The sequence below is a fragment of the Lentzea miocenica genome, from assembly GCF_033949945.1.
GTDB lineage: Bacteria > Actinomycetota > Actinomycetes > Mycobacteriales > Pseudonocardiaceae > Lentzea > Lentzea miocenica.
Genome location: NZ_JAXAVW010000035.1, coordinates 1 through 57340, shown reverse-complemented (window position 1 = coordinate 57340; position 57340 = coordinate 1). Strand labels below are relative to the sequence as shown.

General features: G+C 68.7%; 51 protein-coding genes and 2 pseudogenes (1 of these 53 cut by a window edge). 25 read left to right on the top strand and 28 right to left on the bottom strand.

Going from position 1 to position 57340, the window contains the following annotated elements:
* Both SK803_RS35095 and SK803_RS35090 read right to left on the bottom strand, forming a co-directional pair.
* Positions 1-191: pseudogene (locus SK803_RS35095) on the bottom strand (amidase family protein) (it extends 547 nt beyond the left edge of the window).
* Between the two features lie 129 nt (positions 192-320).
* Positions 321-2453, bottom strand: a complete 2133-nt coding sequence (locus SK803_RS35090) for an RICIN domain-containing protein (RefSeq protein ID WP_406601628.1) — start codon at positions 2451-2453, stop codon at positions 321-323.
* A 105-nt stretch (positions 2454-2558) separates the two neighbouring features.
* Here SK803_RS35090 and SK803_RS35085 point away from each other — a divergent pair, with 105 nt between their 5' ends.
* Genes SK803_RS35085 through SK803_RS35070 form a run of 4 tightly spaced genes read left to right on the top strand, consistent with a single transcriptional unit; the run spans position 2559 to position 6586 of the window.
* The gene (locus SK803_RS35085) at positions 2559-3068 is read left to right on the top strand and encodes an ArsR/SmtB family transcription factor (RefSeq protein WP_319970489.1); all 510 of its coding nucleotides are present in this window, start codon (positions 2559-2561) and stop codon (positions 3066-3068) included.
* Positions 3049-3627: an SRPBCC family protein gene (locus tag SK803_RS35080; RefSeq protein ID WP_319970488.1), complete on the top strand. Its 579-nt coding sequence runs from the start codon at positions 3049-3051 to the stop codon at positions 3625-3627. The genes SK803_RS35085 and SK803_RS35080 overlap by 20 nt, the downstream gene beginning before the upstream one ends.
* Positions 3628-3657: 30 nt before the next feature.
* Positions 3658-4254, top strand: coding sequence for a toll/interleukin-1 receptor domain-containing protein (locus SK803_RS35075; RefSeq protein WP_319970487.1), 597 nt, complete (start codon positions 3658-3660; stop codon positions 4252-4254).
* A gap of 7 nt (positions 4255-4261) precedes the next feature.
* Complete coding sequence (locus SK803_RS35070; protein ID WP_319970486.1) at positions 4262-6586, top strand: KGGVGR-motif variant AAA ATPase; 2325 nt, start codon at positions 4262-4264, stop codon at positions 6584-6586.
* On the opposite strand, the gene SK803_RS35065 is transcribed toward SK803_RS35070, so the two are convergent.
* Positions 6559-7761: a D-arabinono-1,4-lactone oxidase gene (locus SK803_RS35065; protein WP_319970485.1), complete on the bottom strand. Its 1203-nt coding sequence runs from the start codon at positions 7759-7761 to the stop codon at positions 6559-6561. The genes SK803_RS35070 and SK803_RS35065 overlap by 28 nt on opposite strands.
* A gap of 96 nt (positions 7762-7857) precedes the next feature.
* Here SK803_RS35065 and SK803_RS35060 point away from each other — a divergent pair, with 96 nt between their 5' ends.
* Together SK803_RS35060 and SK803_RS35055 are read left to right on the top strand one after the other, a co-directional pair.
* Positions 7858-9294, top strand: coding sequence for a methyltransferase (locus SK803_RS35060; RefSeq protein ID WP_319970484.1), 1437 nt, complete (start codon positions 7858-7860; stop codon positions 9292-9294).
* A 36-nt stretch (positions 9295-9330) separates the two neighbouring features.
* The gene (locus SK803_RS35055) at positions 9331-10665 is read left to right on the top strand and encodes a glycosyl hydrolase family protein (protein WP_319970483.1); all 1335 of its coding nucleotides are present in this window, start codon (positions 9331-9333) and stop codon (positions 10663-10665) included.
* Here the strand turns inward: SK803_RS35055 and SK803_RS35050 are convergent.
* On the bottom strand, positions 10655-11437 hold the full coding sequence (locus SK803_RS35050; RefSeq protein ID WP_319970482.1) for a siderophore-interacting protein: 783 nt from the start codon (positions 11435-11437) through the stop codon (positions 10655-10657). The two genes, SK803_RS35055 and SK803_RS35050, sit on opposite strands and share 11 nt — an antisense overlap.
* The gene (locus SK803_RS35045) at positions 11434-13704 is read right to left on the bottom strand and encodes an excinuclease ABC subunit UvrA (protein ID WP_319970481.1); all 2271 of its coding nucleotides are present in this window, start codon (positions 13702-13704) and stop codon (positions 11434-11436) included. Before SK803_RS35045 ends, SK803_RS35050 begins: the two co-directional genes overlap by 4 nt.
* Before the next feature lie 81 nt (positions 13705-13785).
* On the opposite strand from SK803_RS35045, the gene SK803_RS35040 reads away from it, so the two are divergent.
* A complete protein-coding gene (locus tag SK803_RS35040; protein WP_319970480.1) occupies positions 13786-14559 on the top strand; it encodes a TetR/AcrR family transcriptional regulator C-terminal domain-containing protein in 774 nt (257 codons plus the stop codon).
* A gap of 46 nt (positions 14560-14605) precedes the next feature.
* Positions 14606-15004: a hypothetical protein gene (locus tag SK803_RS35035; protein ID WP_319970479.1), complete on the top strand. Its 399-nt coding sequence runs from the start codon at positions 14606-14608 to the stop codon at positions 15002-15004.
* Positions 15005-15148: 144 nt separating this feature from the next.
* On the opposite strand, the gene SK803_RS35030 is transcribed toward SK803_RS35035, so the two are convergent.
* The gene (locus tag SK803_RS35030; protein ID WP_319970478.1) at positions 15149-15325 is read right to left on the bottom strand and encodes a hypothetical protein; all 177 of its coding nucleotides are present in this window, start codon (positions 15323-15325) and stop codon (positions 15149-15151) included.
* Between the two features lie 89 nt (positions 15326-15414).
* On the opposite strand from SK803_RS35030, the gene SK803_RS35025 reads away from it, so the two are divergent.
* On the top strand, positions 15415-16962 hold the full coding sequence (locus SK803_RS35025; RefSeq protein ID WP_319970477.1) for an outer membrane protein assembly factor BamB family protein: 1548 nt from the start codon (positions 15415-15417) through the stop codon (positions 16960-16962).
* Here the strand turns inward: SK803_RS35025 and SK803_RS35020 are convergent.
* Entirely contained in the window at positions 16942-19548 is a 2607-nt protein-coding gene (locus SK803_RS35020) for an AfsR/SARP family transcriptional regulator (RefSeq protein ID WP_319970476.1), read from the bottom strand. The genes SK803_RS35025 and SK803_RS35020 overlap by 21 nt on opposite strands.
* Positions 19549-19690: 142 nt before the next feature.
* Between SK803_RS35020 and SK803_RS35015 the strand changes: the two genes are divergently transcribed.
* Positions 19691-20902 carry an RNA-guided endonuclease InsQ/TnpB family protein gene (locus tag SK803_RS35015; RefSeq protein WP_319970475.1) on the top strand — a complete coding sequence of 404 codons (1212 nt, stop codon included), beginning with the start codon at positions 19691-19693 and terminating at the stop codon, positions 20900-20902.
* A gap of 53 nt (positions 20903-20955) precedes the next feature.
* Here the strand turns inward: SK803_RS35015 and SK803_RS35010 are convergent, their stop codons facing one another.
* Positions 20956-22032, bottom strand: a complete 1077-nt coding sequence (locus tag SK803_RS35010; RefSeq protein ID WP_319970474.1) for an epoxide hydrolase family protein — start codon at positions 22030-22032, stop codon at positions 20956-20958.
* A 43-nt stretch (positions 22033-22075) separates the two neighbouring features.
* On the opposite strand from SK803_RS35010, the gene SK803_RS35005 reads away from it, so the two are divergent.
* Both SK803_RS35005 and SK803_RS35000 read left to right on the top strand, forming a co-directional pair.
* On the top strand, positions 22076-23014 hold the full coding sequence (locus SK803_RS35005; RefSeq protein WP_319970473.1) for a helix-turn-helix transcriptional regulator: 939 nt from the start codon (positions 22076-22078) through the stop codon (positions 23012-23014).
* A 69-nt stretch (positions 23015-23083) separates the two neighbouring features.
* The gene (locus tag SK803_RS35000; RefSeq protein ID WP_319970472.1) at positions 23084-23731 is read left to right on the top strand and encodes a PP2C family protein-serine/threonine phosphatase; all 648 of its coding nucleotides are present in this window, start codon (positions 23084-23086) and stop codon (positions 23729-23731) included.
* A 10-nt stretch (positions 23732-23741) separates the two neighbouring features.
* On the opposite strand, the gene ku is transcribed toward SK803_RS35000, so the two are convergent.
* Positions 23742-24551 carry a non-homologous end joining protein Ku gene (ku, locus tag SK803_RS34995; protein ID WP_406601627.1) on the bottom strand — a complete coding sequence of 270 codons (810 nt, stop codon included), beginning with the start codon at positions 24549-24551 and terminating at the stop codon, positions 23742-23744.
* A gap of 5 nt (positions 24552-24556) precedes the next feature.
* Entirely contained in the window at positions 24557-26092 is a 1536-nt protein-coding gene (locus SK803_RS34990; RefSeq protein ID WP_319970471.1) for a PKD domain-containing protein, read from the bottom strand.
* 106 nt (positions 26093-26198) lie between these two features.
* Here SK803_RS34990 and SK803_RS34985 point away from each other — a divergent pair, with 106 nt between their 5' ends.
* Together SK803_RS34985 and SK803_RS34980 are read left to right on the top strand one after the other, a co-directional pair.
* A complete protein-coding gene (locus SK803_RS34985; protein WP_319970470.1) occupies positions 26199-26552 on the top strand; it encodes an SH3 domain-containing protein in 354 nt (117 codons plus the stop codon).
* 67 nt (positions 26553-26619) lie between these two features.
* Positions 26620-27141 (top strand): metallophosphoesterase family protein, encoded by a 522-nt coding sequence (locus SK803_RS34980; protein WP_319970469.1) that lies wholly within the window; start codon positions 26620-26622, stop codon positions 27139-27141.
* On the opposite strand, the gene SK803_RS34975 is transcribed toward SK803_RS34980, so the two are convergent.
* Genes SK803_RS34975 through SK803_RS34965 form a run of 3 tightly spaced genes read right to left on the bottom strand, consistent with a single transcriptional unit; the run spans position 27033 to position 33287 of the window.
* On the bottom strand, positions 27033-27827 hold the full coding sequence (locus SK803_RS34975; protein WP_319970468.1) for an esterase/lipase family protein: 795 nt from the start codon (positions 27825-27827) through the stop codon (positions 27033-27035). The two genes, SK803_RS34980 and SK803_RS34975, sit on opposite strands and share 109 nt — an antisense overlap.
* A gap of 43 nt (positions 27828-27870) precedes the next feature.
* On the bottom strand, positions 27871-30744 hold the full coding sequence (locus tag SK803_RS34970; RefSeq protein WP_319970467.1) for a discoidin domain-containing protein: 2874 nt from the start codon (positions 30742-30744) through the stop codon (positions 27871-27873).
* A complete protein-coding gene (locus SK803_RS34965) occupies positions 30738-33287 on the bottom strand; it encodes a glycoside hydrolase family 97 catalytic domain-containing protein (protein WP_319970466.1) in 2550 nt (849 codons plus the stop codon). The genes SK803_RS34970 and SK803_RS34965 overlap by 7 nt, the downstream gene beginning before the upstream one ends.
* A gap of 119 nt (positions 33288-33406) precedes the next feature.
* On the opposite strand from SK803_RS34965, the gene SK803_RS34960 reads away from it, so the two are divergent.
* The 5 genes from SK803_RS34960 to SK803_RS34940 all read left to right on the top strand — a co-directional run bounded on the left by SK803_RS34960 (position 33407) and on the right by SK803_RS34940 (position 38304).
* Positions 33407-33679, top strand: coding sequence for a hypothetical protein (locus SK803_RS34960; RefSeq protein ID WP_319970465.1), 273 nt, complete (start codon positions 33407-33409; stop codon positions 33677-33679).
* 1 nt (position 33680) lies between these two features.
* Positions 33681-34997, top strand: coding sequence for a sensor histidine kinase (locus SK803_RS34955; RefSeq protein ID WP_319970464.1), 1317 nt, complete (start codon positions 33681-33683; stop codon positions 34995-34997).
* On the top strand, positions 34994-35647 hold the full coding sequence (locus tag SK803_RS34950; RefSeq protein ID WP_319970463.1) for a response regulator transcription factor: 654 nt from the start codon (positions 34994-34996) through the stop codon (positions 35645-35647). The genes SK803_RS34955 and SK803_RS34950 overlap by 4 nt, the downstream gene beginning before the upstream one ends.
* A 263-nt stretch (positions 35648-35910) precedes the next feature.
* Positions 35911-37161, top strand: coding sequence for an SLC13 family permease (locus SK803_RS34945; RefSeq protein ID WP_319970462.1), 1251 nt, complete (start codon positions 35911-35913; stop codon positions 37159-37161).
* Between the two features lie 12 nt (positions 37162-37173).
* Positions 37174-38304 (top strand): glycerate kinase family protein, encoded by a 1131-nt coding sequence (locus tag SK803_RS34940; protein WP_319970461.1) that lies wholly within the window; start codon positions 37174-37176, stop codon positions 38302-38304.
* Here the strand turns inward: SK803_RS34940 and SK803_RS34935 are convergent.
* A complete protein-coding gene (locus SK803_RS34935; protein ID WP_319970460.1) occupies positions 38297-38911 on the bottom strand; it encodes a hypothetical protein in 615 nt (204 codons plus the stop codon). The two genes, SK803_RS34940 and SK803_RS34935, sit on opposite strands and share 8 nt — an antisense overlap.
* Before the next feature lie 19 nt (positions 38912-38930).
* On the opposite strand from SK803_RS34935, the gene SK803_RS34930 reads away from it, so the two are divergent.
* Positions 38931-39095, top strand: coding sequence for a hypothetical protein (locus tag SK803_RS34930; RefSeq protein ID WP_319970459.1), 165 nt, complete (start codon positions 38931-38933; stop codon positions 39093-39095).
* Here the strand turns inward: SK803_RS34930 and SK803_RS34925 are convergent.
* The 6 genes from SK803_RS34925 to SK803_RS34900 form a co-directional block, all read right to left on the bottom strand.
* Positions 39040-40023, bottom strand: coding sequence for an MFS transporter (locus SK803_RS34925; RefSeq protein WP_319970458.1), 984 nt, complete (start codon positions 40021-40023; stop codon positions 39040-39042). The two genes, SK803_RS34930 and SK803_RS34925, sit on opposite strands and share 56 nt — an antisense overlap.
* 327 nt (positions 40024-40350) lie before the next feature.
* Complete coding sequence (locus SK803_RS34920) at positions 40351-40815, bottom strand: peroxiredoxin (RefSeq protein WP_319970457.1); 465 nt, start codon at positions 40813-40815, stop codon at positions 40351-40353.
* Positions 40816-40875: 60 nt separating this feature from the next.
* Entirely contained in the window at positions 40876-41199 is a 324-nt protein-coding gene (locus SK803_RS34915) for a hypothetical protein (RefSeq protein ID WP_319970456.1), read from the bottom strand.
* A gap of 8 nt (positions 41200-41207) precedes the next feature.
* Complete coding sequence (locus tag SK803_RS34910) at positions 41208-42566, bottom strand: urease accessory protein UreH domain-containing protein (RefSeq protein ID WP_319970455.1); 1359 nt, start codon at positions 42564-42566, stop codon at positions 41208-41210.
* Positions 42563-43858 (bottom strand): tetratricopeptide repeat protein, encoded by a 1296-nt coding sequence (locus SK803_RS34905; RefSeq protein WP_319970454.1) that lies wholly within the window; start codon positions 43856-43858, stop codon positions 42563-42565. Before SK803_RS34905 ends, SK803_RS34910 begins: the two co-directional genes overlap by 4 nt.
* 82 nt (positions 43859-43940) lie before the next feature.
* Entirely contained in the window at positions 43941-45464 is a 1524-nt protein-coding gene (locus tag SK803_RS34900; RefSeq protein ID WP_319970453.1) for a DUF4331 domain-containing protein, read from the bottom strand.
* Between the two features lie 323 nt (positions 45465-45787).
* On the opposite strand from SK803_RS34900, the gene SK803_RS34895 reads away from it, so the two are divergent.
* Entirely contained in the window at positions 45788-46435 is a 648-nt protein-coding gene (locus tag SK803_RS34895; RefSeq protein ID WP_319970452.1) for a fasciclin domain-containing protein, read from the top strand.
* Positions 46436-46488: 53 nt separating this feature from the next.
* Here the strand turns inward: SK803_RS34895 and SK803_RS34890 are convergent, their stop codons facing one another.
* A complete protein-coding gene (locus SK803_RS34890) occupies positions 46489-46926 on the bottom strand; it encodes an NAD-binding protein (RefSeq protein ID WP_319970451.1) in 438 nt (145 codons plus the stop codon).
* A 16-nt stretch (positions 46927-46942) separates the two neighbouring features.
* Positions 46943-47494 carry a sigma-70 family RNA polymerase sigma factor gene (locus SK803_RS34885; RefSeq protein ID WP_319970450.1) on the bottom strand — a complete coding sequence of 184 codons (552 nt, stop codon included), beginning with the start codon at positions 47492-47494 and terminating at the stop codon, positions 46943-46945.
* Positions 47495-47631: 137 nt separating this feature from the next.
* On the opposite strand from SK803_RS34885, the gene SK803_RS34880 reads away from it, so the two are divergent.
* Positions 47632-48483, top strand: coding sequence for a DUF4394 domain-containing protein (locus SK803_RS34880; protein WP_319970449.1), 852 nt, complete (start codon positions 47632-47634; stop codon positions 48481-48483).
* Here the strand turns inward: SK803_RS34880 and SK803_RS34875 are convergent.
* Together SK803_RS34875 and SK803_RS34870 are read right to left on the bottom strand one after the other, a co-directional pair.
* Positions 48473-48764: pseudogene (locus SK803_RS34875) on the bottom strand (DDE-type integrase/transposase/recombinase); the annotation flags it as partial. The gene SK803_RS34880 and the pseudogene SK803_RS34875 overlap by 11 nt on opposite strands.
* A gap of 226 nt (positions 48765-48990) precedes the next feature.
* Complete coding sequence (locus tag SK803_RS34870; protein ID WP_319970448.1) at positions 48991-49776, bottom strand: IniB N-terminal domain-containing protein; 786 nt, start codon at positions 49774-49776, stop codon at positions 48991-48993.
* Between the two features lie 219 nt (positions 49777-49995).
* On the opposite strand from SK803_RS34870, the gene SK803_RS34865 reads away from it, so the two are divergent.
* Positions 49996-52317, top strand: a complete 2322-nt coding sequence (locus SK803_RS34865; protein WP_319970447.1) for a helix-turn-helix transcriptional regulator — start codon at positions 49996-49998, stop codon at positions 52315-52317.
* Positions 52318-52376: 59 nt separating this feature from the next.
* On the opposite strand, the gene SK803_RS34860 is transcribed toward SK803_RS34865, so the two are convergent.
* Positions 52377-52598 carry a hypothetical protein gene (locus SK803_RS34860; RefSeq protein WP_319970446.1) on the bottom strand — a complete coding sequence of 74 codons (222 nt, stop codon included), beginning with the start codon at positions 52596-52598 and terminating at the stop codon, positions 52377-52379.
* A gap of 332 nt (positions 52599-52930) precedes the next feature.
* Between SK803_RS34860 and SK803_RS34855 the strand changes: the two genes are divergently transcribed.
* On the top strand, positions 52931-53182 hold the full coding sequence (locus SK803_RS34855; protein WP_319970445.1) for an anti-sigma factor: 252 nt from the start codon (positions 52931-52933) through the stop codon (positions 53180-53182).
* A gap of 64 nt (positions 53183-53246) precedes the next feature.
* Here SK803_RS34855 and trxA read toward each other — a convergent pair whose 3' ends face one another.
* Complete coding sequence (trxA, locus tag SK803_RS34850; RefSeq protein ID WP_319970444.1) at positions 53247-53585, bottom strand: thioredoxin; 339 nt, start codon at positions 53583-53585, stop codon at positions 53247-53249.
* Positions 53582-55315 carry a cytochrome c biogenesis protein DipZ gene (locus SK803_RS34845; protein WP_319970443.1) on the bottom strand — a complete coding sequence of 578 codons (1734 nt, stop codon included), beginning with the start codon at positions 55313-55315 and terminating at the stop codon, positions 53582-53584. Before SK803_RS34845 ends, trxA begins: the two co-directional genes overlap by 4 nt.
* 229 nt (positions 55316-55544) lie before the next feature.
* On the opposite strand from SK803_RS34845, the gene SK803_RS34840 reads away from it, so the two are divergent.
* A complete protein-coding gene (locus SK803_RS34840; protein ID WP_319970442.1) occupies positions 55545-56195 on the top strand; it encodes a fasciclin domain-containing protein in 651 nt (216 codons plus the stop codon).
* An 89-nt stretch (positions 56196-56284) separates the two neighbouring features.
* Here SK803_RS34840 and SK803_RS34835 read toward each other — a convergent pair whose 3' ends face one another.
* Positions 56285-57031, bottom strand: a complete 747-nt coding sequence (locus SK803_RS34835) for an anti-sigma factor (RefSeq protein ID WP_319970441.1) — start codon at positions 57029-57031, stop codon at positions 56285-56287.
* Positions 57032-57340: the final 309 nt, after the last annotated feature.

Sequence of the window (57340 nt, the reverse complement as noted above, 5' to 3'; positions counted from 1 at the left end):
TTCGCGTGCCCGATCGGTGTCGCTCCCGCCGCCCGCAGCCGTGCGACGATCGGCGCGTCGGACGACTTCACGTTGCCGGTCAACGACTTCAGACCGTGCGTGGTGGCGGCACCCACGACGTCGATGTTGGCCTTGACCGAGAACGTGATCCCGGAGAGCGGACCGACAGGCTCGTCCTGGATGTCGAACACGGTGGTCAGCGCGTTGTAGACCGGATTCAGGGCCTCGATGACCCGCAACTGCTCAGAAAGAATCCCCGTGCTCCAGTCTATGCGGACTGGAGCACGGGGATGCGTGGTTGAAATCCGCTCAGCGGACCGTTACGGGTAATTGGCCAGGTAGGCCTCGGTAGAACCGGCGGTCACCCGTCCGCCGGAGTTGTTGATGATTCGCTCGATGGTTCCCTTGCCGCCCAACGAGATCGTCACCATGCTGTGGAACTTCACCCCCGGCGTGTTGGGCACCTCGAACGCCCGGTCGGCCACCACGCTCGGGTTGGCGTTGGCGAAGATGTAGCTGCCCAGGCCCCACGCCTCGTGCGTCGTGACGTTGTTGGAGACCTTGTACGCCGCGTAGCCGCGCGTGGAGCCGTTCATCCACGCCGCCTGGTTCGGCACTTCGTACGGCATCTCGTTCTGGTAGAAGTACGTCCGCCCGCCTTGGCCGTTCCAGATGGTCTGGTACTTCTGGTAGTGCTCGACGAACAGGCCGTACATCGTCACGTTGTTGCCGTTGACGATCAGGCCGGTGTCCGCCCGGTTCACGTCCCAGCCGACACCGATGGAGTGGTCACCGCGCCACAGCCACAGGTGGTCGCCGATCACGTTGTGGCTGTTGACCACCAACGAGGTCGTGGCGCGGCCGATGGCCGAACCGCCGATGCGCACGTACAGGTCGTGCACCGACGTCGGGTTGGCCGAGTGGTTGGCGTTGCTGCCCGGCGCGCCGATCTGCGCCAGCAGCGGCGAGTTGGTCGGGGCCGCGTCGAGGAGCAGGCCGGCGATCTTCACACCGTCCACATCGGCCACGTCCATCGCCATGTTCCCGTTGGTGGGCATGACGGTCGCGAGACCGAGGCCCATCACCACGGTGTCGGGACGCGTGACGCGGATCGGCTCGCTCACCTGGTGGATGCCCGGCGTGAGCAGCAGGTGCTTGCCGGCCGCGAGCTGGGCGTTCATGGTCGCCGCCGAAGTGCCCGGCTTGGCCACGAAGAAGTTCGACAGCGGGATGTTGGTGCCCTGCTGGTTGCCGCTCGCCCACGTGGTGCCGCTGGTGTTGCTGCGCAGCGCGGGGACGAACACGTTGTACTTGCCGGCGCCGTCGATGTTCAGGAACGGCTTCTCACGCACGACAGGGGTCTGCGCGACCGTCGTGTACGGCGGTTCGGGGAACGTGTTCTGCGGGGCGTTGCGAGCGCCGACGAAGACCATGTTCCAGTTCTCGCCGGTCCACGAGCCCCACTCGGTGTTGCGCGACAGCCATTGCTGCTGCGAACCGGAGCGGACCTGGCCGGTGACCACGGAGTCGGCGAGGAAACCACCGCTCGACCAGCCGTTGTCGTCGAGCTGCATGTTGCCGTAGACCTTCGTGCGGCGCATCGCGGACGCCTGCGAGACGGCCCACGTGTTGGTGCCGCTCGGCGGCCTGACCGCGAGGTTCTCCGCGCCACGCCAGAAGTTGTGCGTCGCGTTGCCCTCGAACCAGTCGGCCTCGACGTGCACCTGACCGTTGATCGTCACGCCGTCCGGCAGCAGGCCCAGGCCGATCACCTGGGTGAAGAAGCCGATGTTGACGTCGACGTTGTAGTTGCCGGGCTTGAACATGATCGCGAACCGGCGCGCGTCGTACTGACCCTCCTCCTGCTGCCGGAAGACGTCGTTGAGCCGCGCCTGGATGGTGCTGGCGGACATCGACGGGTCGAAGATCAGCACGTTCGGGCCGAAGTCAGGAGCCTCGGGGTCCGGCGGGGTGGAGGTGCCGAGCCGGAACGTCTGGGCGTTCGTGCCGTTGCAGGTGTACTGGACCAGCTGGACGTCACCGGTGGAGGCGCCGGGCACGTCGAGGCACTTGGCGCTGTTGCGGTTGACGAACCGGTAGGTGTCCGTGCCGACCGGTTCTGGACGCCATTGCTGGTTGTTCGCGCTGAAGTTCTGCCACATGTGGACCGCCGCGTTGTCCGCGGTGGACACGTTCGAGACGTCCCAGACCGAGCCTTCGCCGACGGTGAAGTAGCCGTCGCTCGTGGGTGTGAACTTCCAGGTCTGCCCAGAGCAGGCCTGTTGGCGGAGCTGTGCGCCGTTCGCCGATCCCTGCGACTCCACGCACTTTCCGCTGCCGACGTTCGTCACTTGATAAGCGGTTCCGGGCACTACGTCGGCCTGCGCCGCGACCGTCCACACGGGAACGACCGCTGCTGCCGCCAACGCTGCCACCAGCAGGGGGATTCTCACGGTCACAGGGTGGGGGCGATTTGTTGCAACCGTCAACGAACTTGCCTGTTTCCGGTCGGGTTCCGGTATTGACGAATGATTTTGTCAAATGAGACTGTGCTAGGCGTGGAGCTGTCGCCGTTGCGCAGATCGCTGCTGGAGCTGCTGAAGTCGCCCGCGTCGGCGACCCAGCTCGCTGCGGCCCTCGACCTGCCGCGGCAACGGGTCAACTACCACGTGCGAGCCCTGGAACAGGCAGGCCTCGTCGAACTGGTCGAGGAACGGCAGCGCCGCGGCTGCGTCGAACGCGTCCTGCGCGCCCGGCCCGGCCGCGAGATCGCCGCGGACGTCCAGGACCAGTTCGCCGCAACGCATCTGGTGTCGGTCGCGGAGGACACCGCTCGCGAGGTCGAGCGGATGTCCGGCGCCGCGGCGGACGCGGGAAAGCGCTTGCTCACGTTCACCGTGGAGACGACGGTCCGCTTCGGCGCGCCCGGCGACGTCCACGGGTTCACCAGCGACCTGGCCGAAGCGGTGCGGCAGATCGCGCTGAAGTACGACACCGAGTCAGGCCGCCCGTACCGGGTGGTCGCCATGGGCCATCCGGGAGTTGCAGATGATCAGCGGCAGCAGTGACGAAGGCGTCCGGATCGAGATCACCGTCGCCGCGCCGGTCGACGAGGTGTGGCGGTCGTTCCGGGAGAAGGAGAAGATCCGGCACTGGCACGGCTGGGACCTCCCCGAGCTGGACGCCGAGATCGACCACATCTACTTCGAGCACGCCGAGGAGGGTGACGGCCACGTGCTGCTCATCCAGGGCCACGACACCTTCACCCTCACGCCGGTCCCCGAGGGCACACGCGTCGTGCTGACCCGCGCGCCCAAGGGCACCTCGCCCGAGTGGGACGACTACTACGACGACATCACCGAGGGCTGGATCACCTTCATGCACCAGCTGAAGTTCGCCCACGAGTTCCACCCCGGTGCCGCCCGCCGCACCGTGTTCTGGGGGCGCGAGGTGCCGTTGGACGTGTCGGGCAAGCCCTTCTTCGAGTCCGCGAACCAGCGCGGCCAGGTCGTCGAAGAGTGGGGCCCCGGCCTGTTGATCACCTGCCCGAAGATGACCATCGCGACGACCTACGGGTTCTCCGACGACGAACTGGAGGCGTTGCGCCAGAAGGGTGAAGCCTCGTAATGGCGCGGGCGATGATCACGATGTGCTGGCGTGGGCTATGAGTACGACGTCTTCCTGAGCTACACGCGCCGCGGTGGTGGTGACGTGTGGGTGCGGGACCACTTCTACCGGGCGTTGCGCGAATGGCTCGGCAACGAGATGGCCGACGAACCCCGGATCTTCGTGGACTGGAGCCAGAAGACCGGGGTCTCGTGGCCGGACAACCTCGAGACCGCGTTGCTGCGGTCGAAGGTGATGGTCGCCGTGCTGTCCCCGCCGTACTTCCGGTCGGAATGGTGCCTGGCCGAATGGGAGAGCATGCTCGAACGTCATCGCACGCTCGGCTACACCACCCTCGACCACCCGCAGGGACTCGTGCTGCCCGTTCGCTACGCCGACGGAGTGCACTATCCAGCGGAAGCGCAGGCCGCGCTGCAACGTGACTTCACGCCGTGGAACAAGCCGCTGCCGTACGAGACCTACAGCCGATCGGCGAACTACGAGCACTTCTACACCGCGGTGCAACAGCTCGCGGGGGAGGTGGCGGAACGGATCGAGGACGCGCCGCCCTGGGATCCGGCGTGGAAGGTGGTGCGACCCCAGCTGACGGCGGGTTCGCTGCCGCCCGGCCCGTTGCCGAGGCTGTGAGGCTGCCGTGATCGTCACCTTTTACTCCTACAAGGGCGGCGTCGGCCGTTCCTTCTGCCTGGCCAACGTCGCCGTGCAGCTCGCGCGCTGGGGCAACCGCGTGCTGTGCGTCGACTTCGACCTGGACGCGCCCGGCCTGCACGAGTACTTCAAGCCGTACCTCGGCGGCAGGCAGGTCGAAGCGGGACTGGTCGAGGTGGTCAGCGGTGAGACCCACTGGACCAGGGCGGCCATCGATGTCGATGTGCCGGAGGCCGAGTTCCTGACGCTTCTCGCCGCGGGCCGCATGAACGCCGGCTACGCCGATCGCGCCCAGACGTTGTCCTGGCCGGACCTCTTCGCCAACCAGGATCTCGGCTGGCGGTTCGAGAAGATCCGCGCGGAGTGGGAAGAGAACTTCGACTACGTCCTGATCGACAGTCGTACCGGCATCACCGACATCGGCGGCATCTGCACAGCTCAGCTGCCGGACGTGCTGGTGTTGTGCGTCGCGCCGAACCTGCAGAACCTGGCCGGCGCGTTGGAGGTCGCCGAGAGGGCGGCGCAGGCCCGCGACAGGCTGCCCTACGACCGGTCGGGCCTGCTGTACCTGCCGGTGGTGTCGCGCTTCGACGGCAAGGAGGAGTACGAACGGGCGCGGTCCTGGCGGACCAAGCTGGCGGAGGAGTTCGCACCCCTCTACGTGAGCTGGCTGCCGTCCGATCAGGGCGACGACCAGGCCGAGCTGGGCCTGGTCGAGCGCACCACGGTGCCGTACCTGCCGTACTGGAGTTTCGGCGAGGAGATCGCGGTCGTCGACGAACGCAGCGGCAGCCCCGACTCGGTCTCCTACTACATGGACAACATCGCGGCGTTGCTCGCACATCGGCTTTCGGACGCTGACGTGCTCGTGAGCAACCGTGACACCTATGTCTCGGCCGCCCGGGAACGCGGCCGCCGCGAGACCGGTCAGGGTTTCAGCTACGACGTCCTGGTGCACGGCACGTCCGAAGAGGCTGTGGAGCTGACCACCGAGCTGATCGAGTTCGGTGTGCGGGCGGTGCGGGGGCGGTTGGCGGAGCTGTCGATGGTGCGGCACTTCGTGATCGTCGACCCGCCCGCACGGGCGTCGGCGGGGATCCAGGAGATTCTCGACCAGGTGCAGCTCGATCCCGGCCGGCTGGTGATGGTCGTGGGCGACGCGCCGAAGCAGCTCTCGTCGGCGCACCCGATCGCCGGTTCCGCTGTCGACGTGGTGACCGCGGTGCCGGCTCAGGACATGGGGCCGCACTGGGAAGGGGTGCTCGTCTTCACCGCCCACGTGCTCAAGTCCCGTGGCGACCTGATCGCGGCCCACGCGCTGGCCGGACGTGCGCTGGAGGCCGCGCAAACGCCGATCCGCGCCACGCTGCTGCGCGCTGAACTGGCCAAGGATCTGGGGCGGGTGGAGGAGGCCGAGACCGACCTGAACCGCGTGCTGAGTCTTTCGGTGTCGAACTCGTTCGAGGCGCAGCGTGCCCACCGCCTGCTCGGCGAGATCTACCGCGACGGAGACGACCTCGCGTCGGCCGTCGACCACTTCCGCGCGGCGCTGCAGGCCGGCGGCAGTGATCGGGAGCAGGCGCTGGTGCACCGGGAACTCGCCCGCATGGAGCTGCGGGAGGGGAACACCGAGCGGGCAGTGGATCATCTGGGTACCGCGCGGGGACATGCTGCCGGTGACATCGTGCTGGAGGCGCAGCTCGCGTTCGAACTGGGTTCGATGCTGCTCGACCAGGGCGACTTCGACGCGGCGGGCCGGCAGTTGGTCGACGCGGTCGAGTGGAACACGTTGTCGCTCGACGACCAGGTCACCGCGTTGCGCCAGCTCGCCTACCTGGAGAGCGTCGCCGGTCGGCAGCACGGGGCAGAGGACTACCTGCGGCGTGCGCACGACCTGGCGGTGCGACCGGTGGACAAGATCGACATCGTCATCGAGCTGGGACGGCTGCAGCGCGACGCCTTCGGTGTGGACCAGGCGATCCGCGAGCTCTCGTCCGTCCGCATGACGCTCGACCCCGGCAACCTCATCGGCGAGGCGAGGCTGGCCGAGACCTTGGGCAACCTTCATTTCGACAACGATGATCCAGAGTCGGCACGGTCGGCGTTCGTGGAAGCGCTGGAGATCTTCCGCCGCCTCGGCGATCGAGCGGGGGAGGTGCGGGCGTTGATCGGCCTCGTCTCGGTCTTCCGCGTCACCGATCCGATCCAGGCTGCTCAGGCCTCGGGCGATGCCCGGCGGTTGCTGACGAGGTTGCGGGGGCCCGAGGCGGACCTGTTGCGGCGTCAGCTGGACGCGGTCAAGCCGAAGTAGCGGGTCAGGAAGTCGTTGCGGAACACGCCTTTCGGGTCGTGCTCGTTGACCAGCGAGCGGAAGGCGTCCCACTGCGGGTACCGGGCGGCCAGCAGCATCGGCGGCACGGTGAAGAGCTTGCCCCAGTGCGGCCGCGGCGCGATGGCCTCTTCGAGGCGGGGCAGGAGGGCGAGCACGGCCTCGGTGTTCGGCATCCAGGTGAAGTGGATCGCGAGGCTGTCGCGGTCGTACGCGGGGCTGAGCCACTGCGGTTCGGCTGACACCGTGCGGATCTCGCAGGCCTGCACGAGTGGCGAGATGACCGTGGACATCTCGGCCAGGGCCCGCAGCGCCGTGACGGCACGGGTGCGCGGCACGAAGTACTCGGTCTGCAGCTCCTGGCCGACCGACGGCGTGAACTCGGCCCGGAAGTGCGGCAGCCGTTCGTGCCACGGCCCAGGCACGCCGCCCTGCTCGGTGCAGCGCGAAGGCGGCTGTCCGACCACCGGGTGGCGCGGCCCGTCGGCTTCCTTGCCGGGGAACGCGACCGGCTCGTCGCCCACGCGGTGCTTCACCCACAGCGTCGCGCCGCCCCTCCAGTCGACGAACGCGCTCACGCTGTAGGCGCCGTCGAGGATCTGTTCGAAGTTCGTCAGCAGCGTCGTCCACGCGACGTGCTCGTACACCGTCTGCGCGATCTCGAAGGACGGCACCACGTCCAGCGTCACCGTCGTGAAGATTCCCAGGCCGCCCAGTGACACCGCGGCGCCCTGCGACGTCAGTTCGACCGTCGAGCCGTCGGCCCGCATGACCTCGACGGACCTGACCGCCCCCGCCAGCGACCGCGCGCCCGACCCGTGCGTGGCCGTGGAGATCGCGCCGGCGACGGTGATGTGCGGCAACGACGGCAAGGTGTGCAGCGCCAGCCCCGCCGCTTCGAGCCGCGGTGCGAGGGCGGCGAGCGTCATGCCGGCGCCGACCCGGACGGTGTGCCCCGACACCTCGAACACCTCGGGCATGGCCGCCAGCGACACCAGCGTGCCCGAGGTGTCCGCGATCGGGCTGAACGAATGGCCCGACCCGACGACGTGCACCGCAGACGAACCGCGGACAAGCGCGCGCAGGTCGTCGGCCGACACCGGCTCGACGGCCTGGGCCGCGGTGAACGTGACGTTGCCCGCCCAGTTGGTGCTCATGGACACACGGTAGGCGCAATGGGTTTCGGTGTCGTATTCCCTATTGCTTCAGTGTGAACAGAAATTGGATTGCCCGCGGTGGCAGGGTGGACCCACGTGGGAAACGACACCGACGTACAAGCGCTCCGACAGATGTCCGGCCTGGTCACGCCGATGGCGCTGAGGGTCGCGGTGACCCTGGGCCTGCCCGATCGCCTGCGGGCCGATTGCGGTCAAGCCGCCGCCTTCGGCCCTGGTGGCGCCGCCACCGATCCCGCCACCGGCCCTGCCACCGGCCCTGCCACCGGCCCGGCCGCCGACTCCGCCGGCGCCGACTCCGCAGCCCAAGCCGCCGCCCCGCCCGCCTCTGCCGTCGCCTCGGCCGCCGCCACCCAAGCTGCAGCCCCGGCCGCCACCGCCGACTCCGTCTCCCAAGCCGTCGCCCCGCCTGCCGCCACCGCCGTCCCGGCCGCCGTCGCCCAAACCGCCGTCACTGCCGACGCCACCGCTGCCGCTTCCGACTCCGTGGCCCAAGCCGCCGCACCTGCCGCCACCGCTGCCACCATCACCACAGCCGCGGGACCCACTGCCACCCAAGCAGCCGCCACCATCACCACAGCCGCGGGAGCCACTGCCACCCAAGGTGCCGCCACCGACCTCGCAGCCGCGGAACTGAGCGCCGCCGTCGACCTCCTCGCCGCCGAACTCGGCGTCGACCCGACGGCCCTCGAACTGCTGCTCGGCCACCTCACCACCCTCGGCGTCGTCGAACGCACCGCCGCCGGCTACCGCACCACCGAGTTCGGCGCGCTGCTGTGCGAGGACGCCGGCAACGGGCTGCACAACCTCCTCCACCACGACACCGCCGCCGGGCGCGCCGATCTGGCGTTCGTCGACCTCGCTCACAGCGTCCGGACCGGCGAGCCCGCCTACCCGCTGCGGTACGGCCAGGACTTCTGGGCGGATCTGTCCGAGCGGCCTCGCCTGCGGGACGCGTTCGACCGGCAGATGACGTGGCGGATCCAGGAGCGGATCCCGCGGTTCGTGGCGGCGGTCGACTGGTCGCGGTTCGGCACGATCGTCGACGTCGGCGGTGGGCCCGGTGACCTGCTCGCCGCCGTGCTGGCGGCGAATCCTGAGGTGCGTGGTCATGTCGTCGACCTCGAAGTCGGGCCGGCGCGGCAGAACCTCGCCCGGTTCGAAGGTCGTGCGAAGGCGACGGAAGGCAGCTTCTTCGAGCCGCTGCCCACGGGAGGCGGCGCGTACGTGTTGTTCGACGTCCTGCACGACTGGGACGACGAGCAGGCGGGGCGCGTCCTGGCGCGCGTCGTCGAGGCCATGCCGGCGGACAGCAGGCTGATTGTCGTCGAATCCATCCGAGGTATGGGTGCCAGCACTGAGATGGATCTGGTCATGCTGGTGCACTTCGGCGGGCGTGAGCGCAGCGTCGAAGAGCTTGAAAGGCTGGCGGAATCGCACGGGTTGGTGCTGGATTCGGTCACCGAAGTGGCGGACGCGCGTTGTGTGCTCGAATTCCGGAAACATCCGATCTAAGGTGGGAGGGCCGCCGCACGGACGAAGGGACTTCTGATGCTTCGTGCAGCGGTCGTGGCGGCCCTGTTGATCGTGGCCGGTGCTTCACCGGCGCAGGCCGCGCCTGCCGTCGGCGTGCGGGTGGATCCGGTCGGCAGCGGTCAGGTCGGCAGGGACTTCGCCGGGTTCAGCTACGAGAAGGACCGGGTCGGCGCGCGGATGTTCAACGCCCGCAACGCCGATCTGGTCCGGCTCTTCCGGTTGCTCGGGCCGAGTCTGCTGCGGATCGGCGGCAACCTCGTGGACATGACCACGTGGAACCCGGCGGGCGCCGGTGGCGTTGCCAGTGAGGTCACGCCGGCTGACATCCGTGAGCTGGGCATCTTCGCCAAGGCGACCGGGTGGAAGGTCGTCTACGGCATCAACCTCAAGACCAACACGCCGGAGAAGGCCGCCGAGGAGGCCGAGGTCGCGGCGAGGACGCTGGGCAAGGATCTGGTGGCGTTCGAGGTCGGCAACGAGCCGAACGTGTACGTGAAGACGTGGCCCGAGTACGAGGCGCTGTTCACGAAGTTCGCCGACGCGATCAGGGCGAAGGTGCCCGGCGCGAGGTTCGACGGGCCCGGCGAGGCCAACAAGACGGCGTGGGCGATGGACTTCGGGCGCACGCAGAAGGAGCGCGGCGCGACGATTCTCTCGACGCACCAGTACATCGCGCGCAACACCGAGGCGTCGATCCCCGGCATGCTCGCGTCGAACAAGTCCGGGCGGCTGCCGACCGCGAGTGCCGCGATGCGGAAGGCCAAGGAGGCCAACGGGATCGCGCAGTGGCGGGTCACCGAGGCGAACAACTACTACCACGGTGGCGCGGCCGGGGTGAGTGATGTGCAGGCGGCGGCGTTGTGGTCGTTGGACTACATGTCCGGTGTCGCGGCACAGCAGGGCAGTGGCATCAACTTCCACGGCGGCACGAGTGTCCAGTTCCCGCTGCACTACTCGCCGATCAAGTACGACGGGCTCAACCCCGTTGGGGTGCAGGGTGTCTACTACGGCGAGCTGTTGTGGAAGCTGGCCGGTTCCGGCGAGTACCACGCGGCGGCCGTCACCGGGGCCGAGGAGGTCACGGCGTGGGGGATCGGCAACAACGCGTTCGTCAACAACAAGAACACGGCCAGCGTCACGGCGACGATCACGTTGCCCAGGAAGGCGCGGCACGCCAGCGTTTACGTGTTGACGGCGCCTGCGCTCGACTCCACGGCGATCACCATCGCGGGCTCGAAGGTCGAGAAGAACGCGAAGTTCACGCCCCGGCCGAAGAACGTGAAGGTGACCGGCACGACGACCACGGTCGACGTGCCGGCCAACAGTGCTGTCCTGGTGGTCACTCGCTGAGCGCGGCGATCCGTTCCTCGGCCTCGGCCAGGTCGTCGGTGGTGGGGGCGTCGTCCTGGGTCAGGGCGCGCCGCCAGTAGCCGGCGAACTCGATGTCCTTTTTGGACACGACGAGGCCGACGAAGTGCCTGCGCAGCGCACGGACCGCGGAGGCCTCGCCGCCGAGCCACACCCACGCCGACGACGGAACCTCGACCTCCGTCACCGCCGAGACCAGGTCCTCTCCGGCGCTGCGGTGCACCCATCGCACGCCGGGGAGGGGCTGTTCCTCCGCCGGATCCGCGACTTCGACGAACGCCAGCCACTTCTGCGAGGCCTGCAGCAGTTCCAGCAGCGAACCGATCGCGGGCAACGCGGTTTCGTCGCCCGCGAACACCAGCAGGTCCGCGGTGCCGAGCGGGCGGGCGTAGTCGCGGGACGGCCCGAACCGCCCGATGACGTCGCCCGGCCGAGCCCTTGCGGCCCAACGAGAAGCGGGTCCGTTGTCGCCGTGCAGCACGAAGTCCACGGTCAGCACGCCGTCGACCAACGAGCGCACGGTGAAGCTGCGCATCCACGGCCGTTCGGGCTCGGGCATCGCGAGGTAGGCCTGGTACCACACGCTCACATCGGGAGACTCCGACACCAGCGCGGACCCGCCCGGCTTGGGGAACAACAGCTTCAGCTGCTGGTCCGGCCAGCTCCCGATGTCCGAGAGCCCGTCGCCGGTGAACGTCATCCGCACCATGCGCGGCGTCAAGGACAGCACCGATGTCACGGTCAGCAGGCTCACGCCAGGTACTCCTTCAGGTGCTGTGCGGTGAGCGTGCCGGACGTGCCGACCAACTCGCCGGGCGTGCCGGTGAAGACCACCTGACCGCCGTCGTGACCGGCACCGGGCCCCATGTCGACGATCCAGTCCGCGTGCGCCATCACGGCCAGGTGGTGCTCGATCACGATGACCGTGTTGCCGGCGTCGATCAGCTGGTCGAGCAGCCCGAGCAACTGGTCGACGTCCGCGAGGTGCAGGCCGGACGTCGGTTCGTCCAGCACGTACGTGGAAGCCTTCTCCGCCATGCGGATCGCGAGCTTCAGCCGCTGCCGCTCGCCGCCGGACAGCGTGGTCAGCGGCTGGCCCAGCGAGAGGTAGGACAGGCCGACGTCGTGCAGGCGTCCCAGCACCGCGTGCGCCTGGCCGGACGGGAAGAACGCGTGCGCCTCGGCCACGGACATGCCGAGCACCTCGCTGATGTTCTTGCCCCGCAACGTGTAGCGCAGCACCTCCGGCGTGAACCGCTTGCCCTCGCACTTCTCGCACACCGTCGCGACGCCGGCCATCATCGCCAGGTCGGTGTAGACGAGTCCGATGCCTTTGCAGTGCGTGCACGCGCCTTCGGAGTTCGCGCTGAACAACGCCGCCTTCACGCCGTTGGCCTTGGCGAACGCGGTCCGCACCGAGTCGAGCAGTCCTGTGTAGGTGGCGGGGTTCGACCGGCGTGACCCGCGGATCGGTGACTGGTCCACCGTCACCACGTCCGGCCGTTTGCGCAACGAACCGTGGATCAGCGACGACTTGCCCGAGCCCGCGACGCCGGTGACCACGGTCAGCACGCCGAGCGGAATGTCGACCGAGACGTCCTTCAGGTTGTTCGTCCGCGCGCCGCTGATCGTCAGGAAACCCTTGGGGGAACGGAACTCTGGCCGCAGCTTGGCCCGATGGCCGAGGTGCCTGCCGGTCAACGTGCCGGAGGTCCGCAGCCCGGCCACGTCGCCGGAGTAGCAGAGGTGCCCGCCGTTGACGCCCGCGCCGGGCCCGAGGTCGACGACGTGGTCGGCGATCTCGATGGTCTCCGGCTTGTGCTCGACGACCAGGACGGTGTTCCCCTTGTCCCGCAACCGGAGCAGCAGGTTGTTCATCCGCTGGATGTCGTGCGGGTGCAGGCCGACGGTGGGTTCGTCGAACACGTAGGTGATGTCGGTGAGCGAGGATCCCAGGTGCCGCACCATCTTCACGCGCTGCGACTCGCCGCCGGACAGCGTGGCCGACTCGCGGTCGAGCGACAGGTAGCCGAGGCCGATCTCGACCAGCGAGTCCAGCGTGTTGCGCAACGTCGCCAGCAGCGGCGCGACGGACGGGTCGTCGATCGAGTGCACGAACTTCGCGAGGTCGCTGATCTGCATCGCGCAGCAGTCGGCGATGTTCACCCCGCGGATCTTCGAGGCGAGCGCGGCCTCGTTGAGCCGTGCGCCGCCGCAGTCGCCACAGGTCGCGAACGTGACGGCGCGGTCGACGAACGCCCGGACGTGCGGCTGCATCGACTCGCGGTCCTTCGACAGGATCGTGCGTTGCAGCTTCGGGATCAGGCCGTCGTAGGTGACGTTGGTGCCGCCGACGTTCAGCTTCGTGGTCGGTTTGTAGAGGAAGTCCTGCAGTTCCTGCTCGGTGAACTGCGCGATCGGCTTGTCGGCGGGGTAGAGGCCGGAGTTCGCGAGCACCTGCCAGTACCAGGTGCCGACGCCGTAGTTCGGGGCGTCGATCGCGCCCTCGTTCAACGACTTCGAGCGGTCCACGATCGCGTCGACGTCGATGGTGGTGACCTTGCCCAGCCCCTCGCACGCCGGGCACATGCCCTCCGGCAGGTTGAAGCTGAACGCGCCGGAGGTGCCGACGTACGGCTCGCCGAGCCGGCTGAACACGATCCGCAGCATCGTGTGCGCGTCGGTCGCGGTGCCGACGGTGGAACGGGAGTTCGCCCCCATCCGCTCCTGGTCGACGATGATCGCCGCGCTCAGGTTGTGCAGCGCGTCCACGTCCGGGCGCCCGATCGACGGCATGAAGGACTGCAGGAACGCGGTGTAGGTCTCGTTGATCATGCGCTGCGACTCGGCCGCGATCGTGCCGAAGACCAGCGAGGACTTGCCGGAGCCGGACACGCCGGTGAAGACGGTCAGGCGGCGCTTGGGGACGTCGAGTGACACGTCCGCGAGGTTGTTCTCCCTGGCCCCGCGGACCTGGATCACGTCGTGGCTGTCTGCGACAGCATTCCCGACGGTATTCACAGTGCGTTCCCCCTGGAATGATTCTTTATGCAGTAAAGTATCGACCAACGAGGTTACTTTACGCCGTAAGGAGTCGCAACCGTGGTCGTCTACGCAGGTCAGGGGGACCCGCGTCGGTCCATCGAGTTGCTCTGGCGCGGACCGGTCACGGAGAAACGTTCCGGTCCGAAGCCGGGCTTGAGCGTGGACGCGATCGTCGACGCCGGCATCGCGGTCGCCGACGAGCAGGGCATGGCCTTCTCGATGCGCGCGGTGGGGGAGCGCCTCGGTCGCACCGCCATGGCTCTCTACACCTACGTGCCGGGCAAGAACGAGCTCGTCGACCTCATGTACGACCGCACGATGGCCGAGCTGCCGACCTCCTACGACCTGAGCGACGGCTGGCGTGCCGCCGTCACGCGGTGGGCGCAGGACATGTGGGAGTGCTACATCCGCCACCCGTGGGTGCTGCAGGTGTCGCAGGCACGTCCGGTGCTCGGTCCGCACGAGTTCGCGGTGACCGAGGCGCTGGCCGCGATCCTGGTCTCCACCGGTCTGCCGGGACGCGAGCTGCGCGGCATCGTCGGCGCCATCAACTACTTCGTGCGCGGCGCCGCCCAGACCGTCGCCGAGGCGCGGGCCGCGGGTGGTGCGACCGGCGAGGCCGACGAGGAGTGGTGGTACGCGCGCTCGGCCGTGCTGGTGGAGATCGAGCCCGACCTCGAAAAGAAGTTCCCGATGCTGCACCTGCTGGAAAACGATAGAGAGCCTATCGATCCGGAGTTGCCGTACCTGGAGAACGACGCCGTCGAGAACTTCCGCAGTGGACTTCGCGTACTTCTCAACGGTGTCGAGGGTGCTGTGGCAAAACTGTGACGAAGTCCGGACGTTCGCGACACATGGAATCGATGAGATCGTGTCCATGGCAATCGTGCCCAGCGGGATCGGGCCCAGAACGGTCGGCACACTTCTTGTGGCCGTCGCATGCGCGATGCTGCTGACGGTGCCGAGCACCGCCGCCACGACGTCGCAGGTCGACCGGCCCGCGATCATGCGGATGGAGTACACCGTCGGTGATCTGACCGGCGTGGTGCACGCACCACGGACTCTGGTCGGCGAACTGCCGTTGGTGTTCGACTACTTCGGGTACGACGCTCAGGCGCAGGAGCTGGCGCGGCAGGGATTCATCGTCGTGCTCGTGCGCGATCCCGCTGTGCTGACCAGGCATTTGGAGATGTGGCGCGACCTGCACGCGGGCTCCGGTCCGCTGGTGGAACGATTCGCCGGGTTCGCCCGCCACTTCGCGGTGGCAGAACCGTGACACCGTCCCCACGACTGATCGGTGAGATCACCGCATGGCAATCGGAAGAGCCGCGGCCGTCATCGCGCTCGCGCTGGTCCTGACCGGGCCGTCCAGGCCGGCCACCCCCGCCACGCCCGCAGCGGCCTCCGGGGAGTCGAGTGCTCACACGGTCAGCGCGCCTTCGAGGTGTTCGGTCGTCACCCGCAACCGGACCAGCGGGTCCGGCCGGGTCCAGCCGGGGAGGCGTTCCCGGGCTGCCGCGGGTACGACCACCTGGCGGAAGAGCTGGCGCGGCAAGGTTTCGTGGTCGTGCCGGTGAGCGTGCACGTCGTGCCGCATCAACCGATCGGCTAAGTCTCGACACGACTTTGGGGGGTCGTTTCCCGCTTCCGCTACTGCCAGGGTGAACAGCGGAAGGGGGAAATTCCATGCTCAGAACCACAGCGCTGCTCACGGCAGCGCTAGTAGTGCTGACCACCTCACCTGCGAGCGCCCACGCCTCCGGTGACTGGGCCGGTTGGCAGAAGGATCTCAACGGTTCCCGGCACAACTCCGCGGAGTGGCGCCTCAACCAGAACAACGCGGGCAAGCTCAAGCTGAAGTGGGCGTTCGCGTACCCGAAGGGCGAGTTCAACGCCGTCCGCAGCCAGCCGGCGATCGTCGGCGACACCGTCTACTTCGGTGGCCCCGACGGCAAGTTCCACGCCCGCGACAAGCGCACCGGCAGCGCCAGGTGGGAGTTCACGCTCCCGCCGGCCGCCCGGTACGCGTACAACTCCGACGGGCCGGCCGTCAGCGACGGCAAGGTGTTCTTCGGGGACAGCGCGGGCCGGTTGTTCGCGCTCGACCAGCGCACCGGCCGGAAGCGCTGGCAGACGCAGATGGACGACACCATCGCCTCGATGACGACCAGCTCACCGATCGTCCACAACGGACTGGTGTACGTCGGCACGTCCAGCGGTGAGAACGTCTTGCCGCGTGACTACCCGTGCTGCACCTTCCGCGGCCACATCGACGCCTACGACATCGACACCGGCGCGCTGGTCTGGCGTCACTACACGGTGCCGGAACCCGTCGAGGTCGGCACGTGGCCCAACGGCGCCAAGCGGTTCGAGCCGTCCGGCGTCGGCGTGTGGAGCTCGCCGGTGATCGACCGCAGGACCGGCACGCTCTACGTCGGCACGGGCCAGAACTACACCGGCAAGGGCGGCGAGTTCGACTCGCTGCTCGCGCTCAACGCCCGCACCGGCGCGGTGAAGTGGACCAACCAGGTCACCGACGCCGACACGTGGCGCTGGGCGTGCAACGAGCCCGACGCCGAGGGTTACTGCCCTGGCCTGAAGGACGGCACCAACCTCGACTACGACATCGGCGCGACGCCGAACCTGTTCGAGGTCAACGGGCGCCAGCTCGTCGGCGTCGGCCAGAAATCCGGTGTGTACCACGTGTTCGACGCCAGGACCGGCCAGGTCGTGTGGCGCCGTCAGCTCGGTGTGCCGCTGCCCAGCGGTGGCGTCTCTGGCATCCAGTGGGGGTCGAGCTACGACGGCAAACGCCTCTACATCGCGACCTACTTCGCCGACCCCGGCAAGCTGTTCGCGGTGGATCCCGGCACCGGCAACGTCCTGTGGGAGACCCCGGCACCCGCCGACGGCTGTTCCACCGGTGGCGCGGCCGGCCAGCCGGGATGTGCGGCGGCGCACGGGGTTCCGGTGTCCAGCACGCCCGGTGTGGTGTGGCTGGGCGCGCAGGACGGCAAGTTCCGCGCGTACGACGCGAAGACCGGCAAGATCCTGTGGGCCCACGACACCGTTCAGGACGTTCGCGGGGTCAACGGGCTGACCGGGCGCGGCGGTGTGATGGCAGGGCCTGGCACGGGTGCGGTGGTGTCGGACGGCATGGTCTACGTCCAGTCCGGCTACCACTCGGACTTCGTGAACCCGAACGGGCCGGTGCTACTCGCGTTCGGCTTGTAGTTTCGCGCGGACGCCGTCCGTGGCGAGGCCGGCTTCCGCGCGCAGCTCAAGAGATCTCTGCCAGGCGGCACGAGCAGGCTCGGCGTCACCCGCGGCCGCGTGGGTGTCGCCGAGCTGTTCGTACGCGGCGGCCTCGAGCGGGAGGTCGCCACCGGTCCGGAAGTGCTCGACGGACTTCGTGAACGCGTGCACCGCCCGTTCGTACTGGCCAAGGCCGAGGTGCGCGGCGCCCAGGTTGTCCCACGTCTCGGCCTGGCCGATCACGTGCCCCATCGCCTGCCACATCGGCATCACGCGCTCGGCGTACTCGACGGCCCTGGCGTGCTCGCCGAGCTTGCCGTAGCCCCACGCGAGCCCGGTCAGCGCGTTGGCCTGCCCGTAGTGGTCGCCGCACTCCTCGAACAACGCGAGGCCCCGCCGTGTGTACTCCATCGCCTCGGCCATCTTGTCGTCCGGGCACAGCATCGCGATGTTCAGCAGCACCGCGGCCTGTCCCGCCGGGTTGCCCTCGTACACGTCGAACGCCCGCTCCAGCGCCGCGGTGGCTTCACCGAGTCGTTTCTGCCGGCCGAACGCGCGGCCGAGGTTGATCAGCATGCGGCCCAGGCCGTCGGCGTCGTCGAGCTTCTCCAGTGCGGCGACGGAGATCTGCTGGGACGTCAGCAGATCGCGGTAGTGGGCCTGGCGGTCGAGGACGTCGGACAGCGACCAGCCCATGAGCCACGTCTGCGTCGGAGTGCCGTGCGCCATGGCCGACATCAGCGTCGGGTGCTCGATCACCAGCCACGCCAACGCTTCCTCGCGCGTGCCGAACGATGTGACCACGACGCCCTCGGCCGGCTGCGGGGTGGCCGGGCGGGAACGGGACGGGGTGAACACCAGGCCCGCCTCGACGCTCGTCAGCGCGAGGTGGTCGAGCAACCGGTGCAGCGCCTCGTCGCGTTCGGAGGCCAGCGCCAGCTCGGCCGCGTAGTCGCGCAGGAGGTCGTGACACGTGAACCGGCCCGGTTCCGGCTCGTCGATCAGGTTCGCCCTGGCCAGTTCCGCCAGCAGCGCCGAGGTCTGCGACACCTCCAGCCCGGCCAGCGACGCCGCGCCCGCCAGACTGATGTCCGAACCCGGCATGAGCCCCAGCAGCCGGAACAACCGCAGCCCCGGCGGGCTGAGTGCCTTGCAGGAGTGGGAGAAGACCGAACGCAGGTCCGCCGTGACGTCATCGTCGTCGGCGAACGCGTCCAGGTCTGCGAGTTCGTCCGCGAGCGTGGCCAGCGGGAACTCCGGTTGCGTGGCCGCACGGGCACCGGCCACCGCGAGCGCCAGCGGGAGGCGGGCGCAGCGGCGGACCACGGTGTCGACCGCGTCCGGCTCGGCGTGCGCGCGTTCGTGACCGATCCGGGACGCCAGCAGCTCGCGGGCGTCGTCCGGCGGCAACAGGCCCAACGGCAACGAGTGCGCGTGCGCGGGTTTGAGCGCGGTGCGGCTGGTGATCACCACGTGCGTGTCCGGCGTGCGCGGCAGCAGCGGCTCGACCTGGTCCGCGTCGGTCGCGTTGTCCAGCACCATCAGCACGCGCTTGCCGGCGAGCGCGTCCCGCAGCAACGCCGCCTGCCCGGCCAGGTCGTGCGGCACCTGGGCGCGCGGCACGTCGAGCGCCGACAGGAACCGCAGCAATGCGTCGCCGGGACTCACCGCCGCGCCGCTCGGCCCGAACCCGTGCAGGTTCACGTAGAGCTGCCCGTCCGGGAACCGCGCCACCGCCCGGTGCGCCCAGTGCACGGCGAGCGTGGTCTTGCCGACCCCGCCCGTGCCGGTGATCACCACGACGCCGTTCGGCGCCTGGTCCAGTTCGGCCAGTTCCAGCGCCCTGCCGGTGAACGGTTTGGGCGGCGCGGGCAGTTGCCGTGGCGCGGAGGCGGTCTGCAGGCGCCGGTGCAGCGTCAGCAGGTGCCGTGACGGTTCGGCGCCCAGCTCGTTCGCCAGGCGGGCCCGCACGATCTCGAAGTGCCGCAACGCTTCCGCCGCACGCCCGCTGCCGTGCAACGCCTCGATCAGCTGGGCCGCGATCCGTTCGTCCAACGGGCGTTCGGCGGCCAGAACCTGCAACTCCGGCACCAGCTTCGTGTGCTCGCCGGAGTTCAGGCGGGTGTCGGCGTGGTCGAGCCGGGCGGCGAGCAGTTCGTCCGCGAACTCCGCGCGGGCGTGCCGCGCCCATGGAGTGTCCAGTGTGGACAGAAGCTCCTCTTGGGCGAGCGCAAGCGCTTCCGCGGTCCTGCCGGTGCGCACCAGGTGCCGGAAGAGGTGCAGGTCGATCTCCAGTGGATCGACCCGCACCACGTATCCGGTGCCCTCGCGTTCGATCAGGCCGGGCAAGGTCTGCCGCAGCCGGGTCAGCCAGGTCTGCATCATCGCGCGGGCACGGGTCGGCGGCGCGTCCCCCAGGACGCGTTCGACCAGCTCCTCGGCGCCGACCACCTGACCGGCGTCGACGAGCAGCACGCCGAGCAGGGCTCCCAGCCGCGTCGGACCGAACTCGGTCTCGCGGCCGCCCACCCGCGCCGAGACTCCGCCGAAGACCGTGAACCGCACGGTGATCACCGTAGCGCCGTTCGAAGGTTCCGGCGGAAGCCCCGGTCTTCAGATCGGGAGGAATGTGCGCTCCAGTTGTGCGGTGCGCAGGCCGCCAGTCCGGTGTCGTGGTCGTTGTGGTGCTCCCGGTAGATTGTGTGCCGTGCGGACGGCGTACAAGTGCCGGGCTTACCCGACCCCCGAGCAGGCCGCGGTGTTGAACCGAACGTTCGGGTGTGTCCGTCTGGTGTGGAACAAGACCTTGAGCGAGCGGAATCGCCGCTACCACGTCGAGGGTGTGCGCACGTCGTACCGGCAGACCGATGCGGCGTTGACCGAGTGGAAACGAACCGAGGAACTTGCGTTTCTGTCGAAGGTGTCGTCGGTGCCGTTGCAGCAAACGCTGCGCCACCAGCACACCGCGTTTGCGAACTTCTTCACCGGACGCGCCCGCCTTCCGAGGTTCAAGTCCCGCACCGGGCGGCAGAGCGCGCACTACACCCGCTCGGCGTTCCAGATGCGCGAGGGTGTGTTGAGGCTGGCCAAGACCGGCGTGCCGCTGCGGTTCGTGTGGTCCTTCGACGGCGTGGACGTGGCTGCGCTGGACCCGACGATGGTGGTGGTGTCCCGTGAGCCGGACGGCCGCTGGTACGTGACGTTCGCCGTGGACACCACCGAGCCCGTGCTGCCCGAGTTGGCCGGGCACGCCATCGGCGTCGACCTCGGTCTCAAGGACTTGGCGGTGACCAGTGATGGTGAGCGGATCGCGAACCCCCGGCATCTGGTCCGCAAGGCCCGGAACCTGGCCCGCTATCAACGCAGAGTGGCCCGCTGCCAGCGCGGCAGCGGCAACCGCCGCAAAGCGACGGCCAAGGTCGCCCGCGCGCACCGCAAGGTCCGCAACGCCAGGAAGGACTTCCTGCACCGCACCACCACCGGTCTGGTGCGCTCGGCCGACGTGATCGCGATCGAGGACCTCAACGTCGCGGGCATGGTCCGCAACCGGCGCCTGTCCCGTGCGATCTCGGATGCGGGCTGGGGTGAGCTCCGCAGGCAGTTGGGGTACAAATGCGCTCGCGCGGGTCGGACGCTGGTCGTGATCGACCGCTGGTTCCCGTCCAGCAAGACCTGCTCGGCCTGTGGGCACGTGCTCGCAGACCTTGCCCTGACTGCCCGGCACTGGACGTGTCCGAGCTGCCGCGCCCGGCACGACCGGGACCTCAACGCGGCGAAGAACATCCTTGCGGCTGGTCGAGCCGTAGTCCGAAGCACTGTCTCGGGCGATGCCTGCGGAGCTGATGTCAGACGGCAAGGGCCATCCCTTCCGCGATCGGCAGTGAAACAGGAAACCCGCGCCGCGAGGCCCAGCGCATAAGCGCTACCCGCCGCAAAGCGGGTGGGATCCCTGTCCTTCAGGTCGGGGAAGAGTCAAAAAAGAAACGCCTCTCGCAGTTCGCTGACCATCAGCTCCGGCACCTCCAACGCGGCGAAGTGCCCGCCCTGTTGCATCTCGGTCCACCGCACGATGTTGTGGTTGCGCTCGGCCATCCGCCGGATCGGCACGCCCACGTCGTGCGGGAACACCGCCACCGAGGTCGGCGTCGGCGACTCGGGTTCCAGCTCACCCCACGTCTCGTCGCCCTCCTGGTAGTACCGCGCCGACGAGCCGGCGGTCCGGGTGAACCAGAAGATCGACACGTTGGTCAGCAACGCCTCCAGCGGCACGCCGACCTCCGGGTCGCTCCAGGTGTGGAACGCCCACTCGATCCATTCCAGTTGCGCGACCGGCGAGTCGGTGAGGGCGTAGGCGACCGACTGCGGCCGTGTGCTCTGCATCGACACGTACCCGAACTGCTCGTACTCGTACCTGTACGCCTTCTCCACGGACCTCCGCTCTGCCTCGACGGTCATGTCCGCCGTCTCCTGGGTGACACCGGCGGAGAAGATCTGGTTGAGGTGGATCGCCCTGACCTCGTCCCGCATCCCGAGCTGCCGGGTGAGCATGGCGCCGAAGTCGTAGCCGTGCGCGAGGTACCGGTCATAGCCAAGCCGCCGCATCAGCTCGGCGAACACGGTGGCGACACGGGGGATGTTCCAGCCGAGTTCGGTGGTCGGACCGGAGAACCCGAAGCCGGGCACCGACGGGATCACCAGGTGGAAGTCGCGGCTCAGCGGCTCGATCATCTCCGCGAACGCGAAGCCCGTCGTCGGCCAGCCGTGCGTGAGCAACAGCGGTTCGGCGTTGTTGTTGGCGCTGCGGACGTGGATGAAGTGCAGCTGGGTTCCGTCGATCTCGGTGAGGAACTGCGGGATCTTGTTGAGCCGCCGCTCCTGCTCGCGCCAGTCGAAGTTTCGCCAGTGGCCGGCGAGTTCGCGCAGGCGTTCCTGCGGCGTGCCCTGCGCCCACGACGCCCCGGCGGGGGAGTCGGGCCAGCGGGTCTGGTCGAGACGGCGGTGCAGGTCGTCGATGTCGGACTGAGGGACGGAGATCTCGAACGGCTTCATGGTCATGACGCTAAAAGCACTGTAGGACAGATATGGTCCTACAGTGTCCTCTGCTCGTTTGCTGAAGTTGCTCGGGCTGCTGCAGTCGCGTCGCGAGTGGTCCGGGTCGGAGCTGGCCGACCGGCTGGGCGTCACCGCGCGCACGGTCCGGCGTGACATCGACAAGCTCCGGGACCTCGACTACCCGGTGCACGCGTCGATGGGCACGTCCGGCGGCGGCTACCGGCTCGGGCCGGGCGCGCGGCTGCCACCGTTGCTGCTGGACGACGACGAGGCGGTGGCCGTGGCGGTCGGGCTGCGGACCGCGAGCGGCATCGAGAACATCGGTGAGACGGCCGTGCGGGCGTTGCTCAAGGTCGAGCAGGTGCTGCCGTCGGCGCTGCGGCACCAGGTGGCCGCCCTGGAGATCGCCACCGTGCCGCACACCGGGTCGGCCGCTGTGGTGGACGCGTCCTTGCTGACGTCGGTCGGCACGGCTTGCCGCGACCGGCAGCGGATCCGGTTCTCCTACGTCGGGCACTCGGGGGAGGAGTCCCTGCGCGAGGCCGAGCCGCACCGGCTGGTGACGTGGGGCCGGCGCTGGTATCTCGTCGCCTGGGACGTGCTGCGGGAGGACTGGCGGACATTTCGGCTCGATCGGATGAGCGTGCGCACCCCGTTCGGTGCACGGTTCACGCCTCGTGAGATTCCCGGCGGTGACGCGGGGGCGTTCGTGGCCGCGCGAGTCTCCGACAGGTGGCCGGTGCAGGGGGTCGTGCGACTGAGCGTGCCTGCTTCGGAGGCCGTGGAGTGGCACAGCTACGGCGAGGTTTTGGCCTTGGACGAAACCTCGTGCCAGGTTCGGGTCGGTGGCGAGACGATGGACGACGTGGTGTTCATGCTGGCGAGCATCACCGTCGAGTTCGAGGTCGTCTCCCCGCCGGAACTGTCCGCCGCACTGATCCGGGCGGCGGACCGGTTTCGCCGGGCAGCGAAATTCTAGAGCTTTTCTCAGGGTGCTGACAGCAGACTCCTAGGCACGTGCGGCTTAGTGGAGTCAGGGAGGTCCGCCATGCTGATCGATCGCACCATGCCACTGGGCACCGCGCTGACCGTCACACACGCCACGGACCGTGGCCCGCGCACGCACAACGCCGACGCATACGCCACCAACGGCCGTCGCACCTTCGTCGTGGCCGATGGCGTCGGGGACTCCGCCTCAGCCGTTGAGGCCGCTCACGCCGCCGCCCAGGCCGCCGCTCTGCTCACCGACCCGGTCGCCGCGATCCTCGCCGCCCATGACGCCCTCCAGGTGCACTCAGGCGACGCGGTGATCGTGGTCGCCGTGGCGCGGCCCGATGGAGGTTTCGACGTGGCGTGGGCAGGCGACGCACGTGCGTACGCCTCCAACGGCGAGGACCTCGTGCAGCTCACGACCGACCACACGGTGGCTGAGTACTTCCGCGAACGTGGTGTCGCACCGCAGCCGCGGTTGGAGCACGTCGTCACGAACACGGTCCGGCACGCCACGCCGGAGAACATCGGGCGGGCGGCGACGCGGGCTTCGCGGCTCGTGCTGGCGTCCGACGGGGTGTACGGGCCGTTGGGGCACAACGGGATCGAGGCGATCCTGGCCGGGCACGCTTCGGCTGAACGGCTCGTGCGGGCGGCGCTGTACGCGGGCGGCACGGACAACGCGACGGCACTCGTCGTGAGCTGAGCATCGGGAGTCAGCCGGCCTTCTTGGCCTTGCCCCGCTTCTTCTTGCTCGCCTCGACGCTGCGCTGCAACGCCTCCATGAGGTCCACGACCCCGGTGGCTTCGGGAGGCTCGGCCTCGGTGACGACCTCGCGGCCCTTCTCCTTGGCCTTGATCAGCTTGTTCACGCGTTCGGTGTACGTGTCGCGGTAGTCCTTGGGCCGCCAGTCGTCGGCCATCGACTCGACCAGCGACATCGCCATCTCGAGCTCCTTGCCGCGCGGCGCACGGCCCTCCGGTACCACGTCCAGCACGTCCTTCGGCTTGCGGATCTCGTCCGCGAAGAACAGCGTGTGCACGGCGAGGATCCCGTTGTCCTCCTTGAGCGCGGTCAGGTACTGCTTGCCGCGCATGACGAACATCGCGATGCCCGCCCGGTTGGTCTTCTTCATCGCCTGGGCGAGCAGCAGGTACGGGCGGGAGAACTCCGGCTTGGCCGGCCCGAGCCAGTAGGTCTTCTGGAAGTACACCGGATCGATCTCGTCGAGGTCCACGAACGCCTCGATGTCGAGCGTGCGCGACCGGCCCGGTGCGATCTCGTCCAGTTCCTCGGGCTCCACGACCACGTACTCGCCGCTCTCGACCTCGTGCCCCTTCACGATCTTGTCGTAGGGCACCTCACGGCCGGTGCGCTCGTTGACGCGCTTGTACCGGATGCGGTCGGACGTTCCGCGCTGGAACTGGTTGAAGTGCACGGTGTGGTCCTCGGTGGCGCTGTACAGCTCCACCGGGATGCTCACCAGCCCGAAACTGACCGACCCGCTCCAGATCGCACGCGCCATGCGGGTCAGATACCCGATTTCACCCGCACCGAATCGCGCGCTTCGTGCAGCCGACCGTCCACAACGACGCGGGGCAGGTGTGGCCCGCTCGTGGTGTACGTGTGGGTGACCTCCCGACCGCCCGCGGCTGAGCCGCCGTCACCGAAGTACCAGCGGAACTCGCTGCCCGCGGGCGCCCTCAGCGTGACGGTGTCGCCATCGCGGACGACTTCGAGCGGTGTGGTGTTCGAGGACAGCCCGAACCACTGGCGCAGCTGCTGGTTGCGCAGGAAGTTCTCCGCGTACTGACGTGAACCGGCGGTGTCCGGGTGCGCGATCGCGGCGGTCAGGCACTGCAACGCCGTGGCGCTGTAGCGAGGGCAGGCCTCCTGCCGCAGCGAGAACTGCTCGTCCTCGTTCGGCAGTTGCCAGACCTTGCGGTTCGCCGCGAACGCCGCGTTGTCCAGCGTGAACAGGCCGTCGCCCACGACCGCGAACGGCCCGTCCGCCGACGCCGCGTTGGCTTCGGCGACCGCGAGCCGATATGCCTCGGCCGACTCGCGGGTGAACTGCTCGAACCGCTGTGGCGCACGCCCGATGTTCTGCAGGCAGAGCTGTTCGTTCTGGACGGAGAACCCGCGGTCCGTGCAGAACCAGCGCGGCACGAAGCTCGCCCGGCTCAGCGCGTAGTAGAAGTCGACCACCAGCACTTTCGGCCTGCCCGGCAGGGAATGCGCTTTCTCGATCGCCTCCCGCATGCCGCGCCCGCCGTATCCGACCTTGGCGCCGCTGAAGTACGGCACGTTCGCGGCCGGGTTGGTCGGCGCCGCGCCGACGCCACCGCACTCGCGCCGCACGGCCGTGGGCACGTCCTCGGTGCCGGGCGTGATGCCCAGCGGGATGCCGAGCAGCGGGTCCATGTCGTTGATGCAGCCGTTGATGATGACCAGGTCGGTCTCCTGCGAGGCGGCCTTCTCCAGCTGGCAGAACACGTCCGGCATCTGCGCGGTGACCTCGCCGAGTTCCATCTCGCCGTCACCGTCGGGATCCTGGGTGTACGAGCCGGGACACGGCAGGTCCGGGGCGTCCAGCACGGCGCCGGAGATCGAGTGGTCGCGGTGCGCGAAACCGCGTCCGGTCGCGTCGCCGAGGAGTTCGGCGGTCAGCCGGGGGAACTTCTGGTGCTGGTCAACGCCCTGGTTCCACACCACCGAGTCGCCCACCGACACCACCCTGACCGGATCGCAGCCGCCGGAAACCTCGTCGCGCCACACCTTTCCGTACGCACGGCCGGGTTCTCGCGCGTCGACCAGGAACTCGCCGGTGCCGGGTAGCGTGAAGTCCGGGCCCGTGCCGGTGATCACCGCGCCGTTCTGTCGAACGCGCCATTCGACGTTCTTGTTGGCAGGGTTGAAAACCGTCACCCGGCCCGTTGACGGTTGACCGCAGGCCGCCGTCACGTCGACGTCGAGGATGAGCGGGTGGTCCGGGGAAACCGCTGCTACGGCAGGGGTCGAGCCGGAGATCACGACTGCGGCCAGCGCCGCGGGTAAGGCCCTCATGGGACGCCACTTTACGGCACGAGTTCGTCTCGTTAATCGTTCGTGCAACCCCGGCTGTGTGAGGTGCGTTTCCGCCCATGATCGACAAACCACTGGGAGGACGTACATGAGATTCGTACTGGGGATCCTGCTCTCCGCCGCCGCGCTCTTCGCGGGATCCGGTGTGGCACTGGCGGATCCGCCGTTGCCGCCCTACCCGGAGGTGACGACGTGGGCCGACGTGAACGTCCGCACCTGCGAGGCCACGTCGTGCCCGATCTGGAAGACGATTCCGGCGGGAACCAGCACCATCGGCATCTGCTGGACGCGTGGTGAGACCGTCCACGCCCACGGCATCTACAACAACATCTGGATCAAGGTGAGCGGGATGGACGGTGGCCGGTACATGGCCAGCGCCATCTTCTTCGTGGGCGACGAGCGCGCGAACCTGCCGTACGAGAACGACTGCGGCGGGCACTGACGTCCTGGTGGGGTGCGGCTACTCGTCGAGCAGCCGCAACCCCTCCTGGGTTGCTACGGTCGGTGCCGTGAGAGTGGTCGTGCTGTCCGACACCCACGCGCCGCGGTTCTGGAAGCGGTGCCCTCCTGCCGTGGCCGCACATCTGCGCTCCGCCGACCTGATCCTGCACGGCGGCGACGTCTGCGTCGCGCCCGTGCTGGACGAGCTGGCCCAGTACGCACCCGTCGTCGCGGTGTGCGGCAACAACGACGGGCTGGACGTGGTGGCCTGGGGCGCGCCGGAGACCGTGGAGCTCGACATCGAGGGACTGCCGGTCGCGATGATCCACGACAGCGGCCAGAAGACCGGCCGGCTGGCCAGGATGCGTCGCCGGTTCCCCTCTGCCCGGCTGGTGGTGTTCGGGCACTCCCACATCCCGTGGGACGAGGAGGAGTCCGGGTTCCGCGTGTTCAACCCCGGCTCGCCGACGGACAAGCGCCGTCAGCCCGTCGGCACGATCGGGTTGCTGGACATCGAGGACGGTGAGCTGCTCGACGCGCGGATCGTGCCGGTCGCCCAGGCGGCGAGCCGCGGCCCGATGACGCGGTAGACCTGCGGATCGAAGCCCATGCCGGTGTGCGTGCTGTGCACCTCGACGCATTCCGCGTACGGGTCCTGGCACAGCTGCCACGGCACGATGCCGTCCTCGCGGGAGAAGATCGAGACGGCGGGCACCTTCAGCGGTGCGGCCATCGTCTTGACGTGCTCGTCGAAGCACGGCCCGCGCATGCAGGACTCGTCCAGCAAGCCCCGCACGCCGGCGGCGGCGAGCCTGGTCAGGAACCGCGCGATGCGCAGCACGTTGGGGTGCGCGCCGAGCGGGTCCAGCACGGGGCTGCCCAGCATCACCAGTCCGCGCACGAGGTCCGGTCGCAGGGCGGCGGCCAGGCGGGCGAGGCCACCGCCGCGGCTCTGGCCGAACAGCACCACGGGGCCGCCGGTGCGTTGGGCGTGCTTCTCCGTGCTGTGCAGCAAGCGGTTCAGCAGTTCGGTGGTGCACCCGACGGTGAACCCCACGCCGGAGCGGGCCGGCAGGTAGCCGCGAGCGCGCAACCACGACCCGGCGGGCGAAAGGCTTGCCTCGCCCGCCCCGAAACCCGGCACGAGCACGACGCCGAGGCTGTTGCCCTGAGCGGGATCCGCGTTGTGCCACACCGGATGCCGCAGCAACCGGGGCACGTCCCAGACCGCCCTGACCACGCTTTCGCGTGCGGCGGATCGCAACCCGTCGAACATGACAATGGATTGCCGACTTTTCAGCGCCTAAACCAAGTCGCGGTCAACGTCGCACCTGAACACTGTGGAGCGAGGCATGCCCTGGTCGCCACCCGGTGGACACGGCCACATACCGGGCGGTTGTCGTTGGCCCATAGGACTTGCCGTCGACGCTGTACGTGACCGTGTGCGGTGGCACCGGGCCGTTCGTCCACTTCAGGCTGACCTGAACGCTGTGCACCGCACCGAGATCGACGACCATGCGCCCGTCGCGGCCCGGCGTCCACGCGGTGTGCTGCCGGCCGTCGACCGCTGCGGCCGGATCGCTCATGCCGGGCGGCAGCACGGAGTTCGGGAACGTCACGCGGCCCAGTGCGAGGTCGTCGAGCGGGAACGGCTGAACGCCCGGCATCATCACCGTGCGCTCCGCCCGGCCCAGCACGACCGGGAGGGTGCGGCCGTCGCGGTGGACCAGCACGAACATGGCCGGGCCGCCGTGGAACGTCACCCGTTGTGCGTTGTGCACCACCGCTGTGATCCCGGCGGGGATGCCGCGGGCGGTGAACCACGGCGCCTCGACCCGTGCGGTCGCGGCGGGCAGATCGAGTGCGTATTCCGTGCCGTCGCGAGTGGTGACCTGAGTGCCGCGGTACAACCGGTTGCCGCGCAGGCGAACGGTTCCGGTCGCGGGCGCACCGGACAGGTTGAACAGGCTGAGGAACCCGTCCGCGTTGCCGGCCAGCACGGACGGCGGACCCGAAGGTGCCGCCGAGGCCGCGATCGCCCGCAGGTCAGCCCGCACATAACCCTCGACGATCCCGGCGGGCAGGGTGATCGTGTCGCCCTCCACCGTGATCGGCGACGCTGACCGCGCGACGAACCCCGCCCGTCCGTCCACGTCGAGCCAGCCCGGCGTGCTCAGATCCGGCCGCGGATACGACGCCACCGCGGTCCACGCGGCGCCGTCCGCCGACGTCTCGACGCGGTACGCGCCCGCAGCCGCTGTCTCCCAACGCAACCGCACCCGGCTCACCGCGACCGAGGCGCCCAGATCGACGGCGAGCCGGCTGTCGGCCCGGCCGCGTTCGGCCCGCGCGACGGCCCATCGTGTGGCCGGATCGCCGTCCGTCGCCTTCGCCGGCTCGAACCCGGGATCGAACGACGACGCCGTGGTGGGCTTGCCGCGCGCCAGCGAGTCGTTCACCTCGAAGTCGAACAACGAGTAGCCGTACGTCGGATGCGGCCGCACCCCGACCACGCGGACATGGCGCGCGGACACCGCCGGGAACGTCAGCTCGTCGACCCGGAACTGCTCGCGCGCCTTGACCGCCACCCGTCCCGCGGCGCCGGTGTAGGTGCGGGAGCCGGTGAGGCCGGGCATCCCCTCCATCGCCAGGTTGTGCACGTCGACCCGTCCAGGCCGGGGGAGGGCGCACACGACGGTGCCGGTCGGCAGCGTGGCGGTACCGGCGAACCCGTCCGCGAACGTCAGCAGGCTCGCGGTGCCGTCGAACCCGTCACGAATCTGCTGGTACACCACGGCATTGCGACTCGTGACCGCAGTGGACGGCAGCAGCATCGGGGTAGTGCCGCTGATCTTGAACAGCCAGTCGTCGTGCGCGGGTTGCCAGGCGAACTTGGTGAATCCCGGCTTGGTCACCGTGCCCGCCCACGCCGCCGCGGACTGGTGGGCCAGCAGGCCGGGCTCGACGCCGTGATCGATCGCCAGCGCCGCTCGGGTGAAGAAATCCGACACTGGAGCGACTGGTGGGCGTAGCTCGTGCAGCAGATAACTGATCGCGAGTTCCGCGCGGGCTTCCGGCTCGTACTTGGCCTCACCGGAGAACTTCGCGAGCCGGTACACCGGCGGATGTGCCTGGTAGGCGAGCAGCCGGGACGCGAGTGCCGCCTCGGCCCAGGCCGCCATCGGGTCGCGCAACACCGTGGAACGGAACGCGAGCGGGATGACGTCACGGCCGTAGAGGTGTTCGCGGTCGTCGACCATCGGCATCAACGGCTCGCCGGCGTCGCTCATCGTGGCGAGGATGGTGCGCCACAACAGTTCGCCGTTGGGCTGCTTGAGCAACACCTCGGGCAGCGGCCGTCCCGCGAGCAGGAAGTGCACGGCGTTGCGGCCCGAGGTGCGCCACAGTTCCGACTGGTAGTGCGGGCCGAACGAGCCGTGGTTCTCCACGATGAACGTGTCGTACAGGTTTGTCGCGGTGTTGGCGGAGATCGGCACTCCGTCCACTGTGGAGGGATTGGCCAGGTCGGCGACGGGCAGCCCGGCCTCGTTGCGGCTCCACCTGCCGAACGCCTCGCGCCACCCCGGTCCGTCGCCGTGCCAGGCCAGTCCGGGTGCGAGGGCCTGGGCGTAGACGCCCATCTCCTCCAGCTTGGTGTCACCGCGGAAGCCGCCGCTCGACCCGTTCGGCGTCCAGCTGCCCGAACGCGGGTCGTTGCCGGTGCCGAGCGACGCCGTGTAGTCGGCCTGGCCACGTGCGATCGCCTCGACGTCGGCCCGCGTCGCGGCGTCCAGATCAGGCCAGATCAGGCGGGCGGCCAGCACGAAGTACGACTGGAACGTGGTGTCCCAGAACAGGGTCTTGCCCCACTCACTGCCACCGGACAGCACGTTGCTCGCGGCGAAGTGCTTGATGGTGGCCAGGGTGTGCTCGCGCAGGAGGTCCTTCTCGATGCCTGCCAGCGCCGCGTCGTAGGTGCCGCGCGTCAGCAGAACGGCGTTGCCGAGCACGACCGCGAACCCGAAGTCCGTGCGCCGATACCGTCCGGCCGTCGCGTCGTACTGCGTCTCGGCCCATTTCGTGTGCCTCAGCAGCACTTCGTAGTAGGTGTTCTTGACCTCGGCCAGCGAGACGCTCGGCGCGAGGGTCAGCAACCCTGTGGCGTAGAGGAACTGCCTGCGGTTGATCAGCATGTCAGCGCTGCCTCCGCCCAGTCGGCGTGGTCGAAGTTGCGCCCGTCGCCGCCATCGGTGACACGCAGGCTGAGCATCCGCACGCCCGTGACGTCGACGTCGATCGGCACCGCCGCGCCCTTGCCGCGCAGAACTCCGCTGTCGTACAAGGGTTTGTCGTCGCCGAACACCTGGAACGCGACCGAGCCGGGTTCCCGTGTCTCGTCGTCGAGGCCGATCTTCGCGGCGAACCTGGCGCAACCGCGGCCGAGGTAGACCGAGACCTCGGACGGCGCGTGCACGCCGATTCCCTTGGTGTAGCCGACACCGCCGATGGACAGCGGACCGCCGTCACCGCCGGAGTTCTCGCCGTTCGACCGATCGCGCTCGACCGGTCCCCACCCGTTGGTCTCGCTCATGAACGGCAGATCGCTGACCTGCGCGCCGTTCGTCGGCACCGGTGGCGGCACGAACGCCTTGACCGCCTGCTCGACGTGCACCCCACCGAAGGTCGCGACGACAGGCACGTCCACCGGGCCGGTCGGGCCTCCTGCCCGCAGCTGCCACCGCCCGCTGATCGACTCGCCCGGTGCGAGTTTCCGGCGCTGCACAACGGCACCGGACACGGTCCAGCCTTCCGGGGCGACGGCCTCCAGCGCGACGTCGCGGATCTCCTTGTCACCGTTGGTGAACGTGCCGGTGACTTCGAGGGACGAGCCCGGCGGGGTGTCGACAGTCCCGGCGGGCGTGACCGTCAGCGTGGTCTTCGGAACCTGGTTGATCGGCTGGTCGCACGTCTGCAGGCCCGGCCGGTTGCGGCAGATGATCGCCGCGAACCCGCCGTTGCGCCGCACGGGCACGTCGAGGGAGTCGGTGCCGCGCAGGACTTGCTTGTCACGCACGACGTCGTTGCGTTCGGCGGGATCGCGGACGGTCTCGACCAGCCACTGCCCGCCACCCAGGAAACCCAGCTGTGCCTTGAGAGTGCGTTGATCAGCGGCGATCCCACCGACGAACCACCGGTCGCCGTTGCGGCGCGCGACCACGGCGTGCGTGTCCGGATCGCCGTCGAGCAGCCGGGTCTCGTCCCAGACCGTCGGCAGCTGGTTGAGATAGCGCAACGCCTGCGGGTGCCGTTCGTAGGCCTCGGGCTTGTCGGCGAAGTGCGTCCACCCCGACTCGTACACGACCGGCAACGCGGTCTCGTGCGCGATGGAGGCTTCCTTCGTGCCGACCTCCAGCGACACCGGCGTGTAGTCCATCGAGCCGGCGACGTTGCGGGTGAAGAACTGCACGGGGTTGTTGGCGGCGGGAGGGTAGTTCTCCGCGCCGCGCACGGCCTCCATCGACAGCACGTGCGGCCAGGTGCGGGCGAGACCGTGCGGGATGGTGGAACCGTGGAAGTTGACCATCAGGCGCAGGTCGGCCGTCTTCCGCAGAACCTCGTCGTACCAGCGATAACGGTCCTGCGAGTCGGACTCCATGAAGTCGAGCTTCACGCCCTTCGCGCCCCATTGCTTGATTCTGGGCAGCACGGTGTCGCGTTCCTGGGGCGTGTCGAGGTCGCTCCAGCGCAACCAGAGCAGGATCTCCACGCCCTGCGCACGGGCGTAGCGGATCAGCTCCGGCACCCACGCCGCGCTCCAGCCCTCGTCGACGAGCGTGTACTCCCAGCCGTTGCGCGCGGCGAAGTCCACGTACTGCTTCTGCCTGGCGAAATCGCTCGGGCTGGAGTGCTCGCTCAGCCAGGACCACGCGACCTTGCCGGGCTTGATCCAGCTCGTGTCGCTCAGCACTGCCTTGCTCGCCAGGTCGTCGACCAGCGTGGACGTGCTGACGGTGCCGAGATCACCGACGATCGCGGTGCGCCACGGCGTGGTTCCCGTCGACTCGACCCGCGCGTCGGCCAGCACGACCTGGAACCCGTTGCCGCTCTTGCGCAACCTGCTGCCCGCGTACCGGCCATCCACATCGGACTCGGTGAGCAGGGCGAAATCGCTGCCGGTGCCGAACAACGAGGGGTAGCCGAAATCGCCGGTGGCCTCACCGGCGGTCGTGCGCACGCGATTGGCCTCGTACCAGGCGTTGTAGGGGAGCAGCCAGGCCCTCGCCTCGGCCGGGACGGTGAAGCTGGACGCCTCGGACGTGATCGTTGCCGGGCCGGGCAGCACGTAGCGGTAGGCGACACCGTCCGGTGCGGCGCGCACGACCAGATCGAAGCTGCCGGCGGCGTTGCGGAAGCCGAGTCTGGTCTCGGTCATCCGGGCGGCGCGCTGCATCCGTTTGCCGTGCGGCATCGTGTACCGCTCGATGACAACGCGGTCAGAGCGACCGGTGAACGTCAGGTCCTTGGTGAGATCGGCGGCGGTCGTAGTGAGGCCGACAGCCGCGGGCTGCAGGACGGTTCTGCCTTGCCGTGATACGGCGAGCGTCAGGTTTCCGCTGCTCAAGGCTACTTTGGCGGTGACCTGGCCCGGTCCGGTGACAGTCCAGCCGGAGGGTGCGGCGGTGGCGGGCACGGCGGGCAACAGCAGGGCGAGCACGATCGCGAACAGTCGTGACATCGTTGTCAGCTCCCAGGGTGAGACCGCTCCCATCGTGTTGGGGCCGTACGTTCCCGGTCAAGGGGCTGATGATTATCAGTCGATTTGCGGACAGATGAAGAGATCTTCATCTTGGTCTCATGCGGGACGCGGGTTCGAAGGGCAGGCTCGGTCGCATGCTGCCGTCCGCCCGCACCGGCACGGTCCTCGTGGCCGTGCTCAGCGCGGCGTGCGCGCTGGCGGCCGTGCTGCTCGTGCTCACCCTGGTGCGGCCGGTGCCACCGGACGTGCGTAAGTCGGACGTCCAGGTAGGACGCTCGGTGGCGCCGGCCCCCACGTCCACGCCCAGCCCCGCCCCGAGCTCGGTGCTGCCGCCACCGCCGCCGGTAGAAGACGACGACGAGGACGACTGACGTGCCCGCACGCGTGAAGATCATGTGCTGGCTCCTCGGCCTGATGACGCTCGTCCTCGCGACCGTCGTGGTCGTGGTGTGGCGGTTCCTGTTCGTCGACGCCGACGACCGGATGAACCGCGCGCTGGAACAGGAGACGACCGAGTTCAGCGCCTACGCCGAGACCCACGCCGGCGAGGTGCGGGCGGTCGCCCAGGCACACATGGGCCTGCAATACCCGGACGAGTACGAGGCCCATCTCGCCGTGCCGCGCGTTGGCTCTGTGCTGGTGCAGCGATCCAACGTCACCTATGCGGTGGAGAACGATCGCGCGGTGCTGAACACGATCACCGCCTCGGGCGCGTCGTGGGGAGTGACGTCCACACCGGCCGGTCCGTTCCGCTGGGCGAAGGTGCACGCGGTCTCGGCGGGCTCGGACATGTGGTTCGTGACCGGCTACTTCGAGGACGGCGTGCTCGCGCCGGTGCATTCGACCGTGCGCGTGCTGGTGCTGGTGTCACTGGCGGGCCTGCTGATCGCCGCGCTGATCGCGTGGTTCGTCGCGGGAGTGATCCTCGCGCCGGTGCGGATGGTCCGCCAGGCAGCCGCCGAGATCACCGAGGACGACCTGACCCGCCGCATCCCGTTGTCCGGCAACGACGACGTGGCCGCGCTGGCCCAGCAGTTCAACTCGATGCTCGACCGCCTGGACCGCTCTTTCCGGCTGCAACGCCAGTTCCTCGACGACGCCTCGCACGAGCTGCGCACCCCGATCACGATCGTCCGCGGCCATCTGGAACTGCTGGGCGACGATCCCGCCGAACGCGCCGAGGTCGTCCGGCTGTGCACCGACGAACTGGACCGCATGGCCCGCCTCGTCGAGGACCTGTTGCTGCTGGTGAAGGCCGAACGCCCGGACTTCCTGCGCCCCGTCGTGACCAGCCTCCCCGAACTGACCAGCGACATCGACGCGAAACTGCGCGCGCTGGGCGACCGCCGCTGGGTGCTCGAGTCGATCGCGGAAGGCGAGGCGGTGCTCGACCCGCAACGCGTCACGCAGGCCCTCGTACAGCTCGCCTCCAACGCGGTCCGGCACACCCCGGCCGGTTCCACGATCCGCTTCGGATCCTCTGTGGACGGTGTGGTCTCCTGCGGTGTGGTCTCCTTCTGGATAGCGGACTCCGGACCGGGCGTGCGCGACGAGACACTGCTGTTCTCCCGGTCGACCGGCTTGGGCCTGCCGATCGTGAAAGCCATCGCGGAAGCCCACGGCGGCACAGTTCGGGTGCGTTCGGTCCCTGAAGAGGGAGCGACCTTTGTGGTGGAGGTGCCGCGATGACCGGCCGGATCCTGATCGTCGAGGACGAGGAACGCATCGCCTCGTTCGTCGAGAAAGGTCTGCGCGCCAACGGTTTCACGACCTCGGTCGTGTCCTCCGGCGCGGACGCCCTGTCGTGGGCCGCGTCCTTCGACCTGATCGTGCTGGACCTGGGCCTGCCCGACGTCGACGGCTTCTCCGTGTTGCGGTCGATGCGTGAGCAGGGCGTGCCGACACCCGTGATCATCCTGACCGCCCGCGACTCGGTGCACGACACCGTGGCGGGCCTGTCCGGTGGCGCGGACGACTACATGACCAAGCCGTTCCGCTTCGAGGAACTGCTCGCCCGCGTGCGGCTGCGGCTGCGGCCACCCGGCGTTCCCGAGGCCACCGTGCTGTCGGCCGGCTCGCTGTCGCTGGACCTGCGCACCCGCCAGGCGCTGCTGCCGTCCGGCCCGGTCGACCTGACCGCCCGCGAGTTCGCCCTGCTTGAGTTGTTCCTCCGGCACTCGGGCCAGGTGCTGGTGCGCGAGCAGATCCTGTCCCACGTCTGGGGCTACGACTTCGACCCGGGGTCCAACGTGGTCGACGTCTACGTTCGTTCGCTGCGACGGAAGATCGGTGCCGAACGCGTGGAAACCGTGCGGGGGATGGGCTACCGACTCGTCTAACGCCCCGACAACGTCACCCCCAGTTGCTCTGTTGGCGTCTGCAAGTACCACCAACTCTTGATCGAACCGCCCCTAGCTACACCCAACTGCCCACGAACCGACCTCCGCCACCGGCCGACCGCCGTGGTGGTCGGCCCAGTTGGTAGTAGAAAAGTGCTGGATGATCTTGGGTTGGTGGTACTTGCAGACGCCATGGGTCTAGATGAAGGACCCTTCATCGGAGCCTCACGTGTGGATCAGCATGGGTGCGCACGCTGGTCCTCGTGATTCTGACGCTGGTGGTCTTCGGGGCGGCGGTGCTCCTCTGGGTGTGCACGCCGCTGGACGACACGTTCGTCGCGCTCGCGGCCGTGGCGGCACTGCTGCTGTCCGGTGTCCTGCCCGCCTCGGCGCTGACCGCGCTCGGCGGGTCGACCACGTGGTTGCTCGTCGCGGCCTTCGTGCTGGCCGCGGGCGTGGCGGCGACGGGACTGCCGGCCCGCCTCGCGACGTGGCTGGTGGGGCGCGCCAGGACCGTTCGCGGCCTGGCGCATCTCACGGCCTTCGCGTTGCTGCTCACCGCGTTCTTCGTGCCGTCAACCTCGGGCCGCGCGGCGCTCACCCTGCCCGTCTACGACGAGTTGCGCGACCGCCTGAACGAGCGGGCCGGGCGTGCTCTCGGGGTGTTGTTCCCGTCGGTGATCCTGCTGACCGCGGTCGCGACCCTGGTGGGCGCGGGTGCGCACCTGATCACGAACTCGTTGCTGGAGGCCGCGACCGGGCAGGGCATCGGGTTCGGGTGGTGGTTGCTGCTGGGTGTGCCGCTGGCGGCGGTGAGCGCGCACGTGACGGCCGAGATCGTGTTGTGGCTGTTCACGTCACGTGCGGATCGCGCCACCCCGGTTTCGGTGCCTGAGCTGGAACTCGGCGGTCTGACCAGGTCGGAAATCATCGCCGTGGCCGTCGTCCTCGCCGTCGCGGCCGCCTGGCTCACCGAACCCTGGCACCACGTCCCGCCCGAGGTCGTCGCACTCACCGGCGCGCTCGTGATCACCACCCCGCGGCTCGGCACCACCACCTTCCGCGACGCCTTCTCCGGCATTCCGTGGTCGCTCCTGCTGTTCATGGCCGCCACGACGGTTCTCGGCACCGCGCTGATCAGCTCCGGCGCGGCGAACCTCGTCGCGGGTCTGGTCAGCCCGGCACACCTGTTGCCGACCGTGATCGTGACCAGCCTGCTGGCCCACCTCGTCATCCAGTCGCGGTCGGCCCGCTCGAGCGTTCTCGTCCCGCTCGTCATCCCGCTCGCCGCGGCCGCCGGCATGAACCCCGCCGCGCTGGCCTTCGCCTCCACCGCGGCGGCCGGCTTCTGCCACACGCTCACGTCGTCCGCGAAGCCCGTCGCCCTCTTCGCGCACGCCTACCGCCCGCGGGACCTGCTCAGGCTGTCCGTGGTCCTCGCCCCGGTCACCGGACTGCTCGTGTTCGCGGCAGCCGTCCTGCTCTGGCCGCACCTCGGCCTTCCACTGCGCTAGAGAGAGGTCATCATGCGTTTTCTCGTCGCTCCCAGCGGGTTCAAGGAATCACTCGACGCCTGTGCGGTCGCCGACGCCATCGCGGCGGGCATCCACCGGGCCGTTCCCGGCGCGGTCGTGGACAAGGTGCCGCTCGTCGACGGTGGCGAGGGCTCGGCGAAGGCGCTCGCAGAGGCCACCGGCGGCATGATCGTCCCCACCCTCGTGACGGGACCGATCGGCGAACCGGTGCTCTCGCACTTCGCGTTGCTCGGCGGTCCGGGGCCGCGCACCGCCGTCGTCGAGATGGCGGCGGCAGCCGGGTTGAGACTCGTTCCGAAAGAGCACCGCGACCCCGCCACGACCACGACGTACGGGGTCGGCGAACTGATCAGCGCCGCGCTCGACCTCGGCGTCGACCGCGTGCTCGTCGGCTGCGGCGACTCCGGCACGTCGGACGGTGGCGCCGGCGCGCTGCAGGCACTCGGTGCCCGCGTCCTCGACGTCCACGGCCGCGAGATCGGTCGCGGCGGAGCGGCTCTGGCCGATGCCCGCAGCCTTGATCTGTCCGAAGTGGACCCGCGCCTGGACAAGGTCGAGATCACGGTCGCGTGCAACCCGCACAACGTGTTGTGCGGCGAGCGAGGCGTCGCCAGGGTGTTCGGCCCGCAGAAAGGCGCGACCCCGAGCCAGGTCGAGCAGCTCTCGCGGGCGCTCGACAACTGGGCGGGCCTGCTCGGAGACGTCAGGACCATCCCCGGCGGCGGTGCGTCCGGAGGACTCGGCGCGGGCCTTTACGCGCTGAGCGCGACGTTGGTGCCGCGCTTCGACGTGATCCTCGAACACTCCGACCTGGACGCACGTCTCCCGCACGCGGACCTCGTCATCACCGCCGAGGGCGCGATCGACGGCCAGACCCCGCACGGCAAGGTGCCGGCCGAAGTGGCTCGCCGGGCGAAGAAGCACGGCAAGCCCGTCATCGCACTGGCCGGCACGATCGGCGCCGGCGCCCGCGCGAACCACGACATCGGCATCGACGCCTACACCAGCATCATCGCCGCGCCGGTCGAACTGGACACCGCGATCGCCACCGCCGCGGAACTGCTCACCGACGCCACCGAGCGCACGTTGCGACTGGTCCTCGTCGGGGCGGCCCTCACATGACGACGATCTCGATCTCCCTGCCCAGCTTGGCGCCGCCCAGCAGGTCGAGGTCGTCGCCGCTCCAGAAGCGACCGGGGTCGTACCAGTTGGGCCTGCGCCTGGGCAGCAGCCCCATCTCCTCGTACGTCACGGCCACGATCTCCGCGCAGAACGCGCTCTCGATGGTCGCGTCACCCTTGTGGCCCAACGGAACCCGCCCGCGCAGCCACCGCGAGGCGAGCTTGGCGGTCGACGGGAACGGTGTGCCGTCGAGGCGCGCCACGGTCTTGAGCGCGGCGTCCTCCATCTCGCGCGTCACCTCGTGGTCGAGCTGGCGCAGCCACGCCCGTTGCCCGTACTTGTCGTGCCACGTCACCACGGCGTCGCGCAGATCGTGCAGCTGGGCTCCGCGCTGATGGGTGCCGCTCCACATGTCCTTGAGCGACTTGCCGAGTTCGGCGTGCCACATCAACGGCGGCAGGTCGTCCAGCACGATCGCCATGCCGACGTGGTTGACCGGGCTGTTCGTCATGGCCTGGATCGCCCGGTCCGCGGCACTGCTCCCGCGGAACACCCACACGTCACCGGTGCGGGTCATCTCCACGGCTTTGTCCAGTGTTGTCGCCATGGTCCATTAGCCTAGGCACATGAAGCTCTGGAAGGTGATCGGACTGGCCGCGTTCGCGGGTGTCGCGGCGAGCGGCGCGGTCGTCGCCCGCAACCAGCGCCGCCGCGCCGCCTACACCCCGGACCAGGTCAGGGAGCGTCTGCACGAACGACTGGCCGAGGCGACGCGGTCCCGCTCGGAATGAGCCGGTAGGCCACAAAGGACGCCACCGCGAGCAGTGCGGCCGAGACCAGCGCCGTGCCCTGCATCGCCTCCGTGAACGTGCCGGTGCGCGCCCACGCGGACAACACGGTCCCGAGCACCGCGATGCCCAACGCCGCACCCAGCTCGTAGGCCGTTTCCGACACCGCCGACGCCGCGCCCGCCTTGTCCGCGGGCACTGCCGACACCACCGCGTCCGTCGTCAGCGTCAGGGCCAGCCCCACGCCGGCGCCGACGATCACCAGCGCCACCGCGATCGCGCCGTACGCGGCAGAGAGTCCCACGATCGCCAGCCCGGCCGCGCTGACCAGCAGGCCGGCGGCGATCGACCGGCCAGTGCCGAGCCAGCGCACGATCGGCCCGATCGCCACGATCACGAGCATGCCGGCGACGCCGAGCGGTAGTTCCCGCAGCCCGGCCTCCAGCGGCGAGTAACCCAGCACGTTCTGGAAGTGCTGCGACAGGAAGAAGATCAGGCCGGTCAGGGCGAACACCGCGATCATGGTCGCGCCCACGGCACCGCTGAACGCGGGCTTGCGGAACAGCGCCACGTCGATCATCGGGTGCGCGGACGTCTGCTGCCGCCGCACGAACAGCCACAGCCCGGCCACGCCGACAAGGCCCGCGAGCAGTGCCGTCCACGTCGGGCCGACCAGCGCGACCTCCTTGATCGCGTACACCAGCGGCACCACGCCGACCGCCGACAGCAGGTCCGACACCAGGTCGAAAGGTCCGGGACTCGGGTCGCGGCTCTCCGGCAGCCACCACGCGCCGAACACCTCGACGAGTTCACGGGTCGCGTTCGCCCAGGGCGACTCGTCGGCCTCCACCGCACCACCGGGAATCTTCCAGTTCGGCTTGTAGGACGGCTCGAGCAACAGCACCCTGTCCGACTTCTCGCGAGACAACACCTCGGCGGGCCATGCGCTTGCGGGTCAAGCCGGCCACGTACTGCTCCGCAGGTAGCACCCTCGATGCCAGCAGGCGCTGCAGACTCCGCTGCGGTCACCCGCGGCACCTGGCCAGCCCGACCACCTCGGTTCCCGTTCGGGCGACCATCCGATCCGGGTCACCAGAGCATTTTCGCAGCTGGAGACCATGGATGTGCGATCCCTGCTAGATCTTGCGAGACTCCTGAGCTGGTGCGCACCGGCGCGGGCGAGGTTGGCTGTCAGCATCGGGTGTGCGGCGAGCACCCGCGCCGAGATCGACGTCACCGACCTCATCGAAAGCAACAGCTAAGCGTTCTCAGCCGCGCGCTCTCGCAGGACTTCGAGAGCTTTGTCGGCGTGGACGTCGAACTTGAGCTCGCTCTTGATCACTTCGAGGATCTTGTGGTCCGTGTCGATGACGAAGGTCCGCCTCTTCGCGTGCAGGGGGCTGAAGCGTCGCCAGACACTGAACTGCTTCGCCACGACGCCGTCCACATCGGACAGCAGTGGGTAGTCGAAGCCATGTGCGGTAGCGAACTCGCGCTGCTTCCTCACGGAGTCAGGGCTGATCCCGACCCTGTGCGCGCCGAATTCGCCGAACTCCTCCGCCAAGTCGCGGAAGTGGCAGCTTTCCGCGGTGCAGCCGCCGGTCATCGCGGCCGGGTAGAAGAACAGCACGACCGGGCCGGAAGCCAGGAACTCGGACAGCGAGCGGGGTTCGCCGCTGTCGTCGGGCAGAATGAAGTCCGGGGCGGTGTCTCCTCGTTTCACAGTTGGTCTTCGGGACCGCGAACAACCCGGATTGGTCTCGGCGTCCGGCCATGGTGAACCTCAGCCGAGCACTGCGGTGACGTTGGCACGGTCGGCGCCGAGTGTCACGTAGAGCTGGGCCCATTGCTTGTCGGTGTCGGTGGGCGCTTGGCCGTCGCAGAACGGTTTGCGGCCGTGGGCGGTGTAGTAGCGCAGCAGTGAGAGGATTTCGCCGGTGCTGCGCATCGCCTCGTCGGTGTAGCGGGGGCCAGGCGGCTGGGGTTGGTGGCGTAGACAGGTGAGCTCCGTGCCGTCTTCTTGGTCGAAGACCGGTCCGGGATCGGGTGTGCTGGTGCAGGCGATCAGGACGGTGGTGGAACACAGGAGCAGGACTGGGATGCGCATTGCGTCTCCTATTCGAACAGGGCTCGGGCGGTCAGTCCGAGGCCGACGACGAGAACGAGCCCGGCGGTGATGGCGGGCAGGGCGGTGAAGCGGTCTCGGAGGCGTTCGACGGAGGCGAGCCGGTCGCGCAGACGCACCAGGAGCAGGCCGACGATGGTGAGGGTGGTGGCCATGCCGAGGCCGTAGCCGAGCACGAGCAGGACGCCGAACCAGGTGCGGCCCAAGGCGATTGCGCCGAGCAGCACGACCAGTGCTGAGGGACTGGGGACCAGGCCACCCGCCACGCCCATGCCGATCAGACCGCCACGGCCCACACCATGGCTGTGCCCATGCCCATGCCCATGTGCGTGACCGTGGCCATGTCCACGACCTACGGCGACGGGTTGCCGGTGTAGCGCCGAGCGCAGCAGGAATGCTCCGATGGCGGTGACGAGCACGCCGCTGACGATGCCGAGCGCCCGCAACAGAGATTCCCCGGCCAGCGCGCTGGACGCACTGATCGCCAGGCCGATCAGCAGAACGCCGATGGTGTGGGTGAGGGTGACGGTGGCGCCGACGGTGACAGCGTCGCGAGCGGTGCCGGCACGGCCCGCGAGGTAGGCGGCGATAACGGTCTTGCCGTGTCCTGGCAGCGCGGCGTGGGAGGCGCCGAGCAGCAATGACAGCAGCACGGCGAGCACGCCGATCAGCGGAGTGAGGTCCCGTTGCCCGACGAGGCCGGTGAAGGCGCGGGTGGCCGTACCGATCAACGTGCTCCCGCCCCGGGCCGCGGCAGTGTCCGAGATCGCGGTGGTGCCGGGTTCGACGCGCAAGCTCACCGTGCGGATGTCGAGGGGGTCGGACAGCAGGTCGTCGGGGTAGGCGCGGAGCTCGTCGCTGGAGCTGGTCGCCGGTACGGGTGGATCCAGCAGCACGATGCCGTCGCCGACGGCGGTCATCTCGTGCCAGCCGACGCGGCCCGGCCGGTAGGTGTCGCGCACGTCGACGGTAGCCGCGGCGCCGAGGTCTGCAGGCGCGGTGAGCAGGCAGGTGAGGCGGGTGGTGGCCAATCCGGCTTCGCCGGGCGGGTACTCGACCGACGCCGACCGCAGCGCCATCGCCATGTTCATGCCATCGACGTTCACCGCGAGACCGCTGCGCACGCTGTCGCACTCACTGCCGGCGTAGCCGGACTGGCGGGCGGGCTGCTCCTGCAAAGTCGGGATCTCGGCAAGGTCGATGACCGAGACAAGGTCGACCCGGTCGGGGTGCACGGTGATGGCGTGGTGGTGGTTGATGGTGAAGTTGCCCAGCGGGTGGGCACGGGCACTCGCGGGAACAGCCAGCACGGCCAGCGTCGCGAGGACGAGGACAGCCGGTGCCTTCATCGCAGGCCGTCCAGTGCGGTACGGGCCGCCGCGGCGTCCACAGGTGAGAAGTACGGGTTGGTCCGCAGCGCGGAGTCGAGCGCGTCAGCGGCGTCCGCGGTACGGCCGAGGGCCCGCAGGATCATGCCGCGGTGGTAGGCGAACGTCGCGTTGCGCCAGCCGGTGGCGGCGGCGCGGTCGGCGTAGCTGACGGCTTCGGCGTTGCGTCCAGCCAGGTGCAGCGCCCAGGCGAGCGCGTCCGCGACCAGCGGGTGCTGCCTGCGGGTCCACTCGCGTTCAGCAGCGGCCAGCGCGGCGGCGGGATCACCCCGGTCCGCGGCGGCGACCGAGGCGGCCAGGTCATCGGTGCTGCCCGCGGCGGCAAGCAGCCGTTCCTGCTGGGCGAGCACGTCGAACTGGCGGGTGGCTTCCTCGGAGCGGCCGGCGGCGCGCAGCAGAACGGCGTGTTCGTGCAGGTATTGCGGTGAGGGCACGCGAGCCACGAGGTCGGCGTAGCCGGTGAGCGCGTCATCCAGGTCGCCTCGGGCGGCGGCGATCTTGGCGCGTCCCTGCAACAGCGCGGGGTCGAGCGGATCGGTCAGCAGACCCTGCTCGTACTGGGCGGAGGCTTCGTCGAGGTCGCCGTTGTCGAAGGCCAGCTCACCGAGCTGGTAGTGGCAGAACAAGGTGTCGGCGGGTGAGGTGGCGGCGTCGAGCGCACGGGTGAGGGCGTGGCGGGCGGAGTCGACGTCGCCGCGTTGCTCGAAGTCGTAGGCGGCGCGGGTGAACGCGGGCACGCCGGGTTCGAGATCGAGCATCCGCTGCACGGCGGCTCGCGCCTGGTCGGCCGTGCCGAGCTGGGTGAGGGCGTCGGCGAGTACGCCGTACACCTCGGCGGTGTCAGGCAACGCGGCACGGGCGAGTTCGGCGTGGCCGCGGGCGGCGGCGAAGTCGTGGCGGGCGTTGGCAAGCGCACCAAGGCCGAGGTGGGCGTTGCCGTTTCCGTCCGGCTTGTGCCGCAGGGAGGTGTCGAGCGCGCCCTGGGCTTTGCCGTAGTAGGCCGGGTCGCCGGTGATCCTGGCTTGCTCGACGTAAGCCGAGCCGAGCAGCGCCCAGGTGTCGGCGTCGCCGGGCACTCGCCGCAGCCGCTCCTGGGCGGTGGTGATGGTGCGCTGCACATCGCTGCGGACGACAGCGGCGCCCGGTTGGGGAGGTGCGAGGTCGTCGCTACGGCTCAGCGCGGTCGCGGTGGTGGCGAGCAGCGCAACACCGGCGGTGATCGCCAGCACTGCGATGATCTTGCGGCGGGTCATGGCGCGCTCCGTGGGTTGCTGCCGAGTCGGGTAACGGGACGTGCCGGGGGACGGGCGGATTCGTTCGTCCCCCGGCACGCTGTCATGCGGCCGCGGGAACCACGGTCCGAAGTGGACGGCGGCTCAGCAGCCACACGCCTGAGCCGATCAGCAGCGACGCGAGGACGCCGTTGAGGATCAGCCCGTCTGGCAGACCGCCACCGCCACCGCCGCTACCGACCGCGGGTACCGCTGCACCCGCGGAGCCGGCGTTGACCGCGGTGTTGTTCGGCAGCGCCACGTACGGGAACGAGGTGCCGAACGCCTTGTCGTTGGCGTTGACCTTGTCCCCGGCCGCGAGCGCGGGCACGATGCCGCTCACCGCAGCGCCTTCCAGTGCCTGCACGCCGATGTCGAGCACGTCGTCGGTGAGCCGGCGCCCGTTGGGGAAGCCCTGCAGGTCACCGCCGAGCACACCCAGCCGGTTCGGCGATGCCGCCGGCGGTATGGAGGTGTTGAGCCGCAGCTGTTCCGACGGTGTGAACCGCTGCGGGTTGACGTCGGCGTTGTTCAGTTGCGAGTTCAGGTCGGCCTTGATCGGCCCGCCGAGCTTGGTGGTGATTCCGGTCAGGAAGATCTCCACCAGGTCGTCGCGCGGCGTGGCCGGAGCGGGCAGGCCGTAGATCGCCTGGATCAGCTTCGGCACCTCGGGATCGGTGACCCGGTTGACCAGTTGCGGAACCTTGCCGTCCTGGTCGGGCGTGAGGGCGTTGAACTTGTCCTTCATGCCCGCCGGGACGACGACCTCGTTGACCAGCGGGTTGCCCAGCCGCGAGACCTGGACGAACGGGCCGACCGCCCGTGATTCCCCTGGGCTGAGGATCATCGATTGCCGCTCGGTGTCACTCCACACCCCGATGACCGGGTTGCGGGTGGCGTCACCCTTGAGCGCCAACTGCGACTTGGGCACCTGCAACGCGATGGTGTTGACGTTGTAGCCGCTTAGCGTGTCCTGCCCGACCTCGGACAGGTTGGCGCCGTAGAGCAGATCGAACACCCGCAGGTCGAGGAAGAACGCGTCGTCGGACTGCCCGACATAGCTCTTGCCACCACCGGGCACATCGGTGATCGCCTGGGCCCGCAGCGCGCCGTAATCAGGCATCGACGCCGGGCCGGTGTTGGATGGCGCGACCTTGCCCGAGCGGATCAGCTTGCGATCACGGCCGTCGCGGTCGATCAGCTCCAGCGTGTAGGTCTGCCGGAACAACAGGTTCTCGTCGTCCAACGACGTGACCGGGCCGTTGTTGTACAGGAACGTCGACTTGCCGCGGCGGTCGTCGGTGTGGAAAGTCCACCGGTAGGTCAGGTCCGCCTTGGCATCACCGTCGTTGTCGATGTTGATGTCGTAGCGGGCGTCAGTGGCCCACGGATAGAAGTTCGGCCCGCCGTTCGGTTCCTGGAACGGCGACCAGCTCGCGACGAGCGTGACCGTGTCCGGCTTGTCAGGGCTGACGAACGCGTAGACGTCGGTGTTGTCCACCGCCGCATCACCCGCGATCAACGGCGCCTCGCGGTGGCTCGATGCCCCGGCTGGACCGGACCCGCCGATCAAACCTGCCGCGAGCACCGTGCTCCCGACTGCTATCAGACTTGCCGCCACGCGTCGTCGACGACGCGTGGGAGGGGGTGCTGACATGCTCCATCCCTTCGGATCGACGTCCGTCCGGAGCGACACCCGCCACGCGGACAGGACGACATTCATTCGGCGGCGATGGAGTGAAGGCTTGGCGAAGTCACCCGAATGCCCTCTTGCACACTGCTGGCATCAAGTGTTCGCGGGCACGCGGTCGGTGTGATCGGTAACGGGTTCATAACCGCACCCATCCGCTCTCCCCGGGAGGTTCGAATCACCGGCAGCAACTGACCGAACACCCTGGGAGAAGTTCCGCCATGAACAAGACCGTCCGCAGCACGATTCTGGCCATCGGCGCCGCGTCGCTCGCCCTGTTCGGCGCTGCCTGCGGTTCGGGTGACGCGGCCAGCAGCAGCTCCAGCGCCGCGCCCACCACCTCGACGGCGCCGTCGTCGGCTGCGATGGCCGACCCGGCCCGCGACCTGGTTGGCCCCGGTTGTGCCGACTACGCCAAGCAGGTTCCGTCCGGCGCGGGTTCCGTCTCGGGTATGGCCGCCGACCCGGTGGCCGTCGCCGCGAGCAACAACCCGCTGCTCACCACGCTGGTGAGCGCCGTGTCGGGCAAGCTCAACCCGAAGGTCAACCTGGTGTCGACGCTCAACGGCGCCGAGTTCACCGTGTTCGCGCCGGTCGACTCGGCGTTCGCGAAGATCGACGCCGCGACGATCGAGAAGCTCAAGACCGACGACGCGTTGCTGACCAAGATCCTGACCTACCACGTGGTCCCCGGCCAGATCTCGCCCGACAAGATCGCCGGCGACCAGAAGACCGTGCAGACCGGCACGGTCAAGGTCACCGGCTCCGGCAACGCCCTGAAGGTCAACGACGCCAACGTGATCTGCGGCGGCGTGCACACCGCCAATGCCACCGTCTACCTGATCGACTCGGTCCTGCTTCCCGCGTGAGCAAGCGCCGACAGACGAACTCCGGAAACAGCACCCCCTGTTTCCGGAGTTCCTCATGTCTGCCGTTCGTCGGGAGGTCTGATGTGGACGGACGTCACATCGGAGGACAGGAAAAGCGCGTGGTTCTCCGGCTCGCGAATGACGACAACGACCACGGCGTCAGGGTTGTACGGCCGCACCGCTCGCGCGATCAGGAACGCGGCGAGGTCGTCTGGGACTGCGACGATGACGCGGTCGGCCATGTCCACCGCTGCCAGGTCCAAGACGCATCTGTCTCGCCCGTCACCGTGAACCGCTGTGGCGCCGTTGGCGGTCGCCTCGACGACAGCGAGGAAGTCGATGTCCAGCACGGTCAGCCGCGCGTCCGGCTGGGACGTCAGCACCGAGTTCACGGCACAGCGTCCGGTGTCGCCGTATCCGATGACGAGGATGTGGTCGGTCACGACCAGTGGTTCGGAGCGCCGCCCGAACTGGATTGGAGTCCGCTGCAACACAAGCGATGGTCGATCAGGGCTGCACGCCCATCTGATCCATGGCCAGCCTCATCGCCTTGAGCCCGAGGAACACCCTGCTGCGCAGCGTCGCCTGCGGCACACGGAGCTCCGCCGCAACGTCGCGATAGGACCGGCCACGCAAGTAGGTCTCTACGAGTGCGGCGCGGTGTTCCGCGCTGATACGCAGCAATGCCACTTCCACGACCCGCCTGTTCAGCGTTGTGTCCGCGAAGTCGGAGCTGTTCTCCCCACCTCCTGCGGCGGCGGCGGTGCGGGCGGCGTCGAGCCGTTTGTCCTGGCGCAGGCGCGCTCGTACTTCGTCGATCACCACGTTGCGGGCGATCGCGAACAGCCACACGCGCAGGCTGGCGAGCTCGGGACGGAAACCGTCAGCGGACCTCCACATCCGGAGGAACACCTCTTGCACAACCTCTTCCGCGGCGCAGTCGTCGCCGAGCTGCCGCAACGCGAAGCGATACAACTCAGGTGCGTACAGGGCGTAGATCTCCTGGACGGCCACGTTGCCGCGCAGGTCGGGTCTCCGTCGTGTGCCGATGTTCGCCATGAGCTCCCCATCGCCGGTCCTGCAAGGGATTCGAGGCCGACGACATCGCGGATGGGCGAGATTTGTCCCGGTTTTCAACACAAAGACGGGATCGGTCGTACACACCTGCGTTCCACGACCAAGTCCCGGGAGAGAACATGCGTATCGCTCGCACAACCGCACTCGTAGGCGCAGCAGCACTGCTCATGACCGCACTCGGCGTCACGCCCGCCTCGGCGTCGGCAGACCAGCCCCGCGTCCACCTGCTCACCTCCGACGGGGTGCTGAGCACCCGGAGCTGGTCGTCGCCGCTGCTGTCCCAGCACCGCGTCCGGGTCACCGGCCTCAAGGCCCGTGACCGGCTCATCGGCATGGACGTGCGCCCCGCGAACGGCGCGCTGTACGCGATCGCCGCGTCCGGACAGCTCTACGTGCTCGACCCGCGCACTGGCAAAGCGACCGCGGTCGGCGCACCGGCCGCGATCACGGGTACGGCGGTCGGCTTCGACTTCAACCCGGTCGTCGACCGCATCCGCCTGGTCACCACGAGCGGCCAGAACCTGCGGCTGGTCCCGGACACCGGGGCCGTGGCCGCGGTCGACACCCCGCTCGCCTACGCCCCGGGAGACCGCGCCGCAGACAGCACGCCTCAGGTGTCCGGCGTCGGCTACACCAACAGCGCCGCCGGCGCGACCTCCACCACGCTGTACGACCTCGACAGCCGCAAGGACACCCTCGTCACCCAGGGCACGGTCGCCGGTGTCACCCCCGTCGTGTCCCCGAACACCGGCCAGCTGTTCACCGTCGGCAAGCTCGGCGTCGACGTCAGCAAGACCAACGGGTTCGACATCTCCACCACCAACGGCCGGCACCACGCGCTGGCTGCGGTCCAGCCCGGCTTCTCGCTACTGGGCGGCTCACTGCTGCTGAAGATCGACCTGACCAGCGGTCGCGCGTCGGTCGTCGGTGTTGCGGGCGGCGACGTCGTGGGACTCGCCTTCACCCGCTGACGAGCTGGCTGTACTGACCGGAGAGGTTCGGAACGCGGCTGGCGGGTGGTAGGCCTTTGAGCGCGGTGTGACCGCGGTGGTGAGGGTGTCGCGCCAGAGTCGTGATCGGTGGCACGATCCGTTGTCGGTGAGCACCCGTTCGACGGTGATTCCGTGGATGTGGAAGAAGGTCTGCGCTCGCTGCCAGAACGCGGTAGCGGTTTCCTTGTCTCGTCGGCGAGGATTTCGTTGTAGGCCAGGCGGGAGTGGTCGTCCACCGCGTTGTGCAGGTAGCTGTAGCCGAGGTTGGCGCGACCGCCGCGCTTGCGGGGACGGGTGGGGTCGCCTGGCTAGCCGGTGCAGATGTCGCAATCCACACCGAACCCGGAGGCCCTCCCTCATTCCAAGATCATCCGACTAGGTGTCGGACCGTTCACAACCTCGCTGGGCAGTACAGCTAGCGGATGGAACACACGCGGCTGGCCTCCGCGAACCGACGTTCGCGGAGGCCAGCCCGGAAGCGCGCCGCTAGAGGCTCAGGTCGAGGTCGTTGAGCACGCCACCGACGTTGACGTCACCGAGGTGGCCGCTGACGTCGCCGATGTTGCCGATGTCCCCGACGCTGCCGACACCGGTCACGTCACCGACGTTGCCCACGTGGGACAGGACGTCGCCGACCTGACCGATGTGGTCGAGCGACAGGTCGTTGCCGGTCACGTTGCCGACCGCGGAGGTGATGTCGCCGCTGAGCACGTCGTTCACCCCCAGGTCGCCGGTGTGCACGCCGCTGGTGACGTCGCCGACCACGTCGCTGATGTGCGTGGTGTCGAGCACCTCGGTGCCGTTGCTGATGTCGCCGACGGTGTCGGTGACGTTCAGGTCGGTCACGGTCTTCGTGACGTCGGTGACGGTCGTCGTCGGGACGACGTCCAGCGCGCTGTGCGGGTCGCTGAGAATGTCGAAACCGTTGGTGACGCCGTGCACGGCGGCGGTCAGGCCCGAGACCGCGCCAAGGACCGTGTTCTCCTCGACCTGCTGGCCGACCGTGTTCTGCAGCGTGCTCATCAGGTTCAGCTGGTCGTCGAGCGACAGGTCGGAGACCGTGGACCCGAAGTCGCCGAGCTCGGTGACCGAGGCGAAGTCGAGCACGAGCGGCAGCAGCTCCTGGACGTCCGCCGGGTGCACGTCACCGAGCCCGGCCGCGTCGAGCGAGCCCTGTGGGTCGAGCTGGAAGGCCGACCGGGCGTCGGGGTCGCCGAGCAAGTTGAGAGTGAAGTCGTGCAGCGTCTGCGGCAGGTCCACGTCGAGCTCCAAGTGAGTGGTTGTGCTTGTGCCACGCAACGTTACGAAGATCAGGCATACCACCACATCGGGTGACGTGCCTGGTTCGATCCTGGTCCGCCGCATCGGGACTTTTCGTGGCCATCTGTAGGGGAATAGGGGATCTCCTGGATTTCGTCCTGTGACCAAACCTGAACGGGTGATGCACCGAACCACGGATGCAGGAGTGGACAACCGGAGGTACACGCGCTCATGGCTCAGCTGTCGACCACGCCCATGTTGCTCGACAGCGGGACCGCACGAGCGCTCGAACGCGCCCGCGACGCGGACCACGTCGTGCTGACCGGTCTGGCTGGGTGTGGCAAGACCTCGTTGCTGCGCACGTTCGAGCAGTACACGAGTGTCGACGACGGACACATGCTCAGCGAAGACAAAGCAATCAGGTTGCTGGCAGAGGCGAAGGCGGGCGCCCGACTGGTGATCGCCTGCCGGTTGTGGCCCGACAACCGCGCGCTTGCCGGCCTCATCAGCTCGCTTCCCGGCGTTGTGGCCCGTGTCCAACGCCGCCCGCTGCTCCGGGACCAAGTCAAGATCTTCACCGGGAAACTCCTCGGCACCGAGCCTGGTCAGGAGACCGCAGACCGCCTGCACGAACGGACTGGGGGAGTGCCCGCGTTCCTGCTGTGCGAACTCTCGCCAGATCCGCGGGCAGCGTTCGCTCCCCATCTCGATGACCTGTCCGCCACCGCGGCGGACCTGCTGCTGGCCCGAGCCCTCGGTGCACCCTTCGACGTGGGACTGCTCTCGGCGGTGCTCGTGCTGGACCTGCACGCGGTGTCCGAGTCGATCGACGCGCTGAGGTCAGCGGGGCTGCTCCAGATCGACGGCGCGCCGCTCCCGATCGCCGCGGACGCGATCACGGCGCTCGCTCCGGTGGAGGTACGAGCAGACCTGCTGCGCAAACTTGCCGTCACGCAGGTCGCGCGGGGCCAACCGGTGTCGAGCTACGCCCGGCCGCTGCTGGACCTCGGCTTCGCCGACCCTGATCTGGCCGCGGTGTTCACCGCGGCGGGCCACGAAGTGATCAACGACGATCCGGCGATGGCCGCGCGGTTGTTCGCCGCCACCGGCACGGGCAATTCCGTGTACCTGGCGCGGGCTCGCGCTCTCAGCGGCGATCTCGACGGTGCCCTCGAGGCGGTGCACTCCGAACTGGAGGACCCGCACGCTGACGCAGGTGCGCTGCTGGTCGCCGCGACCGTGCTGACGCTGCGAGGCCAGGTCGGTCGCGGCGGCGAACTGCTTCAGTGCTCCGGCAACGGCCTCGCGCGCGGGTTCGCGGTCACCGGTCTGCTCGGTGCCGGTCACCTCGACCAGGCTCGTGCTGTTCAGCGCACCGCACACGCACAGCCCACCAGGTCGCTGCTCGACACCCTGGGACACCGCCTCGCCGACACCGTGCTCGCGACCATCACCGGACCACCGATGGCCGCCGTCTCCACCGCGGTTGCGGCCGCAGGTGTCAACCAGGCCGGCACGAGGACTTCGGTGCAACCGGACAGCTCAGTCGCGCTCGCCGCATTGATCTGCCTACACGCCGGAGAACTCGCTGTTGCCCAGTCATTGCTCGGAAAATCCGTGCACGGCGATGACGGCAGGGGACTGCACGCCGACCGGCATCGACTGCTGCTGGCCTGCGCGGAACTGCTCGGCGGTGACCTGGAGGCGGCGCAACGTCTGACGCCTTCTCGCGAGGACGGTGCCGCCTGGGAACCGAGAGAGGCGCTCTTCGCTGCGGCGCTCGATCTCGGGATCGCCCGCCGTGCGGGAGACCTCCGTGCCCTGCGAGACGCCTGGGAGCCCGCACAACAAGCCCTCGTCGTGCACCCCGTCGATCTCTACACTCTGATCCCGCTCACCGAGATCGTCGTCGCCGCTGCCCGGATCGGCCAGTTCCACCGAGTCGAGGCGCACCTCGACGAAGCCTGGTCGCTGCTGGCCCGCCTCGGTAATCCTCCTTTGTGGATGGCGCTCCCGCGATGGCACGCGTTGCACGCCGCGTTGCTCACGGGCGACCAGGCCGTGGCCGGAGAACATCTGGCGACCTTGGCGCAAGCAGCGCAGGCCCTGCCGTTCGCCCGCGCACTCGCGGCGGCCGGCAAGTGCTGGAGCCAGGTGAACCGCGGCGACGTGGATCCTGTCGAGGTCGAGTCAGCCGCACGAGAACTGCACTCACACGGCATGCGTGGTGATGCCGCACGACTTGCGGGGCAGGCCGCCATGCGCACCACCGACCGCAAAGCGATGACCCAACTGCTCGACACCGCCCGCCAGTTCCAGGGCACCGCCCGCGGGCAAGGCCGCGTCAGTTCCGACAGCCTCAGCGACCGCGAGCAGGAGGTCGCCGCGCTGGTGCGCGACGGACTCACCTACCGCCAGGTGGGCGACGAGCTGTTCATCTCCGCTAAGACCGTGGAACACCACGTCACCCGGATCCGGCACAAACTCGGCGCCAAGAACCGGCGCGAACTCGAACGCGCACTGTCGGGCGTCGACCTGCCCAGGGCCAAGTAGCAACCGGCACGAGAGAGCGGGGCCGGCAAGTGCCGGCCCCGCCTTTGATCACCTCGTGGTCACGCCTTCACGGTGTGGTGCTTGCCGTGTGCCCAGGCGTTGGCGTTGCCGCCGTTGCCCGAGTTGCCACCGTTGCTGCCGACAACCGAGTTCACGACGTCGGTGAGGCCGCCGAGACGACCGGAGTCCTGGGTGTCAGCGCTCGCCATCGCCGTGCCGAGCAGGACGAACCCGCCCGAGAACGCCGCGGCCAGCAGGCCGCGTCGCAAATAGCCGTTCATCGTCGAACCTTCCCGTTGATCAAGCTTGGTGATCTGGTCGGCTTGGTCTTCGGAGTGGTCAACTGGGATGATTTCGGCCGTAGTAGTAACACCACGACACTTCACTTCGGTCGCACGCGACCGAATAACGTGCGTCGACATTCGGATCGATTCCAGGCATTTCCGGCAGATCTGCCGGACTGGACCCGGTCGAGCCGGAACTCCACGCCGAACTCGTCGTCATGGGGACTGCGAGCGGTGTGCCACGTGGCATTTCCGGAGGCACGTCGTTCCCCGGAGCGGTGACAGGCGCAGGCCTCTCGTGATGTACCACCACTGCAGCGCCGCGCGAGGTGGCCTGCTGGTGGTCCGGTGCCGCAGTCGACCTGCTCAGTACTCCCGACGTGAAGCTCGTGAGCGGCTCAAGATCCGCCGGTGATATGGGAACGGCCGTGGTCTCGCCGAGCCGCAACAAGGCGGTGTTCCTCGCCAGCGAGCTGCCGCAACTCCCGTCCGACCGCACGTACCAGCTCTGGATCGTCGGACCTGGTGGAGGCTCACCAGGCCTCACAACCACTCCGGTCCTCGCGATCTCGGTGGTGTGACCCCAACACAGACGTGACCCCGATGGCCTGATGGCCATCGGGGTCACGTCGTCTCTGCTGGCGTTCAGAGCCAGGTGGCGAGTGCTGTGAGTATGTCGGCGCGCTTGCGGGGTGCGGTAAGGGTCGCGACGGGTTCTCCGCCGGAGAACAGAATCAGAGTGGGGATGCTGAGGACCTGGTAGCGGACGGCGATGTCGGGGTGGGCGTCGATGTCGACCTTCACCACGGAGATCTTGTCCTGGTGTTCCTCGGCGATACCGGTGACGACCGGGCTCAGTTGTTTGCACGGTCCGCACCAGGGCGCCCAGAAGTCGACCAGCACGGGCTTGTCCGCGCCGAGAACGGTGCTGTCGAAGGAGTCCGTGGTCACGTCGGTGAGCTGCATGGTGATGTTCCTGATCATCCGAAGGTGAACGAGAAGGCCTGGACTCCGGGGCTGACGGTCGCGATGAGCGAGCCGCTCTGGATCTGTGGTGTGGTCAGCAGCTGGTAGGAGTCGGGGGTTCCGTCGACCTGGATGGTCTTGGTCTGCCCGCCCTGCTCGATGGTGATGGTTCCCTTGCCGGACAGGACCATCCGGACTTCCTTGGCTCGGTAGTTGAGCTTGATCTGCCCGGATTCACCGGTAGGGGTGATGTTCTGAGTGTCCAAAGTCCACTTGCCGGCGAGCGCGAAGCTGTCGGTGGTCTGGTTCTCGGGGAACTGGAAGGACTTCTCGCCGCTGGTGTAGGTCTCGGTGCCGGCGAAGTTCACGCGCTTGGTGGAGCCGAGGTAGGTCTCGCGGGTGATGTCGGCGTTGACCGGCGTGTCATCGGTCAGCTCGGTGGCGGACGGGAGTTTGACTTCGGGGTTGGCGTCGGTCAGCAGCTGGCGGATCAGCTTCTCGGTGACGTTGTAGTCGCCTTCGCCGAACTTTATGTGCCGCACCGTTCCCTGGGCGTCGATGAGGTAGTGCGCGGGCCAGTAGCGGTTGCGGTAGTTGGTCCACGTACCCAGGTTGTTGTCCAGCGCGACCGGGTAGGTGATGCCGAAGTTCTTGGCGGCGGACTTCACGTTGTCCGCCACCTTCTCGAACGCGTACTCGGGGGAGTGGATGCCGATCACCTGCAGGCCGGCGTCGCGATACGCCTTGTCCCACGCGGTGATGTGTGGCAGTGAGCGCTGGCAGTTGATGCAGGAGTAGGCCCAGAAGTCGAGCATGACGACCTTGCCGCGCAACGACTTCAGATCGATCGCCTGGTCGCCCGCGGTGTTGAACCACTGCTGGATGCCGGTGATGTCGGGTGCGGTGCCACAGCTTTCCAGCTCGGGTGCGCCGTCGGAGCACTTGTCGAGGTCCTTGTTCTGGTCGTTGACCAGACCGCCGAGGTTGAGCGCCTTGCGGACCTGCTCGGAGTTGTTCACCTTGTCCTGCAGCGAACTGGTGTAGTCGGGGATCACGCGCTGCAGCAGCTGCGGCAAGTTGAACACCAGACCGGCGGCGAGCGCGATCATCACGACGCCTGCAGTGATCCGGATGCCGCGCTGACGCTTGCGGAACGCCTTCACGCGTTCGGCGACCCGGCGGCCCGCGAGTGCGAAGATCAGCAGCGGGATGGCCGCGCCGACGGCGAACGTCAGCGTGAGCACGACGGTTTCGGTGCCGATCCGGCCGGTCGAACCGGCGACGGTGATCGCTGCCAGCACCGGCCCGGCACACGGCACGTAGACCGCTCCCAGCGCCAGACCCAGCGTGAACCCACCGCGGGTCGCGTCCGGATTGCTCTGCGGAATCCAGCTGAAGGGCTTCTCCAGCAGGTGTTCGAAGCGCGGCACGATCAGGCCGATGCCGATCAGCACGAGCACGGCGATGCCGGCCCAGCGCAGGACGTCCTGCGGCAGGTTGAGCACGGTGAGCAGCAGTGACCCGAACAGGGTGACCAGGCTGAAGCTGACGACGAGTCCGGCGATCACGAGGTAGGGCCGGGTACGGGACGCCGGCTTGGTCTCCAGTGCCACCCCTCCCGTTCCTGCCGTCGTGCGGGCGCTCTGCGTGCCGCCGGAGAAGAAGATGACGGGAAGGACGGGCAGGATGCACGGCGAGATACCGGTGACCAGGCCGCCGACCAGACCGATCAGTGCGAGGGTCAACATGTGGGGCCCTACTCGGGTTGGTGGAAGTGCGTGGTGTTCCTGGTTCGGCGCCGGAGCCCTTCCGGATTGGCCGCGGCACAGGTCCACAGTGGATGGTCTGCGTGTTTTGCCTGTCAGGGCGAGGTTTGCAAATCCGTCGGTAACGGACCGATAACCGCACCCATCCGTTCGCCGAGGGGTGGCGAATCACCAGCAGCAACTGCCCGACACTTCTTGGAGATGTTCAGTCATGAACAAGACCGTCCGCAGCACCTTCCTGGCCGTCGGCGCCGCCTCCATCGCCCTGTTCGGCGCTGCCTGCGGCTCAGGTGACATGGCCAGCAACAGCTCCAGCGCCGCGCCCACCACGTCGACGGCTCCGTCGTCGGCCGCGATGGCCGACCCGGCTCGTGACCTCGTCGGTCCAGGCTGTGCCGACTACGCCAAGCAGGTCCCGTCCGGAGCCGGTTCCGTCACGGGCATGGCCGCCGACCCGGTCGCCGTCGCCGCGAGCAACAATCCGCTGCTCACGACCCTCGTTGCCGCGGTCTCCGGCAAGCTCAACCCGAAGGTCAACCTCGTCTCGACCCTCAACGGCGCCGAGTTCACCGTGTTCGCGCCGGTCGACTCGGCGTTCGCCAAGATCGACCCGGCGACCATCGAGAAGCTCAAGACCGACGACGCCCTGCTGACCAAGATCCTCACGTACCACGTGATCCCCGGCCAGATCTCCCCGGACAAGATCGCCGGAGACCAGAAGACCGTGCAGACCGGCGTGGTCAAGGTGACCGGCTCCGGCAACGCCATCAAGGCCAATGACGCCAACGTCATCTGCGGTGGCGTGCACACCGCCAACGCCACCGTCTACCTCATCGACTCGGTCCTCATGCCTACCGCATGATCTTCCCGCACCACCACAGTGCCGGGACAGCAATCGCTGTCCCGGCACTGTGGTATCCCCGTCACTTGTCTGATGTGGACAGATCGGTGTCAGTTGAGAGTGATGGTGATCAGCGGCGCACCCGTCGGTCCAGTCGAACCACCAAGCGGTTCAACGGTGAGAAGCACCTCCAGCACACCCGAGATCCCGCCCACCACCAACGGCGCGGGCCGGCTCGCTCGCTGCAGCAGCCCGGCGGACCGCGGGCCGGTCGCTCCGGCCAGCCACACCTGGTAGACCTGATGCGCCGGCAGCGAGGGAAGTTTGTCGGCAAGGAACAGCAGCGTGTCCTGCGAACGGGAAACGGCGACGGTGCACGCGGCACCCGATGGCGTGGAACTGCTCGCCAGCCGCAGGTCCGACGCAGCCGGGAAGCCGTCGATCCGGGTGTCCACGGTGCGGCTCTGCCCTCGATGCGGCAACTCGGTGGTGAGACGCTGGCTGGACTGCATGCCGTGCACGCTGAAAACCACCGCCGCGACAACGCCGGACGCCGCGACCATCCACGCCGCGCGCCCAATCCCTTGTCGCCGAGTGAAAGCCGCCGTGCCCGAGGCAGTGGTTTCCACACGAGGAGGAAGCTGCCGCGCGGTTCGAACGCCACTCAGCACGCGGTCCCGCAGCTCAGTCGAAGGGACTTGGGCCACCGCGTCGGCGAGACGACTCACCGTCGCGGCAAGCCCCGCGACCTCCTCTGCGCAGGTGCCGCACTGGGACAGATGCGTCTCGAACTCGGCTTCTTCCGCTTCAGGCAGGCCGTTCATCGAGTAGACGCCGGTGAGCACATGCGGATTCATCGCCCACCTTCTTCCCGGCTTCACATCCGTGGTTCGGCGCTGGTGGGCCAGCGGATTGGCGCATCGGTCCACGGTGAGCCGATCACTCAGTCGAGTGGAGTCCGTGGCCCGTGCGATCCGATGCGGGCACAGGGCACGGGTATCACTTGCGCGGATCCGCCAGATGCGGTTCAGCCGGTTCGGGACGGCGCCACGCATGTCCCTGTGCGCCTCGACCGCCGAGGTGCACAGGGACGCCGCACCATCGAGCGGTCAAGGCAGTTGGATGCCCACGACGCAGGTGTCGTCGTCGGTGTTCGCGTCGCTGTT

Excerpts from the sequence above, each read along its gene's own strand:
- SK803_RS34860 (WP_319970446.1), bottom strand. The coding sequence starts at position 52,598 with ATGAACGGCTATTTGCGACGCGGCCTGCTGGCCGCGGCGTTCTCGGGC.
- SK803_RS34915 (WP_319970456.1), bottom strand. The coding sequence starts at position 41,199 with ATGCGCATCCCAGTCCTGCTCCTGTGTTCCACCACCGTCCTGATCGCC.
- SK803_RS35030 (WP_319970478.1), bottom strand. The coding sequence starts at position 15,325 with ATGCGGCACGACGTGCACGCTCACCGGCACGACCACGAAACCTTGCCG.
- SK803_RS34880 (WP_319970449.1), top strand. The coding sequence starts at position 47,632 with ATGCGTATCGCTCGCACAACCGCACTCGTAGGCGCAGCAGCACTGCTC.
- SK803_RS34985 (WP_319970470.1), top strand. The coding sequence starts at position 26,199 with ATGAGATTCGTACTGGGGATCCTGCTCTCCGCCGCCGCGCTCTTCGCG.
- SK803_RS34835 (WP_319970441.1), bottom strand. The coding sequence starts at position 57,031 with ATGAATCCGCATGTGCTCACCGGCGTCTACTCGATGAACGGCCTGCCT.
- SK803_RS34930 (WP_319970459.1), top strand. The coding sequence starts at position 38,931 with ATGAAGCTCTGGAAGGTGATCGGACTGGCCGCGTTCGCGGGTGTCGCG.
- SK803_RS34965 (WP_319970466.1), bottom strand. The coding sequence starts at position 33,287 with ATGTCACGACTGTTCGCGATCGTGCTCGCCCTGCTGTTGCCCGCCGTG.
- SK803_RS34970 (WP_319970467.1), bottom strand. The coding sequence starts at position 30,744 with ATGCTGATCAACCGCAGGCAGTTCCTCTACGCCACAGGGTTGCTGACC.
- SK803_RS35035 (WP_319970479.1), top strand. The coding sequence starts at position 14,606 with ATGGCAATCGTGCCCAGCGGGATCGGGCCCAGAACGGTCGGCACACTT.
- SK803_RS34865 (WP_319970447.1), top strand. The coding sequence starts at position 49,996 with ATGGCTCAGCTGTCGACCACGCCCATGTTGCTCGACAGCGGGACCGCA.
- SK803_RS34950 (WP_319970463.1), top strand. The coding sequence starts at position 34,994 with ATGACCGGCCGGATCCTGATCGTCGAGGACGAGGAACGCATCGCCTCG.
- SK803_RS34990 (WP_319970471.1), bottom strand. The coding sequence starts at position 26,092 with ATGAGGGCCTTACCCGCGGCGCTGGCCGCAGTCGTGATCTCCGGCTCG.
- SK803_RS34910 (WP_319970455.1), bottom strand. The coding sequence starts at position 42,566 with ATGAAGGCACCGGCTGTCCTCGTCCTCGCGACGCTGGCCGTGCTGGCT.
- SK803_RS34845 (WP_319970443.1), bottom strand. The coding sequence starts at position 55,315 with ATGTTGACCCTCGCACTGATCGGTCTGGTCGGCGGCCTGGTCACCGGT.
- SK803_RS35000 (WP_319970472.1), top strand. The coding sequence starts at position 23,084 with ATGCTGATCGATCGCACCATGCCACTGGGCACCGCGCTGACCGTCACA.
- SK803_RS35025 (WP_319970477.1), top strand. The coding sequence starts at position 15,415 with ATGCTCAGAACCACAGCGCTGCTCACGGCAGCGCTAGTAGTGCTGACC.
- SK803_RS34935 (WP_319970460.1), bottom strand. The coding sequence starts at position 38,911 with ATGGCGACAACACTGGACAAAGCCGTGGAGATGACCCGCACCGGTGAC.
- SK803_RS35010 (WP_319970474.1), bottom strand. The coding sequence starts at position 22,032 with ATGAAGCCGTTCGAGATCTCCGTCCCTCAGTCCGACATCGACGACCTG.
- SK803_RS34905 (WP_319970454.1), bottom strand. The coding sequence starts at position 43,858 with ATGACCCGCCGCAAGATCATCGCAGTGCTGGCGATCACCGCCGGTGTT.
- ku (WP_406601627.1), bottom strand. The coding sequence starts at position 24,551 with ATGGCGCGTGCGATCTGGAGCGGGTCGGTCAGTTTCGGGCTGGTGAGC.
- SK803_RS35080 (WP_319970488.1), top strand. The coding sequence starts at position 3,049 with ATGATCAGCGGCAGCAGTGACGAAGGCGTCCGGATCGAGATCACCGTC.
- SK803_RS34840 (WP_319970442.1), top strand. The coding sequence starts at position 55,545 with ATGAACAAGACCGTCCGCAGCACCTTCCTGGCCGTCGGCGCCGCCTCC.
- SK803_RS35055 (WP_319970483.1), top strand. The coding sequence starts at position 9,331 with ATGCTTCGTGCAGCGGTCGTGGCGGCCCTGTTGATCGTGGCCGGTGCT.
- SK803_RS34960 (WP_319970465.1), top strand. The coding sequence starts at position 33,407 with ATGCGGGACGCGGGTTCGAAGGGCAGGCTCGGTCGCATGCTGCCGTCC.
- SK803_RS34885 (WP_319970450.1), bottom strand. The coding sequence starts at position 47,494 with ATGGCGAACATCGGCACACGACGGAGACCCGACCTGCGCGGCAACGTG.
- SK803_RS35065 (WP_319970485.1), bottom strand. The coding sequence starts at position 7,761 with ATGAGCACCAACTGGGCGGGCAACGTCACGTTCACCGCGGCCCAGGCC.
- trxA (WP_319970444.1), bottom strand. The coding sequence starts at position 53,585 with ATGATCAGGAACATCACCATGCAGCTCACCGACGTGACCACGGACTCC.
- SK803_RS34975 (WP_319970468.1), bottom strand. The coding sequence starts at position 27,827 with ATGTTCGACGGGTTGCGATCCGCCGCACGCGAAAGCGTGGTCAGGGCG.
- SK803_RS34940 (WP_319970461.1), top strand. The coding sequence starts at position 37,174 with ATGCGTTTTCTCGTCGCTCCCAGCGGGTTCAAGGAATCACTCGACGCC.
- SK803_RS34895 (WP_319970452.1), top strand. The coding sequence starts at position 45,788 with ATGAACAAGACCGTCCGCAGCACGATTCTGGCCATCGGCGCCGCGTCG.